Source organism: Pseudobutyrivibrio sp. (genome assembly GCF_017471675.1).
Lineage (GTDB): Bacteria > Bacillota > Clostridia > Lachnospirales > Lachnospiraceae > Pseudobutyrivibrio.
Genome location: NZ_JAFUSK010000063.1, coordinates 1 through 50,900 on the forward strand (window position 1 = coordinate 1; position 50,900 = coordinate 50,900).

Below are 50,900 nucleotides of genomic sequence, written 5' to 3' on the forward strand. Positions count from 1 at the left end.
TAAGATCTGACTCTTGAAACTCTTTTCTGATTTTATTCCAGTTGTAATTTTTTCTTTTGACCATAATGTTTTCCTCCTGAAAGGATTATGGCATTTTGGGATGGGCTTTCCAAGACGGCCGTTCTAGCTACACTTACGTATGAAATTTCATTTTCATACTCACTATAAATCAGCATTAAACACTCAGCATATATTCTATTGTTGCTTCCACTTCCCAAATAATTAAAAAAACTATTAGGAATCATATCAAACAGCTTTGTCATTAATTTTCAATCCTTCGATTTATTTTCCATCTCTTCAAAAAACAAGCCTGCTATATACAACGCTGATTGTCCATACAGCCCTAAGTCATCATCTGAAAACAATTCTCCTATGGCAGATGTATAAAATCTATCCATAGCTTCTTCATCTGACCAATTATATTTAGATTGAATAATCTTTATTATCTCTGGTAATAAAGTTGCTCGAATAGTTGCATGCATAATTAATTCTCCACAATATATGATTTAATAAATTTTAATGATTTTATTGCCTTTTCAGAGCAAAAAGCAATTTGATTGTTAATCTTTTCAAATTTTAATCTTTCAACAGCATCTTCTTTTCTCATTATTCCTTGAAGGACATAAGAAACTGTTTCACCAACATTATCATCCGCAATTTTACCGCTAACTATATCATATCCATGCTTGAAATTTATATCACTTCTGCAATTTACAACCATGTCTAACCATTCAAGGGATGCACCTACAAACTCTTTAATTGAACACTCATCACTAGGTTGCCATTCATATATATTCACAACAGGTAAAACCTTTTTTTGTGCTGTCCTATTTTGAATTTTTGCGCGTCTAATCGCCCATCGTTCTGCCTGTTCTTGTATATCAGTAGTGTAAAATGCAAAACCAAAATCTCTACCAATTTCACTCTTTATGATTTTAGGCTCTTTTATTTCAATAGTTGTTCCATGATATAGTATCATGCCTTCCCTCCATCAAGATACTTTCTGCAAAAATCTATCATATATTCTACTCCCATACCGTGTAAATCAGCATAGTCATTCCTAAGTAAATCTAACAGGCCCTGCTCCTTAAATAGCTTATATACATAACTACTGGGTTTCTTAATGTAATCAGCATAATTCTCTATACAAAAAGATATAAACGACACTTTGCTCATAAGAAAAAACCTCCTAGAATCATTTTAAATGACACTAGGAGGTTTTACAATATTTAACTACACCGCAAACTCTATAGTTACCAACAAGAATTCTTAGTCAATATCATCCTTCAACAATAACTTATTTAACAAACTTGGACACTTCATCAGCCTTCACTACTTCTTATACAAAACATCATAGAATTCCACAGAATCATATCTGCCATGGATGGTCTCGTACTGATACTCCTGAAGCTGTTCGATTTTCTTTTCGATAGCATCCTGGCTTAAGGATTTGTCATTAGCATAATAGCTGGTAGCGCCCGTAGCATTTGCAAGGGCTTCTTCTGTCATTTCATCTTCTGAAGGGTAGCCATTGCCATCTAAGTCATCATAGTTGTCCATTTGGCAGGTGTAATCCTCTACCATTTTGTTATCATGAATTGATAAGAAATCAAGATAACAAACAATTCCAGCGTAATCATTATTCCAATATCTAATGCAGTTCTTCTTTGGTGAATATTCATAGTCAGCAACACCACCTGCTCCATAGCCAAATTCATCACCAAAAGGAACTACATGACCATCCTTGTAGGTGTAAAGATATAGATAATAACCATAATTATCTACTACAAGCTCAGGCACATCATCCTCATCTATGTATATAAGATTATAGCTATAATCTCCATCAAGATTAGTGATGCGGACAACCTGATTGTAGGCATCATTCCATGTATTATAGACAGCTGCCTCATTATCGCCTAAGAGATAGCTCTTCACATTAGGAATGTTTAATTCTTCTGTATAATAATTGCTTAGCCACTCAGATGCATCCTTTAGATAATTGTAGCCAGCTTCATCATAGGAAACACCATATTCGTACAATCCAACATGATCCTTACCATCACTGCCTTCTGCTATAACCACAATATCATCAGCACCATCTGCAGTAAAATCAAAGATTCCAACTGCTTTTACTGTTGTAAAATGCTCCTGATTAGCAAAATTATCTCCAAAGTAGTTTCCAAACCAAGACAGGCGCTTACCATCAACTGTGACAATCATATTGGCTTCATCTAAAGACTCAGGATTTCCTTGATATGTAATGAAGCGACCTGGTGCATCAATCCCTGGAACATTGATATCAAATGTTTGGGCTTCATCATTGCCAACCTCCCAGGCCCACACATTGGAAATCATCTTATAAACATCACCATTTTTTTCAAATGTTAATTCGATGTCAGGAGTTTCCCATACGTGCCAATCTACATCTTCGTTAGTATCGTTATGTAATTGGATTATATACAAATCCCCTAGCTTCTTTCCGCTGATGCAAGAATAAGACATCCAATTAGAATCTCCATGTAAAGAATAATAAGAATCATAATCCTTTACATATTCAAAGCCAATCTGCTCTTTCATATCCTCATACTGAACTCCAGCATGAGACTGAACAAACTGCTTAATATCATCTGCCCTAAGAACAATTAAATCGCCACATTCTTCATCTAAGGATGCTTGCTTATAAAAAGCATCCTTTTCTTCCTCGGAAACATCAGTAGCACTAATTCCCGCTCCGTTATATAGTACTTCGCTCCAGTCAATATCATTTACACTGTTAAATGGTCGTACTAAAAATCCATTGTACTCTGTAGTACCAAATAACTCCGTAAATGAATTAAGTTCGTCCTGTGTAAGCTCCACTGCCTCCTCAGATTCTTTAATATCACTAGCCTGAATATTCTGATTATCTGATTCTACCGATTCTTCTTTGTTCCCACAGGCGATTAGAACTGTAAGCATAGAAAAAACCATAATTACTAAAAATCTATTTTTCATATACTATTATCCCTTTACTAATTTTTAATGCATCAATATCTTATCATAAATATCTAAATCTATGTCTTTAAATACATTAAAAATTATATTCATATCACTATTCATCGTATTAAGCCATTTTTTAACTGGCCCTACTGTATGAATAACATATTCACAAGGTAAATTATAGGCCAGAGTATTCTTTGCCTGACCTACAGGTTCTTCATAACCTTGCTTTTTCATAATATCTGCACACTTTAGACGAAGCTGAATACCTGCTTTAGAATGGATAATATTTGCGACACCCTTCTGAATCACACAGCTTATCACTGCGAGATTCGGCATCGTTAAGGGAGTCGCTATGGACGAAAAAATCGTCATAGCAACTCTTTTTTGTTGAAATTCATCTATATATCTCTCGCACCCCTGTGTGTAATATTTCATTTTTTTTACTTACTCCACTGCTTCATGCTGACTTAGTTATATATCTTTTATTCTTTTATAATCCTCGATAGTTTTCTACTCTCTTTGCAGATTCACCTAGCATGGCATTATCCAAAACATTTATTATCTTTTCCTTATCTGAATAAATATCACCCTCTATAGGAACATAGTTAGAGGCATGTGAGCTAGTAAAAAACATATGTCTCTTATCAAGCTTTTCCACTAACCATTTTGTCTCTTGTAAGCACTCGACATCTGACAATACCTTAAATTTACCATCAGAAATATCCTTGTACATAGGAGTACCTTTTACTGGCATATATGTCATAGCAGCAAGATTTTGTGGTTTTATTTCATTTATAATTTTAGCAGTAGAAATAGCATTATCTTTCGAGCGTTCTTGTCCTGCCAGTCCAATCAAGATTATTGCATATAAATCAATCCCTGTTTCCACTATTGCCTTGCCAGCATCTGTCATCTGCATGACATTCACGCCCTTATGCGTGTCTGTCAAAACCTTTTCATCCCCTGTTTCAACGCCAAGATATGCTTTTGTAAGGCCTGCATCCTTCAAAAGTAATAACTCTTCTTTGCTTTTTGCTAGTATTCCTTTTGCACTTGCATAAGTAGCAATCTCCTTAACCTCTGGAAATACTCGTTTTATCTTGTGAAGAATTTTTAATAAGTCAGATGTATCTACTGAGATTGCATCCCCATCACATAAAAATATTTGATCAAGGCTACCGTAGTATTTCTTTGCCATATCAATATCTTCAAGTACTTCAGAAAGAGGGCGAACCCTATACTTTTTATCCTTAAACATTCCGCAGAATGTACAGGCGTTATGTGAACATCCTATTGTTACCTGAAGCAAATAGCTTTGCCATTCACTAGGTGGCCTATACATATTTCCTTCGTAGCGCATACTACACCTCCTTTAAATCCTATATGCTATTTTATATGCTTCATGAACTGCATCTCCTATACGTCTACCAGCACATTTCGCATCTCCTATTACAAATACATTGCTCAAATCATTTAATAAATCCTCATAGCTGTTTACCGATTTCACACCAAGAGAAATTACTACACTATCACACGGTATCTCTACTTCAATGTCAGCGTTGTCAGCAACAATTACTGCATCAGAACGAATCTCCAATAATCGATGCCCTGGCATAGTACATACTCCAAGCTTTGCTAATGTACCACGCTCATCCATAATAACCGTTTGCCCTCCACCTGATCCGCATACATCTTGCATTTCTACAATCGAAACTTCATTTCCAGCAGTTTGAAGTGCTATGGCCGTTTCCATTCCTGTTAATCCAGAGCCAACCACAATTACACGTTGATTTGCCAATGTGACTTCTCCCTTAAGTATTTCAACGGGCGTATATACATTGTCATTATTAATACCTGGGATTTTACTCGGCCTAATTGGTTCTGAACCAGTGGCAATAATTGTTACATAAGGATTCAATGCTCTAATTTCTTCAGCTGAAACAGTTGTGTTCAAACGTAAATCTACTCCATAATCTTTAAGTTTTTTTGCAGCATATACGATAAAGTATCTCATTTTTTGCTTATGAGGAGGAAGTGAAGCTAAATACAACTGACCTCCAAGATAATCGTTTTTTTCAAATATGGTTACATCATAGTTTCGTTCAGCCAAAATTATAGCTGCTTCTAATCCTCCTGGTCCAGCTCCAACAACCACAGCTTTTTTCCCATTTCCATTCTTTTGAAGCTTCGTATATACGGTTTCATTTCCCATTTCTGGATTTACAGCGCATTTTGCATGGGCACCGCCTGTTACCAAACTTTCTCCAGCAGTATCAAAACAATAAACGCAGCTCATGCATTTTCTTATATCATCATCATTTCCTGATAATGCTTTGTTACCAAAATCAGGATCACATAACCATGGGCGACCTAACGCAACAAAATCAACCTTATCTTCCTCAATTAGTTTATTTGCGAAGCCAGCTTCTCTAATTACACCAGTGGCTGCTACTGGAATATTTACATTGTTTCGTATTTCTGTAGCAAACGGGATTTTCCATCCTTGCTCATAAGATGTAGGTTCAACTATAGTAAAACCAGTAGCATAGGTTCCTGCGGAAATATTCAATAGCGAAACACCTGCATTTTCGACTGCTTTAGCTGTTTCTATCGTCTCTTCAACTGTAATCCCCGATGTAATTCCCACATTATCAAGAAATTCGCTGCTGGATAGTCTCACTGAAATAGGATAATATTCACCACATTTTTCTTTAATATTTTCTATAATCTCTAGCAAAAATCTTCTTCTGTTTTCCGCTGAACCACCATACTCATCTGTTCTTTTATTATCATTTGCACTCAAAAATTGTTGTATTAAATATCCATGAGCACCATGAATTTCCACGCCATCTACATTAGCTTTCTTTGCTCTAAGCGCAGCATCTCCAAATTGTTCCACAAGTTCATGTATCTCTTCAATGGTTAACGACCTTGTTGGTTGAGGTGCAGCAACTGATGGAATAGCTGATGCCGATACTAACTCCTCTGTTCCTGTAAGCTGAGTGTATGTTTCTCTTCCTGGATGATGTAACTGAACAAAAATTTTTGAGCCATATTTATGGATTTCTTCAGCAAGCTTTGTAAATGATGGAATATTATCATCCGTTGATAAAGATAGCTGGTCATACTCTCCTATTCCATGACCTTCACATACCCTTGTGATTTCAGTGATTATAAGACCACAGCCACCTTTAGCACGTCTTGCATAAAAGGCAATAAAGTCTTCTGTCGCTTCACCTTCATGATTTCCCAAGCCTACACCCATAGCTGTCATAATCAGTCTATTTTTTATTTCTAAGTTACCGATTTTAGCAGTAGTATTTATTTTCATGATTATCTTTCTCCTTTTAGCAATGCTACCTTGTCAAAACGAGTACTCATCAATTTTGGAATAACTTTCTTGGGGTCTGGATTCCCAACAATATACAAATCTTTCATTTCTAAGTCATTTACACTATAAGCTCCACCCATGTTTTCAAATACAGGAAACTCTCCCCATGCATCATTTTCACTGGAATATAATCTAACAGATACCTTGCCTGGCTCCCATTTGTGATATGCATATTCCGCCTCGTTAGAGATTAAATTGACTTTTTTATAAATGGCTTTTCCATTTTCATCAGGTTCTAGCACTGTGTGAAAATAAAAACTAGTGCCGCCAGTTTTCTTACCAGCAGTGGGATTATTATAAATGTCTCCCACAGCTGGATTATTATATTCACCAAGCTTAATAGAAACATCTAAAAGCAAAGCACCTTTTCTCTTAACCATGCCCCGCAAAACATCTCCATCTCTCTTTATTGAGATGTCATCCTCGTTCTCACATATCTTCTTAGAAAGACCAGTTTTTTCTCGTCCTAAATATGTGGCCATTTCAGCCCCTGGTCCACTTAATAGAAATGTAACAGGATACATTCCAACTTTACCATTCAGCTTCACATATACTCCTAGCATAGCCTCCATATATCTTTCACCAAATGAAGCATTCTTTATTTCAACTATATACCCTGATACTAGAGGAGATGCTACTTCTAAAGGTTCAGGAAGTACATTTGCAATTACTCCTAAATCGCTCATAAAAGTAAAATAAATACCTTCTTCATTTCCCATAATGGCTGAAGGTTCTAACAATGCTTCTTCAGAATTAAGAACTATTTTCGTTTTCATTACTTACCAATCCTTTCCTTAAATCAAAACTCTTACAACACTTTAGATTCGCCAGCATAAATATGTTGCAAGTTGTAACAGGTTGTATTAATATCATATCAAGTATTTATCAGATAACAAGATGCCACCCTGTAGCAAATTTGCAAAAAATGTAACACATTAAAATAATCATAATGGGGATTTCAATGGATAAAAGAAAAGAAGAAAATCTAAGAGTAAAACATTCTATTGTTAACAGCTATTTTGAATTATTGAAAAAATATCAAAATGATAAAATATCAGTTTCCATGATTGCCAATAATGCTTCTGTATCCAGAATGTCCTACTATCGCAATTTCGATAGTAAAAACGATATTATCATTTATTTCCTTGAATCAGTTTTTCAGGAAATTAAATCCCAGCTTCCAGAAGATTGTACTTTTTGGTCTAAGGAATATGGATATGTATTTCTAAAGGTTCTTTACAAATATAAATCAGAATTTTTGTTATTAGATTCCATTGGATTTATGGGATTGGTTCAGACCATGTTTAATGAAGCAAATATAGATTTAGGCGGCGACATTCCGCACAAATCAGTAAAACGATACTACTTATATTTTGCGTCTGGCGCCAGCCTAAATGGAATTATTGAATGGTTCAGAAACGACTGTAAAGAACCATTAGAAGAATTTTATCAAACACTTATTGAATTTTTGGGATTTTAATCTCATTGCTTCCTATGCTAAATGGTCCTGGGATAGTAGACAATGCTCTATGATTTCCAAGAAAATCATAATCGAATACGATACTACTTCCATCAGGATTTTCAAATCGCTGCTCTGGCTCGAAGGCCTCACCCAATATGTCGCTATTAATGATATTCACATTAAAGCCCTTTATAATGTCATAAATATTTGTTTTAAGCGAGTATTGTCCATTATTTTCACTTAACTCAATGGATACCTCTCCATCATCACTAAAGAATAGCTTCTCATTTTTCCACTGCTTTGCGCCAGAAAGGTACGCGTTTCCATCAATCCATACTGGAAGGTGATTCATGTGTGCTTCCTGCATTTTGAACATATCGGCTTCGCCTTCCAAATCAAAAGGCTTAACCCACTCATCATATGTAGGGTATTCATCAAAAACTGATGTTCCAGCAATCTGATTGTCACTCATCAAAAATCCCATGTCTTCTTTAACCTCAGGCTCTTTTACAGGACTATATTGTACAAAGATATTATTATATATTCTGTCGTCTCCGTGAAGGATTGTCATAAAACCAGCTACCTCTGTTCTATGCTTGATATGGTATGGAGTATATCTTACATTAAGAACACCGTTTGGCATCATAATATCTGTACCACTTCCAATAGATGTAAGTGCTCCTAGGAACAAATTATGCACAAGAGCTACTCCTTCAGTTGCAAGTCTGCAGGAAACCTTTGATAGACAAATATTATTGTCAATTAAAGTTGGACCATGACCAACCTCGATAAAAATATCCTGTGACTGCATTGCTCCAAGAGGAGTCTTTGTATCCTCGGATGGGGCATGATTATCATGGAATAGATTTTGAGTAATTCTGGTTCCTTGTGCCTCCCAATCACACCAAATACCCATAGTTGAATGATGTATATGATTTCTCCTGATGACCACATCAATGGCAGCATGTAATTTTATACCTGCTATTTCTGCCCCACCTAATTGTTGCATATTATTTATGTTGTGTATATGATTATCCTCAATTAATGAGAAAACACAGCCTTGACGGCCAACAATACCAGTCTGCTCACAGTGATGGATATGACATCTTCTTACTATATGGCCGCCTATTCTTTCTTTCACCCAGCCATGATACTGTCCTCTGCAAACTGCATCTCTTTCCATTTGGGTAGGGCTTTTTACATGCTTATTAGTAAAATAATGGTCATTCTCCGGGTCATAATACTTTCCAAGTGAAATTCCACAGCACTTACTATTACTTATTTCACAGTCTTCAATAATCCAGCCCTTGGCCCAATGAGGGCCAATTAATCCATCCTGATAAGCTGCTGGAGGAGCCCAGGTTGTGGCTGCCTTATCCATAAAAAATCCGCTGACAGTAATATAATTAACTTCATTCTCAGTAGGCATGAAGCAATTCCTTCTCACATTAATATCTACCTTCTCTTCATTAGGATTTTTCCCTTGGAAATTTGCATAAATTACGGTCTTGCCATCCTGTTGCTCAGTATACCACTTATAAACAGACCATTCTCTTTCCCACGAACAATCATAAAACTCCCCCTTGATACATTCCTCTAAAGTCTCTGTCTCATATAATTGTCTGTCATCAAGATATACCGCCCCAGTATGTCTTTTTACTGGATTAAAATACCAGTCTCCTCCAACGATTGTGGTGTATGGATTGTAATCGTTAAATACACTATTATTAATTTTACACATCCAGACGTTATCCTTATAATGCTCCCATACTGTCACTATCTCAGCACCTGTGATGTGTGCTCCAAGAGGTTCTTCACTTCTATAAACTATTCTATTATTTTCTTCTCCAGCATATTTTGGCTTCACATGCTCCCTATAAATTCCTGGTGCAACAATTATTTCGTCTCCAGGACGCGCTATCTGCGCTGCATCATTGATTCTTTTAAATGGTGATTCCTTTGAACCATTGCCATCCTTTGGTGTATTACAATTAACATAAATAAGCATTATTCTATTCCTCCATCAATTCATTTTCCAAATTCTGCATTAGCCTTCTCAACATTTAAGAAAGCAACTACGATAAATTCAGCAATCAAGAATACAAATGGGACCAATACATACATTAGTGTTATCACTGAAAGAGCGCTATCTGGCTGAATTTCAGCAGCACCATCATACTGTCCCCATGCAAGCAACCAGCCCGCAACAGCAGTTCCTATACCTGCACCAACCTTCATACCCATTGATGAGCATGAAAACATTGTTCCGTCAATATGTACACCATCCTTTTTGAAGGTGTAGGTTGCTGCATCAGAAATAATCGCATTCAAATCACCAAGAAGTGGTGAACTAAATAACCCCTTAAGTACTATGAATATAAGCATCAGCGGGATAATCTTATTATATCCTGCAAACACTACTACTCCTGCCGTAATAACAGAAAGTCCAACTCCCACCAAGTTTGTTTTATAGATACCAAACTTCTTAACTATTGCTGGAACAAAGAATAATCCCACAACTGATGGCAGCATAGATGCCATTGAAAAATTACCATAAGTACCTGCATCACCCAGCACATAAGTACAGAAATAAACACCTGCAGTATTCATAATTGACATTGAGCAATATGTGATTATATACACACCTAAAATCATCAAATAGTATTTATTTGTAAGAAGATATTTGAAGGAATCTACTATACTATTCTTTTCCTCTTTTACCACTTTTTTGTCAGCTTCTTCTTCGGGAAGCTCTTTAACCATTAAGCAGCTGATAGTATTTACAACTACTGCAATAAGTGCATATATAATAGCTACTGTTCTCCAGCCTGTTGCTCCACCTCCGAAGGATTCAACAAAACCTAGAGTCTTATAAGCTATAAAGAGATTTGTTCCCAAGGAAAACATAAATCTGATAGAACCAATTTGCACTCGCTCATTTGGATTTCTAGTAATTAATGATGTAAGTGAGGCGTATGCAATATTATTAGCTGTATAGAACACACCATTTAAAGCGACGTAGACAACAAAGAAATATGCATATTGCGCTCCATCAGACAATGCTGGGATAGAAAATAGCATTATCAGCAAAATTGACACACCAAATTGAGCACCAAACATCCATGGTCTTGCTTTTCCCATTTTAGTATGTGTTCTATCTACCAATGTGCCAAAGAAAACGTCACTAACACCATCAAAAAGTCTTGCGACTAACATTAATGTTCCAACGATACCAGAATTCATCCCCACTATATTGGTGAGGTAGAGCATCAAAAAGCTTCCGATTAATCCATAAGCACAATTGGCAGCTAAATCGCCAGAGCCATATGCAATCTTTTGATACCATTTCAAATACTGTTTCTTTTCTAAATTACCCTCCATAACGTATCTCCTTCTCAAAAAAATATTGATATGTTTCATAATCACAGTATATAATCAGTTAAAGCTCTATTAAATGTCGTGAAACGAAAGGTTATTGCAATTATGTATCCAAATCCGACTTCAAGTATAACGGAATCAAATATTTTCACAGAAACTTTCTCTATTTCTAATACATTTTTGACTTATAAAAATTGGGGAAGCAAATATTCTGAATCTGTGGAAATAGGAATGCCTTACATGATTATGTATGAATCAATAAATAGCTTTAACAATCATGCTATATATACCGAGTTTACGGAAACCAATCAAAATATCATAAACAATTCCTACGAGTACATGCTATCCTATGGTCCACGTCCCCTTCACTATCACAATTTCTACGAATTAACCATTGTATTATCTGGGGAGTTAACATTACAGATTGAAAATGAAAAACGCACCTATCGTCCTGGTGATTGCTGTATATGCAATAAGAACATCAGACATAAAGAAATTGCAGAAATAGAAAATGCAAATTATGAAATTGTGTTATTCATGCTAACAGAGGAATATCTTAAATCATTGTTGGAGGGTGATTTAGTCTATGATACATCAGGAAATCATACCGCTAGAAATACCTTCTTTTACAAGCTGTTTAAGGATAATGCCAAGAACCATTTCTTCGACGCAAAGGAATATATTGAATTTAGGATTAACCATGATTTTGATTCCAATGATTACTTTAAGCTTTTAAACGATATGATACTTACAATCAGAAGTTCAAGGGCTGGGAAGAGCTATCAGATGAAAGCATTCTTCTGCCAGTTTATCGAAATGCTTGAAGATAAGAACAGATTTGATATTAATATAAACTGGGCCAAGCTTTCCAACGAGGACGTCATTCTTTATAAAGTTGGAAATATACTACAAGAAAATCCTGTCAACTTTAATAATGCCTTTTTAGAGCAGGAGCTTGGCTACAATGCGGACTATATAAACAGAATAATAAAAAGACGAACTGGGGTAACCTTGTCCGAATTTTGCAGAAATTATTTACTAGAACTGGCTGCAGTACGCCTAGAAAATACATCAGATAAAATCACCGACATATGCAACGATTTAGGCTACAGTAACAGAAGCTTTTTCAACAAGCTGTTCCTAGACAAATATGGTCTCACTCCATCTGAATACAGAAAAAGACATTAATAAAAAATGAGCTCGCCATTCTCTGCTCCACATGGTTTACAGTCTTCCTCCAAGCTATAGTGACAGCGTCAACTGTCTATCTATCCATGATTTCTGCGGTACATCGTGAATCTTATCACCCTCCATGTAATTGCCAATTAAAAAAGGTGATGATGGATCATGTAATTTACTTAATTCTAATTCATCATAAAAAACTCCTTCCAGCTTAACCATTTAAGAGTTTTTCATATATCTTCAAATCAATATCCTTATATACATTGAAAACAACCTTCATCTGACTACCAGTCTCATCAAGCCAATTTCTAACCGTCTCCACAGCAATTTCAGCAGCTCTCTGATTTGGGAACATGAAAACACCGGTAGAAATGCAACATAAAGCAATACTCTTTACGCCATTCTCTTCTGCAAGATCTAAGCATGACTTATAGCAGGATGCCAATAATTCTTCATGTTCCTCTGTTAGTGGCCCATCGACTATAGGACCCACTGTATGCAATATATACTCGCATGGTAAATTATATGCCAGAGTTATCTTCGCTTGGCCTGTTGGCTCAGGATGTCCTTGCTTCTGCATTATCTGAAAACACTTCTGGCGTAACTGCATACCCGATTTCGAATGTATAATATTATCGATGCAATTATGAAGTGGCTGAAAACATCCGCACAGCTGTGAATTTGCCGCGTTTACGATGGCATCTACCTTTAATCTGGTAATGTCTCCCTGCCAGATATAAAGATTTGGATTTGATTCAACAGGCTTCAATTCATCTATTGAAACATACCCATGGGTTGCATTATCTTCACCTAAATATTCATCCTGAATCTCAAGAAACTCTTCACTAATATCTTTGGGCTCCCTTACATTCATAAGTGCTCGAAGGAAATCTTTTTGCCCCTTCTCATCTGATGGAATATCGTAATTACGATAATAATCATCCTCCTTCATCAGCTCATTTATAAGCCACAATCTTCGTTCATTTTGATTCATAATCCCCTCCAGTTATTTCAGCATATCAATGACTTCATCAATGTCACCATCAATGCAAATACTCTGATTTTCTATTTCTTTAGGACAATAGGCCTCTCCAAAATTTATACAACCATAAACAGCTTTTTTATTTTCGGCTGTCATATCCCAAAATGGATATTTAATTATGCCAGGCGTGTTGCTTCCTACTCCTAATTCTAAAAAAAGCACATGTTGCTCATTATGATTCCTTAAGAACTCTGTATAAGCATTGGCTGCCCTGTGCCATCCCTCATCCTCTACAAATTTATTATCCGCCCTAAGATTTGTCGTCATAGGACTGCCATCTATAGGACATTTAGGTATTAATTCTGATGGAATTGACATCGTAATACTTTGGTCGGATGGAACAGTAAAAATGCCACTTGAATTCTTTACAAACCCCTGTGCTTCCATTGCCTCCATTACCCACTGTTTGTTATCAAAAGTCCGTCTAATAGCAGGATTGACACTCTGGAATAATCCATAATCTCCCTGTGTGTAAAATAACCTTTTTTTATCAAAACCTGCTTTCTGAAAACAATGGTCTACATTAGTAGTGATTACAAAATAGTCCTTAGCTCTAATTATATCAAAAAGCTTGTGATAAGTATCTTTAGGCGGATCCATATATCTATTAATATAAATGTATCTAGCCCAATATGCCCAGAATATTTCTGTCTTTTCAAATGGATAAAAGCCCCCTGTATACATATCTACAAAACCATATTTTTTTGAATAGTCAAAGAAATACTTATCAAAGCGTTCTCCAGTATAGATAAATCCAGCTGCAGTAGACATTCCCGCACCAGCGCCAATTACCACGGCATCAGCACATGCAATCTCATCCTTAAGCTGCTTGATTTTGTCATCAAAATTCTTTTCTCTAAATTGTAAAATCTTACTCATGGTTACACACCCCTTATTTACATTGTAACAACAATCTTTCCATCTACACCACCTGAATCCTGTGCTTTTATTGCACTTTTAATATCATCAAATTTAAAAACCGGACCATATTTAGGAGCAATTTGATGCACATTGATAAACCTAAACATATCATCAACTATTTCTTGTGTAGGATAATTAGAATAAAAGCCAGTAAGATACACTCTATTTGGAATATCCTTTATAGGATCAAATCCATTTAAAGAGTATACTCCACCCAATATTCCTGTCTGACAAACTAATGCACCTTTTTCCACTGCTGTAAGTGTGTCAGTTAAATTTCTTGGTCCAACTAAATCCAGAGCCTTCGTCACTCCACATATTTTTTTAGTCAACTTGCCATCATCTATTATTACCTGATCTGCTTCAGATAGGTCGGATATATATTTTTCTTTATGAGTTGTGGCTATCACCTTGCATCCCACAGCCTTGGCCAACTGTATAGCAGCTCGTCCTAATGCACAGCTTGCACCTCTAATTAGAAGTGTATCTTCATATTTCAGATTCAAAGATTCAAAAAGAGAACCCCAGGCTGTATAGTATGTCTCTGGAATAACCGCAAGCTGCTCCCATTTTAAATTGCTTTCAATAGCAAAAACATGATGAGCAGGAAGCAACGCATATTCAGCATAACTTCCATTAAAACTTCTTCCCATTCCACCCATCATCGCTATTACTTTTTGACCACTCTTAAAGTCTGTGTCAGATGCATCAACAATTTCTCCCACACATTCTATTCCTGGTATGATAGGCTTCTTTATATAATCATATTTTATCTCATTTAAACGAAGAATTTGCTCGGAATGATTCAAGCCAAAAGCTTTGATTTTCACAAGAACCCATCCAGGTATTACTTTAGGTACTTCCACATCGACCAATTCCATATTATCTGATGAGGTAACATCATTTATTACTACTGCTTTCATTTGTCTCTCCTATCAATAACTACGAAAATACTCAGTCAAGGATTAGTAGTTCTGATTTACATGAGCTCTTATCTAACCAACACTGTGGATCATCTGCATAAAAGCTTCCATGTGTTCCATTTGCTACCGCCGGACATCCTCTACACCATGGCTTAAGCTTGCACTTATTACATTTCTCAAACTTTTCGTATATACGATAATCTTCAAACTTTGTTTCCCATAAATCCGATATTTTATCAACAAATACATTTCCAACTTTGCTATTGGCAACTCTTCTGCATGCATATATATCTCCAGTTGGCAGAATGGTAATATGACAATTTCCACAATTACAGCCGCCATAAATCATATCCGGATCTATATTATCCGGAATATGAAATTCTCCTATTTCATATTCATACAAAGTCCAAAGATGATCCTTTTTATTAAAAAATGTATCACAGCCTTTAGCTTTATAAGCCTTATATTTTTTATCACAGGTTGCTAACAGTTCTCGATACTCTTCCGATGTCAAGGAAGCATCTAAATCTCCACCGCTTGGAACATATCTAGCAAAAGCAAAAACATTTACTCCAGCCTTTACTACTTCATCAATAATCCCAGGAACCTCATTAATATTTGTCTTTGATACTGTTGTCATGATGATACTTCTAATTCCCGATTTATTTAGGCAATCTACTTTTTCTAATGTACAATCAAATGAGCCTGGCTTTCTAAACCAATCATGAGTTTCACGAAGGCCATCTAGAGACATCTGATACTTTTCACATCCTGCTAATTTAAGTTTTTTACATACATCATCAGTTAAGTGAAAAGGATTTCCTAAAATAGTAAACTTTATATCATGCTTATGAATTAATTCTAAAAGTTTCCAAAAATCCGGGTGCAAAATTGGATCTCCACCCGTTATATAAAAATATGGAGTTCTTCCATACACGTTACAAAAATCTATGCAATTATAAAAAGTGTGCTCCATCTGCTCCCAATTCATGGAATCAATGCAGGTATGTTCACCACTTGAATATATATAACAATGCTTACATCTTTGATCACATTCATCTGTTATGTGCCATTGAAATGAAAAATAAGGTTTCACGTTCCTTTACCTCCTAAGAGATGACCTCCAGCTATGCAACTGGAGGCCACTTGTCAAAACTCTAATTGGATAATTACTTATCACCTGCGCCACAAGCTGTTCCACAAGCTGCTGGCTTCTCATCAGGCTTTTCATCACCAGCTCCACAAGCTGTACCGCAAGCTGCGGCCTGTGTAGCCATTCCATTAACCCAACCGTTAAGATTTGATAATGCCATTTGAATTTACCTCCTACTCTTTTTTTAAGGCTTATCGCCTTCAGTGATTAAACTTTATCATCATCCTTTTATTTAAAAAAGTACGCACTTTTTTATTACCTAGTTACCTTTTTGTAACCCATCGACGAAATATTATTTTAATGTTATATTAAATCTATATTTAGAAAGGAGCTTAACCATTATGAAAACAAAGGCCGAACTACCAGAATGTCCAGTTGCCACTACAGTTGGTTTAATTGGTAGTAAATGGAAATTACTTATTATTAGAAATCTCCTTGTTCGTCCTTGGAGATTTAATGAATTAAAGAATAATTTAGAGGGAATCAGTCAAAAGGTACTCACCGATTCTCTTCGTTCTATGGAAGAAGATGGAATAATAACAAGAACTGTTTATCCAGAGGTGCCACCTAGAGTAGAGTATTCTCTTTCAGAACTAGGTGAATCTATGCGCCCCATCATTAAAGCTATGGAACAATGGGGCACAGAATATAAAGAAACACTAGATTAATTTTCTCACAAATTCCTGAACAGCCTTTACCATAAGATCCATGTGCTTGCCATAACAGTGATCATCATCCTTTATAAGCTCTAACTTGCAATTAGCAAATTTTTTTGATGCATCAATAGCAAATTCAACAGGTACAGTATCATCCGCATCACCGTGAACGATAAGTACAGGGCCTGTGAATTTCTTCATGGCTGCATCTAAGTCGATTGACTGTGCTACTCTAATATAGTTACCGTTAAGTGTACGACCATCCCATGATACTAATTCATCTGGAATATGCTCTGGGTCGAATGGCTGACCTAAAAGCATGCCGGCCTTTGCACCGTCAATAATAACGTATGCAGGTGAAAGTGGCATAAGAGCCTTGATTGTATCTCTTTCCATTGCGGCAGCCAGTGTAACTGCAAGACCGCCCTGTGAATGTCCGCAGATGTAGAGGTCTGTAACGAAGTCAAGCTTCTTTGCATAATCAACTACTGCAAGGATGTTATTGAGCCACTTGTAAAGATTGTGCTCTCTGAACTCTCCCTCGCTCTTGCCGTGACCAAATAAATCTACACGAAGTGTAGCAACTCCGATTTCGTTAAGTCCCTTTGCTACGGCTACGATATGGTCTTCCTCAATATGTCCTGTAAAGCCGTGAAATACAAGACAGAGTGGACACTTTTTTGCTCCCCCTTCTGGCATATCCAAAATTGCGTTTAGTTTAATTCCATCATCAACAATATACATTTTTGTTCTCCCTATTTATCTTTTTTTACAACATTTATATTTTATTACATTTCAAATTGTAATTCACCTTTAAAATACATATAATTGCCTTATAAACTATGAAGGAGAAGGCTATGGAATCACTTACAACAAGAATTAACCTAAACAATGGCACCGCTATTCCTATGTTTGGATACGGAACTTACAAAATCAAAGATAAAGATGAAGCCTACAATTCTGTCAGACTTGCTCTTAAAAACGGCTATCGCCATATTGATACTGCTGCTTTTTATGAAAATGAAAAATATGTTGCTAATGCCATAAAGGATTTTATGGAAGAGACTCACACAAAACGCGAGGATATCTTTGTTACCAGCAAGGCTTGGAAAACAGAGCTTGGCTACGACAAAACTCTTGCTGCCTTTGAAAAGACTATGAATGAAATGCAACTGGATTATCTGGATTTGTATTTAGTTCATTGGCCAGCATCCTACGCTTTTGATGATGATTGGAAAAACACTAACCGAGACACCTGGAAAGCCATGACAGAAATTTATAAATCTGGCCGTGTTAAGGCAATCGGCGTATCAAACTTCCTTACATATCACTTGGATACTATTATAGATATGGACGTAACACCTGCGGTAGATCAAATTGAAGTTAACCCTGGATTCTTGCAAAAAGAAACTGTAGACTACTGCAACGACCATGGAATAGTTGTAGAAGCATGGAGCCCTCTCGGACGCGGTCTTTCATTAAACCATCCTTTACTTGAAAACTTAGCTGAAAAATACGGAAGATCTGTAGCTCAAATAATCCTTCGTTGGGACATTCAGCATGGTATAATACCTCTTCCAAAGTCTGTTAATGAGACTCGTATCATAGAAAATGCTAATGTATTTGATTTTGAATTATCTGATGATGATATGAGTTCAATTGATGATATTGAACCTTATGGAAATAGTGGACATGGGCCAGACCAGGCATAAGTAAAATTTTATTACCCTCATCCGTCGACTGCGTCGACACCTTCCCCCTACAATAGGGGGAAGGCTTATTTTTTACATAAAGCTTGCGAAAAGTGAGGCAAACACAACAGTGATAACGCCTGCTACTGCAATAGAAAGTGAACTCATGGCACCTTCTACGTCTCCAAGCTCCATGGCCTTTGCTGTTCCAATAGCGTGAGCTGCTGTTCCAAGCGCCAACCCCTTAGAAATAGGCTCTTTGATTCTAAAGATTTTACAAATCAATTCTCCAAAAATATTTCCAAGAACACCTGTAATAACAATTACAGCAACAGTGATGGTAACATATCCACCAAGCTCTTCTGATACACCCATGCCAATAGCTGTGGTAATTGACTTAGGAAGAAGTGTTACATAATTAGCATGTGACAAGCCCATCATCTTAGCCAATACAAAAACTGTAACAAGGGATGTGATAACACCTGCAAATACACCAAGTAATACTGCCTTAGCATTGTTCTTAAGTAGCTCCCATTCCTCATAAAGTGGAATGGCAAGGCATACTGTTGCAGGAGTAAGGAGCCAGCTTAGATACTTAGCCCCCTCGTTATATGTCTCGTAGCTGATGTTACAGCTTATAAGCACAATGATTGTTACTATTATAGAAATCAGCAGTGGATTAAGGAAGCCATAACCAAATTTTCTCTTAAGCTTTGCTCCAATTGCATAGGATATCAAACTAATAGTAACCCCTGCATAGGCACTGTTTTGCATAAACTCTGTCATTATTTTCCCTCCTTTGCACTGCGTCTAATGATTGCCTGAGAAATAAGACCTGTTGCACCCATAACTGTAAAGATAGTAATTACTGTAATTACAGAAACCGGAAGCAGCACAGGCTCTAATACATTCCATGAAGACATAAGTCCAACACCAGCGGGGATAAACATTACAGGCATAATCTCTATCAAAAATCTACCTGTCTCCCTAACCTGGCTAAGCTTAATCACACCTGTTAACAGGAATATAAACATAAGCACCATTCCATAGATGCTGGCAGGAATAGGCAGTGGCAGAACTGCTTTTAAAATCTCACCCATTAATGAAACTGCCAGGATAATTAAAAACTGTTTCAAATATTTCATATTAAAATCTTCCTTCAAAAAATTAGGGCTCGGTATTTTCCCCCAAGCCCCAATACATTATACTACTTATTTAATTATTTATTGTCTTTTTTTACATACTAGACAAAATCTCATTACTCTAACCTTTGCCTAGCTACAAGCTCAGCAAAATTTCCATTTTTTTCTATAAGCTCATCATAAGTGCCAGACTCCACAATTTGCCCCTGGTCAAGGACCAAAATCTTATCACAGTGTTTGATTGTGGATAGTCTATGGGCCACAACTATTCTGGTACATCCCATAGAATCAAGGGCTTCTGACACCTGTTTTTGAGTTATATTATCAAGGGCTGATGTTGCTTCATCAAATATTAAAAGCTTTGGCTTATTAGCTATGGCTCTGGCTATCATTAAACGCTGCTTTTGTCCGCCTGATATTCCACCCTGCCCTTCAGAAATAACAGTAGACATTCCCATTGGCATACTTTTAATGTCATCAGCTATCTTTGCAATCTCAGCTGCTGCCCAAGCCTCATCCATTGTTAAATTAGGATTAGTGATTACAATATTCGAATATATATCCCCCTGAAACAATCCACCATCTTGAGTAACAGTTCCAATATTTTTCCTTAAAGAACCTAAATCAAGTGTTGTGATATCCCTACCATCGTAATATATTGCTCCACTTTCCGGTGTTTCAAATCCCAATAGCAGCCTGATTAAAGTAGATTTTCCACAGCCTGTTCTTCCTACAATTGCAACATAATCTCCTGCATTAATTTTGAGTGACAGGTCCTTTAGAACAAATGGTGTTTTATCAGAATATCTAAAGGATACATGGGCTATCTCCACATTTCCAGATATATTAGTAACAATCTCTCTGTCTTCCGAAACTTCGGGAACTGTTTTTAAAAATGGTTCCGCCATTTTAAGTATAGGGTCTATCTGCGCCATTGAAATAGCCAGATTAGAAAATGAATTAAATGCTCCCATCAAATATCCGTAGGCCACTGTAAAACCTAAATATTCAGCTTGATTTACACCGGTTATAACTGCAATGTAATAAATAATAATAGTTGAAAATAAACTTATGGCAGTATTAATAACATTACTTACCTTAAGTAATGTTGGAGGATTATATTGAAGTGCAGCCTTATCTGAATAAATATTTAACCATCTTGCAAAAGCCCTTTTTTCTGCCCCGGCTAATTTGATTTTTTGAATTCCAGTAATCAAAGAATAGCTCATTCCTTCTTCTTTTGCTGTATTTTCTCTAATTATTTTGCTCACTCTAATTTGAAGTAAGGTTGTAATTAGTGAAACCCCAACTGTAATAAGAATTATAATGAAGGATGGCACCACTAAGCCTGGAGCATATCTAAAAATCTGAGTCACATATAAAAGTGACGCTATAGCTGTAAAGCCAGTTGTTACAAAAATATCCTGAAGCAGTTTGCAAAGCTCATTAACAGCCATGCTTCTGCTTTTTAATTCTCCCGGGCTATAGTTTCTATGAAAGCTTACAGGCAAAGCTATTATTCGCATTATCATAGCTGATTCTACTGCAACAGAGGTTTTTGTATTTAATCGACCTGACAGTAGTTCAGTTATAGTTGAAATCAAATGGGTAGAAAGTGTTATGCAAAAAATAAAAATAGCTGCGCAAACAAGGGCTCTTGTGCTTCTACTGTTTAAAACCGGTCCCGATAAAGCAACTGTGATTTTGGTAAGGAATAAACCTACACTACTTACCATCATGCTGGCAAAAACCAGTGCCATTATATCAGCAGTATTAATATTGCTTTTCATATATATGATTAAATCTGGAATACCAAGTTTTTTTAATGGCAATGGTTTATAAAAGCATATTGCTTCATTTTCAAATAAATCTACATTCTTTCTATTAATCCTTACATGTTTTCCTGTATTTGAATCAATATAATAATAGCCTTTAAATGAATTTGGCAATAGAGCTACCGGGTGACCAGAGCCTTTCATAAAACCTAATATAGGACCAAAGGCATCATGATACCAGTCTTCTTTTAGCTCTATATCCCTGCGCATCATTCCGTAATGCCTTAGACAGTAGTCGATTTGCTCTAGCCCATCTGATATTTCTTCTGGAATATCCACAGGCTTATAATGGTAGTATTTTAAAACTGAATCCAAGGCCTGTTTTGTTACTATCCTTTCATCTGTCAGCTTATCTGCTAATCGTTGTCCCAAAACTACCGATGCAATTTTCTGAAAGGATTCCTCTAGAGCCTGCCTGTCTGATTCTCTTCTCTCTTCAATTTGGTCTTCAAACCAGCTTTTCATACATTCCTCACTCATTAGCTATCAAATTCGCATATACGTTACCAGCTTTGATTAATTCATCATGGGTTCCCTGCTCTACAATATCTCCATGATCAAGTACAATAATCTTATCACAATCCCTAATTGTTGAAAGTCTATGGGCAATAACAATACAAGTAATACCTCTATCCTTAATGGACTTTACAACATCATATTCAGTCTTTGCATCTAATGCACTGGTTGCCTCGTCCAAAATTATAATCATAGGGTCCTGTGCCAACACTCTGGCTATTTCCATGCGCTGCCTTTGACCACCGGACAAATCACGTCCACCAGATGTAATCATATGTTTATATCCACCAGGCATTTTTAAAATATCATCATGTATCTGAGCATCTCTAGCCGCCAGAATAACTTCGAAATCTTTGATTGAGTCATCCCACATACGGATATTGTTTGCAATAGTGTCCTCAAACAATATTATATCCTGGTCTACAACTGCAATAGAGCCTGTCATAACCTCCCTAGGGTACTCATCTCTTCTTTTTCCATCAAATAGAATCTCTCCACTCCAAGGCATATAAAGACCGGATATAAGCCTTGATATGGTAGATTTACCACAACCTGAAGCTCCCACTATGGCAATTCTTTCTCCCGAATTTATTGTCAGCGAAAAATCCCTAAGTATTGGTGCATCCAGCTTTGAATATCCAAACGTAAGATTCTTTATTTCTATGTTTCCCTTAAGCTTTGCAAGGGATTTATTATTCACACCTACATTTTCTGCCAGGGCAACATCCTCGGGGTATTCCATTACATCTTCTATACGCTCCATGTTAGTTCGCATTTCCTGTATAGTTTGCCCTGCATTTATCAAAGTATTTGCAGGCTCTATAAAGGATGTAATAAGTCCCTGAACCATAAAAACAGCACCTAAGGTGAAGCTTCCCCTCATTACCAAATAAATGCCCAAAACTAAAACTACATAATTGGCAATTGTATTAAAAAATACAGGTATGCCACCCCAGAATAGCTCTGTCTCCTCTGCAAGTATCTTTTGAGAATTAACTGAGGCCTGATACCCTGCCCACTTTTTGAAAAATCCAGTTTCAGCCCCGCTGGCCTTAATAGTTTCAATCATATCGATACCACTGGCTGTGGTGGATTCCAGTTTTCCAATATCTCGCATTTCAACACGAGCTATATTTATTCGCTTATTAGAAATAATCCTACTGACTATTATGTTCAAAACTACAGTGCCAATTCCCACAATTGTCAGCATAATATTCTGCTTTAATAACAATACCAGATAGAAAATCATCATACAGGTATTTATCAACAGTGGGGCAAATGTATTAACCAGTGTACCGGCAATAGAAGAATTAAGAACCACTCTACCTTCTATATCTCCTGCCAATCTTTGGGAGAAAAAATCCATAGGAAGTCTAAGAACCTTCCACATGTAAGAGCAACTTCCTATAGCAGCCATTTTTCCGTTAATTTTCAGAGAGTATATTGTTTTCCCCCACAAAACCACTATGTGAAGTATTGCAAAGATTACTAATATGGTGATAAATGAATTAAGCCACTCTTTATTTGTTCCTGTGAGAATTCTGTCTAAATATATTTTTGAAAACACAGAATCAAATATTCCAAATAGATAAGCAATAGCAGTTGTTAGCATTGCAAATAATACCATTGCCCCTGTCCCAACCATTCGCTTTTTAACAAATGCAATGATACTTTTCTTTTTTCCAGATGGCACAAATTCCTTAGAAGGTGTCAGCATAATTGCAACACCAGTAAATGAATCATCAAATTCCTTGTAACTGATACATATACTTCCCCTTGCAGGGTCATTTATATACACTTTATTACCCTTAAAGCCATTAAGCACAACAAAGTGATTCATATTCCAGTGTATGATACATGGAAATTTGCCATCTTTTTTTAGTTCTTCCGGGGAACACTGAAAAGCTTTTACATCAAACCCATAGGACACTGCCGCTTTATAGATATTTTTGGCATTAGAACCATTTCTTGAGACACCACAATCAAGACGTACTTGTTCTAATGGCACCCATTTTCCATAATAGGCCATAACCATAGCAAGAGCAGCTGCGCCACATTCTAATACCTCCAGCTGTAAAATGACCGGAACTTTTGCTACACCCTTTGTTATTGTAGGTGGAATCTTTTTTTTAGCCATATTTTTACCTACCCTCAAACAAAAACTGTATTGGCTTAATTTCTTCTACAACTATACTGGCATCATATTTGCCATCAGCAAGAGGAATCCTGGCGTGTGCTACAGTTCTTCCAAAAGCATCTGTATCTACTGAAGAAATCACATACTCCTGGCCTGCTATTTCAACCTTTGTTCCCGCTTCTATATTGGAAGCATTATTTTCATCTCTTGTAACCACAATGCTGGCTTCACCCTCAGCAATGATTGCTGAACCATCCACAGTGGTTGTTAGCTTGCCAACAGATGCCCAGGCAATAAATCCAACAAGAATAAGCAACACAATAAAAAGCACAAGCCATATACTAGGATTTGTTACCTTTAGATAATCCGTTAATTGCTCAGGCGAAGATATTCTATCCATTGTCTTTTTCCTGAAAATTGAATTTTCCATAATCCACCCCACTATATTTGAATATATAGATTATCTCATACTTCTTACCGTAAAATTCAATATTCATAATAGTTTCACAAATGGACTTTTAGGAGCGAAACATCATTCTGTCAAAAATTAATGCTATCATCTTTTAATAGAAACCAATTTTAAAGAGGTGATTTGCGTGAACAAAAAAGAGCAGGACAAATTCGTCAAAGAATTTATCGAAAGAAAACCTAATAGATGTTCTAAGTGCAAAGGACGTATAAGATATATTGGCGCAGGCCGTTATGAATGCTTTGATTGTGGGAATGAAGAAATCGACGATTTTGGCAAAGTAAAGGACTATATTGATGAAAACGGTCCATCCCCTGCCATCATCATATCTGAAAACACAGGTGTGCCCGAAGATATTATAAACGGGATGCTTCGTCAGGGTAGACTTGAAATTCCTGAGGGAAGCTCAGTATATATTACTTGTGAAAGTTGTGGCTGCAGCATCCGTTATGGTAGATTTTGCCCTGACTGTATCAGAAACCGTACTAACAGCCTAAAAGGAGTATTTTTCAACCCAGAGGTTGGCGAAAAGCCTCAGCACGAAGCTCCAAACCAAGAGGGCAAAATGCACTTCTTTAACTTATCAAAGATTAGGAAAAAATAAACAGCCCACAAATTATTACATTTGCGGGCCATGGTATTAACTAAGAACTAGTTTTAAAAACCTGTAAGTAAGTTCATAAATTGACGTTTTAGAATAAGACAATTTCACTTCATTCATTGCCTCTATCTGTTTATCAGTAGGATATACGTATGGGGAGATTCCATACATATAAGGGAAAAATGCATATCTTACCTGCTCACATTTATCCTGGTCTATACCTTTTATATTCTTTAATAAGCATTCTTCAAACAGTTCTACTGATTTCTTAAACGCATCCTTGTACTCTATAAGAAGCTCCACTCTGCTGTTATCTTCTATTTCATATAAGTTCATGGCCGAAATCTTAAGAAGAGTCTTTCTTTCTTCCATAGACCTTGCTATAGCTTTAGAAAGTCCGTCTACATCCAGCTTTTTGCCACTATCAATAATATCCTTAAGGCTTTCATTCCATTTAAGATATTCCCTGGTAAGTATTCCTAAAAAAATCTCTTCCTTGGTTTGAAAATAATTATAAATGGATGGACGAGAAAAGCTGGTTTCCGTGCTAATATCCTTAATTGTAATGCTCTGAAAGCCCTTTGAATCGTATAGCTTTTCACAAGCATCCATAATCTCTTCTCTTCGTTTATCAATTGTTTCTTTTAATTCAACTGCCATAAGAAACTCCTTACAAATTACTTTCTAATAAATGCCTGGTCATGGTCTGGTAGCTCATCCGACACATAACGCTCTACAGTCATGTGCTATTCTCCGTAAACCTCTTTTGCAAGATTAAACACAGCCCATGCCTTTGGCCAACCGGCATAAAATGCCACATGAGTAATTATAGCTGCCATTTCCTTTTCAGTCACCCCATGACTTTTAGCATTTTCAATATGATATTTCAAAGAGCTATCTGTTATTCCCTGAGACATAAGCGCTACAACTGTAATGATACATCTAGTCTTCACATCAATATCCTGATTGTTCCAATTCTCTCCAAACAGCACATCATCATTAAAATGTGCAAACTCTGGAGCAAACTCTCCTAGCTGATTTCTGCCTGCTGTCTGAACTATCTTTTCACTCATTTTAACGCCTCCTTATATTGACACTCTGTCAATTTCACTTAATATACCACTTTATTGACACATTGTCAATTCTTCAATTTCCTTATAATTATTCACAGTAATTTAACATACCACATGCTGCGTTTATATCGTTGCCATACAAGGTTACAATGTCTGTTTCAACATCATTCAATATCATCAAATAATAATAAAACAATTTATATTGCTTTTCCTCTGGGGATTTAAAATTTTTTCCAGTCTCAGAATATTTACCCAGAGTGACATGCACATAGTTTTTATCAATCATTTCCACTAATCTCTGAGCATGACAAACAGAATAATTATTTCCACCATTTGGATATTCAAACAGTACATAATTACATATCAGCTTTGTACCAAATTCCTTTGCAAGCTCTTGAAAATGTGAAATTATATTCGCTATTTCATACTTGTTTGCCACAACCGGCATTATGTACTTTCTCTCCTCATTAAATGAAGTGTGAACAGAAAGCTTAACCTGAAACTCTACGTCACAATATACATCATGTCTTTTACCAAAATATGAACGGTATGTCTCACATAATTTAATATTTCCAGAGCTGGAAACTCTAAGAATCAGCTTATCATATTTGTCAGATATACATTTGTACATTTCATCATATGCACCAAAGCAATTATCAATATTGTAGCTGGCCTCACCCATTCCTTCAAAAATAACAGCAATTCTTTTATCAGATGTATCTTCAACCATATCATCTAACATTTCTAAGCCTATTTCTATTTCATCTTTTATTTCCTCTACCGTCAGGTTTCTTACAAAGGCTTGATCTCCTGTGGCACAAAATCTGCATTTTTCCGGACATCCAATCTGAGATGAAACGCAAATAACACACTCGTTTTCTTCTGGAACATAAAAAGCAACCGCATAATATTTCTCGATTCCATTCTCAAAGTAGATAGCCTTCTGAAGCTTATCTTCCTTTGATTTTAATATTTTCACAGCACAGCTTTTACGATTTTTTACCATTTCACACATCAGTTGTATAATCTCCCTTTATCTTTTAATGTTCTCTTTTTCAACACACCGTCAGTAGATGAAAACATATATGCTCCATTTGTTCCATCAGCAGCTAAAACAGAATACTTTTTTTCATCATCAACACATACTACCGCTCCATCTTCAATAGCCAGTGCATTTTTTAAGTTTTTTCTTTTAAGCTCCTTCAAAAATTCTAATGATTTATAAGGCTCGGAAGAAAAATGTGGGGTCATAATAATATTCAAAACATTATACCCATCCATAAGAGAAAACATATTTTCATCAACATCCGCATAAAATTTTTCACATAGTATTCCTGCTCCGGCACAAACACCCATCATTATTTTTTCTTTACTATATTTCTTAATATATGAACCAATGTCATACTGTTGAAACTGGTTATATAGCCTGATGTAATCTCCGCCCCCAATATAAATACATTTAGCCCATCTTATAGTATTAATAAAAAATTCTTCATTCAGCATTAGTTCACTATCAAAAACTATAGATTCATATCCATATTTATCAAAAATACTTTTTACGATATTTCCATACTCTACTGGTGTAGTGCTATGAAGGGTGTATATCAACACCTTTTTATTATCTTCAATATAAAACTCAGAAAGAATTTTATTTAAATTCTCTGCCTCGTAATAATTGGTCTGTAATCTCTCGCTACCTCCACTCAATATGAAAATATCCCCATTTTTCAAAGGCTTCTTATCGTCATTTTCCTTGTTCATTCGTGCATAGGTTAACAAATCTCCAAAAGTATTTATGGTAAATGAACTGTCAAAAAAACTATGACCTACTGAATCTGTCAAATCTACCAGTAACCCAATCATTTCTATAGAAGACAGATAATTGTCTATTCGTTCATTTTTAATTGACTCAAAATCCAACCCAACAGTCTGTGATATTCTGTTAATCAGCACATCACTGTTGCTACTGAATCTTTCCCTATACATATCAAGTAATTTTGTACTGTCAATCTTCCCATTTCCTGTTCTGGGAATTTCTTTACAACTAAAGAAAACTGATGGCAACTCGTAATTTGACAGTATATTTGACAACTTGGCCTTTACATTCATAGGGTCCATATAAGAAACATAGAAGCAAATTATGCCCTTATTGGTTTTGTCGTATATACATGTGGCATCTTCGATATAGAACTGTTTAAGAATGGTTTCTGTAATATTTTTAATATTGATTCTGTATCCATTAACCTTCAAAACAGAGTCTTTTCTACCTACAATAATCAGACCACCGTCATCCGTATAATAAGCCAAATCACCGGTAGGATATACAGTTCCAATCTGTTCATCAGCTTTACATGAAACATATTTTCCAAGACACAATCCCTTGATAAACAATTCCCCGATTTCACTTGATTTTTTCACAATACCATTTTCGTTTTCCAAGTGAATTTCAACATTGGAAATCGGATAAATAGCTGCCGCCTCATTCTCTTCTCGCCTAAAATCCACAAGTCCTATACAGCAGCCAATTGTCGCCTCTGTAGGTCCATAATGATTAAAAATCTTACAGTTGTTTAGCAGTATATGTAAATCACGGCAGATAGCATAATCAAACCTCTCTCCACCACTAATAATTTTTTTTAGGGATTTCAGCTCTCCGATATTAGGAGATTTGACCATCATTCTAATTATTCCTGGAGTGGTCTTCATCAGTGTAATTTTATTTTCTGCTATATAATTTATTAAATTTTTCTCTATTGGTAAATGCTTTGGAAATATGTATATGCTACCTCCTGACAGTAACACAGGAAAAATTCCTGAATAAGCCAAATCGAATGCAAATGAAGTGGTTATAATAGATTTATCTCTACCAGTTATTCCTATTGTCTCTATGATGCTGTTACAATAATTCAACAGATTGCTATTTGATATAACACACCCTTTAATTTTTCCTTCTGTCCCAGATGTATATATGACATAAACCTCAGAATCAGCATCATGACAATCACGAAATTCAATAGTGTTATTTGAATAATCATAATCGTCATCTAGAGATAGCTTCTTACTAAAACACTCTCTTATTCCATTATCCGGGTTGAAGTCGCTGTATAAAAATAATGCACCTGTCTCTTCAGCAATTCTTTCAATTTTCTCTTTATCCAAACCTGTATGTATAGGACAAAAAGTTTTTCCTGCCATCATAGCTGAAAGCATCAACGTCAGTGTATAAATATTATTATTAGCTGCAAAAGCAACTCTATTGCAATCTTTACAGAAATAAATAATCTTAGAGTAATATATAATTCTTTCTTTTAGCTTGATTCCGCTTATTTCCACTACTCCATCACTAAACTTATTTTTTGCTGATAGTTTATCTCTTATCAAATCTATGACTCTCATAGTTTCTTCTCTCTTATAAATAATTTCCAAGGCATTTATATGAAAAACAAGCCCCATCATAATTCCTTTTGTTTTTCTCTACTGCCGTTAAAAAAAAATCTTTATCTCTGACATTGCCATACATAAGACTTTTATTTAGAAAACATGGACCAACGTTCCCGTCAGCAAAAACAATATAGTTATTTTTGCATCCATAACATACTGAAGGGGTAAAATTCCTGTTTTGCAAAACTACCTTTAACAATCTATATTTAACATGATTGTTAAAATCATTAGCCCACTCTTCTAAATCCTCCACAACACGCTGTATTTCCTTTGGAGTCAATTTTTCTATGGATAGCTCACTAGAATTATCTATGTTTAAAAGCTCAAACTCCAGATTAAAACCATTTTCCTTACAATATACGTTAATATCTCTTATCTCACTAACATTGTATCTGGAAAGCACACATACCAGAGCTATTGGTACATGGACTTCATTTTTTATCTGCTGGATATTATTTAAAATTTTATCTCTATGACCTCTGACACGATCATGATAATCAGAATGAATGCTGTCCACACTAACATGAATTTCAACATTATATTTTTTTATCACCTGAAGAACTCTTTCGTCATTTAATAAAAGACCATTAGTAAGTATCAGTATATGTTCAGTGTATTTTGATACTAAATCTACTGCCTCTCCAAAATCCTTATAGAGTAAGGATTCGCCACCTGTTAATGCAATATAATCAATTTTATCTTTTTCAGAAAACTCTTTGCATACCTGCTCGATTACTTCCAATGACTGGCAGCTTTCATCGCTCTTCTCAGCATTGCAATATACACAGTTCATATTGCATTTTTGAGTTAATTCAAAAGTTAATCTCATAGTCTATTTCCCAATTCATGAACAAAATTTTTATAAAGTTCTACATTTTTGGACTGCTTCAAACATGCGTATAATTCATCCGTATCCACCCCAGCCATGGAACTTAATTCCATAAATTTGTTTATATTAATAACTTTTATCTCACGCATTTCCTTCAGTAGTTTTTTCAGCTTTATGTCATCTACCATCCAAAAATAATATATAAATAACAGGACTCCTCTGGACTCTACGGTAGCCTTGTTTTCGTCATCACTCGTATTATTTCCAGCCTTGACCAATGAAACATCATGTTTCGCATGTGTAAAATACCTGTCAAAATAAAAACCGAGCAGCCTTTTAGCCATAGCTTTATTTGACTCTAAAAGATATCTCCACTGCATGTATTCTGTGAAGCTTTCCATCATCCATAATTTGCCTTCACCTTCAAATCTTATTTGGTTTCCTATTATTTGATGGAATATCTCATGTGGAAAATATAGGTACATTGCCACATCTTTCAATTTGATTAATTCCGATTGAAAAATCACCTTTTTTTCCATGCTTATACTAAGGGCAGGAATATTATCATCCAGAAATATATTCACATTTAAGTCCTGGCCGGTAACGCTAGAATAATACCTTGAAATCTCTAAAAGATATGTCTCAGAACTGTTGATATTGCTATAAAAGACATCGTCGCAAATCTGGACTTTTCCATTCTCTATTTTATAGCAAAGCAACATTTTTCTTTTCCTCACCAAAATCCACTAAACACTTGGTACCACTGTATAGGGAGAATTTTTCAAATACTATATCAAAGTGATATCCCTCTTTAATATTTCCTCCAAAGGAGGTATTATCCCCAAACCCCAGGTGGCAGGTTTTATACGCCTTCTCTGATATGTCTAACTTGTCAGTAGGTGGCAGGAAGGAATTTATTCCCATCCCAAATTCACATATGACGATTTCACCGTAATCCTCTGTAACCACATGGTTATTTATAACGTCATATTTTTTTCCGAAGATAACTATAACTCCATTTGCACTTCCTTCTTTTATTGCAAAAAAAACTTCACCTGATGGTATCTGAAATACTCCATTGTTTTCTCTGTCATTTTCTCCATCAATTATGTCTTCCAAAATATCAGTTGCTCTACTAAAAACCAAATCTGTTCCTGATTTTGTCTTTAATCTAAAACTACTTGAATCACCAAGAGACTTTTTGTATATCTCTGCCTTTTTTTTCATATCTGCCACTGGACATCTATATGACTTCATGTATATTTTTTGAAGAATACCATAAAATTTCTTATTCTTTATTCTCCTGTCAGGAACAGATACCCAGATTATTTCACCAGGCATATTTTCTATACTTTGAAGTTTTTGAAATATTATGGGGCTATCGTCATAAAATAAAGGATGAACAAAAATAACAGTTTTAAATGTTCCACTTTCATTTTCTCCATAAAAAAGTTCTGCACCTCTGGCATAAGGGATATATCCCTCCTCTAGCTTCCATAGGAGTATATCTTCACATTTTTTTGTGGCCAAAGCCTTTATTATCCTGGCCTCTTTAGAGTACTCACTTTTGAATAATATAATCACATGACTATTCATAGCTGACTCCTTTAAGCTCTCTAAATTTATTTATAAATCTCATTGTAAACAGTAAAGATGTAAACTCACATATAAGTGCCACTGCCCATACAAATCTGTATCCCGTTGTGTCTATAAGACTGCCTAAACAAAAAGTAATCAATATTGCTAACAGGGTTTTTACAGATGATATTCCAGAATAAAAAGAAGCTCTGTTATCGCTGGAAATATAATCATTTCTCCATATTGAAATCGATGTGTTTGTAATTGAAAAGAACATTTCAAAAATCAAAAATCCCCCAATAGCAACCCAAAGGTTATTAGTTGCAAATAAGATTACAAAGCTAATAATCATTCCAATTCTTCCTAGAATGCATATCGTATATCCGTCAAGATACTTATGCAAAAACGAGGTGACGAAATTACCGAGAGCCATCACCAGTGTGAAGCACACAAAAAGCACACTTATTGCCTTCTCCGTTAGTGAAAACTTGTTCAACACGAATAATTGCCATGTAAAAATGAATACTGAAAATGCCGCATAATCAAATGACTCAAAATATAACATTCCACGCATTCTCTCATCAGCAAAAAAGGAAACACTAAATTCTTTCATTGTGCTAAAGAAATTATTGCCTACATGTTTTCCCTTGTTATCCTCAAATATAAATAAGAATAAAATTCCAAATACAATTACAGCGATTCCACCTATAATCAGTGGTAAATTCTTATTTACAATTACAAATGCTATTGCAGCAATATTTGCTCCTGTAGTAATAAGCTTAACAGCGCCAGACATTTTAGGAATAATACGTTCACGTTCACTAAGCTTGTCTTTCCTTACTAATGTGTCATAGAACCAAGCCTGTGGAGAACCTGAAAACATTGCAGTAGCAAATGCTATCAATACAAAAACCAGCAATAAGGTAAGAAACGACTTACAGATTGTTAAAAGAATCAGACCTCCTCCATATAAAATCAAAGATAATGCAGCAGTCTTCTTTCTTCCCACATAATCAGAAATTACTCCCGATGGAAAATCAAAAATCAGTGTACAGACTTCTTTAATTCCAATAATGATGGCTATATTTCTTACTGACAGGCTGGAATTCAGCATGATCATGTAAGAGATTCCATAGAAATAATCTGCCACCTGATACACTCCCATCAAAAGGGTGTACATTACTATCAAAAATTTAAAATTATCTTTTTTCTCTACCATTATTCTTGTCCTCTCTAGTGCTAAAATCTCATGGATAGCGAATTTCTGATGAAATTCGCTATCCTATATGTTCCCGAAGGTGATAAAAAGATGCTCCACTATGCATCGTCATATCCGTTAATACATCAAAGCCAACTGCTTTGTATAAATGATAGTAAGCTGCAAAGCCTACAAAATAATCCATCTTCTGCTCTGAATCTATAATTGCTGTTATCAATATACTGTTTGTTTCTTCAGCAGATAAACTAAAGGTTGACTGAAGCCAGTTAAAAATATCTTCCCGTTTCGATTTGTGATACCAGTATTTAATACTTGTAATCCCTACCAAAACATTATTTAAAAGCTTTTTTGATACCGTTTTTTTATATAGATTACAATCACACCTGGTAATGGAATAATATTCACACATTAACGCCCAGCCTTCCCAAAATGAGCGTTCTTTAAAAATGTAATTTGTTCTGCCGCTGTAATATCTGGACATAAAAAAATGCCCAGGCATTACTTCATGTATCATAATTTCTAACTTCTTTTCATTAGAATTAATTTCTCGATTATTTATGCTTAAAAGTACATCTTGATCATAAAATTTTAATGATGCTCTGCAGCTTTGAGTATTGTTCTCGTAAGATTTATTAAAAATCCTGTACTCATCTATATCTTCTGCCATACCATTTAAATCTTTGAACAAAGCTTTTATATAAATAACCCAATCTATAATTGAATCCGAATCAAACTCAATATCAATAAAGTCATCAGCTTCATTTTTCAAGGTTTGCCACAGGAAGTTTAGATGCTCAGCCAACTCCATTAAATTCTTATATATATCATCTGTCGATAAAATGCCATCACAGGTGTTTTCAATGTTTTGGTAATATCTTAATGTCTTTGTATTGCCAATCTTATTACCAGCTATCGCTAGTTTACTTTCAAGGAAAAACTGAAATTTATTTTTAGCGTCAAAATATCTTTCATCAAGGTATTCTTTTGCCTTTGTTTCAATTAAATTACAGGTTCTGTCGAATGATTTTTTTGTATTTATGATTTCAATTTTTGATAAATATTCATCCTTAATATTCGAATACGCCTGACTTACAATCATATCCAGATAATCCAGTCTCTTCAGAAACAACTCTAAGTTCTTCTCTGAAGAATCTGTTATGGATAATGATTCAAGCAAAGTCAGAAATGCTCTACTATAATAAAACCCCGTATATCTCGCATAATCCTCATCTTCAATTTCCTGAATCAACATATTAATTCTTTTTATTATCAGGAAATTTTGATAATACTCTGAATTAAAATAATCTCTATATTCTTTTAAATCAGCCAAAAAACCATTTATACTGTCAAGACTATAATCTCCAAGGGAGTCGATTATTATTCCGTATTCACCAGCTAATCCCGGATAAAATGAAAAAACACGATTTATGAAGTTTTCCACCATTGTTTCTTGATAATTCATAAAAACATTCCTCAACTCAAATAAGGGCAAGAATTTAACTTGCCCTCAAAGTACCGATTAGTTCTCGTTCTCAGCTGCTGCTAAAGCTTCAACTAACTCCTGCTCTAATACAGCATACTCTTCCTCATCCATGAGGCACTGACTATGAGATCTCATGCAGATATCACCATAGTTTACGTTTGAAAGATTTACTCTCTTCTCTACCATAGCCATTTTCCTCCCTTCTGATTTAACCAAGTTATTATAACTACTAAAACTCTTATATTAAGAGGATTAAATCCGTTATCTGGATAACAACCATCTGAACATGGATAACATAAATTTGCACTTTTCCATATTCTGGCCATTTACGCACATACGTTGTTCAATTGAACAAGGTCCTACGCATACATTTCTTAGTGGACAGGCAGCACATTTTGAACTTTCACTTGGCTGGAATGACCACTTTTCACTAACAATTCTGTCTCTACAATCATCAAAGGTCGTAAATTCTCTATCATTCTTTTTTACGATACAGTTGGAAATCGTACCATCGCTGCCTACATAAACACCAAATGAATTACTATTGCCATTCTTTTTAAAACTCATACTGGTCCTGCGTCAAGATTTAGTACAAATTAAAATGAGAGGTTCTGTCAGTTAAGCAACTGACAGAGACTTCACCCTTTCATACAATTTTTCATATTCATCAGGAGACAAGTAGTCGCAGTGACTATGAATCCTGACGGTGTTATAGAATGCTTCTATATATTCAAATACAAGCATATAAGCATGCCTGTAATCGGTGATGTTAAATCTATTAAGCCATTCTCTTTTGATTAAAGAATGGAAGGATTCGATGCAGGCGTTGTCATAAGGATAGCCGCTATGCGAGTAGCTGCGCTGCATCTTTTTCGTAGCTTCTTGCCAGGCCTTTGAAACATACTGACTACCACGGTCAGAGTGGATAATTAAAGGTAAATCGGTATTGCGTCTAGCCTTAGCTTTTTCAATAGTTTCAATGACTGTAGAAACCTCCATGGTTTCTGCAAGAGTCCAGGCAATGATTTTCCTGGCAAATAAGTCCATGACACAGTTCAGATATACGAATCCGTTCTGAGTCCAAATATATGTGATATCAGTGCACCAAACAGCGTTTGGGCGGTCTGGATTGAATTGTTCATCAAGTATGTTGTGAAGCTCTTTGCTAAAATCAGAGTCTCTGGTTGTAGTAGTCCAAGGCTTCACCCACTGGGCTTTAATGCCCATTTCGCGCATGTATAAACCTACAGTGCGGGTAGATATGGTTTCGCCAGAATCACGAAGTTTCTTAGCTATTTTAGGGGCTCCGTAGTTCTGTTTAGAATCATCATAAATCTTCTGGATTTTCTTTTTTATCGAATCTTTTCGTTGTTTTGTAGTTGAAACTTTACGATTAAGAAAAGAATGATATCCAGAGCGAGACACACCTAAAAATTTCAGCATTCCAGAAGTAGAAACACGGTGTCCTGTAACTTTAGATGCCTCTACCTTTGCAGAAACTTCTGTATAGATAGCTTCTGTTAGTCTTTCCCCAGAATGCTGATGGCTTTTTTTAACACATCAAGTGCATCCTGAGCATCACGTAACTCTCGTTTGAGACGAGCAATTTCTTTAGCTTCGTCTGATTCATAGTTGCCAGATCCTCTGACGGGAATATCACCGTCATGGTCTCTATACTGGGCTTCCCAGCGAGCTAAGGTGCTAACACCTATTCCTAGATTCTTGGCGCATTCAGCTTGGGTTAAATCAGGATGTTCTCTACGATAGTTGATAGCATCCAACTTGAATTGCTTGCTGTGTTGTTTTCTTTGACGTGACATAATGAGTTCCTCCATTTGTTGATTATACAATACTTGAAGGGGATATCTCATTTTGTTTTGTACTATTTAGATGCTAACACTACAAAGGCATATAATGCTGATTACGAGATGAAGCTTGCAAGGGATATTTATAACAGGGGTGAAGTTAAGGTTGCTGGAAAGACTGCTCTAGCAAAGATTTCTCATGTACTAATTAGCTACAACAGAATGATGGATAGCAAAGCCAGAGTTGATGTCCAAATGAAAAAAGAAAGACTATTGGCTGAGACAGAGTTTTCAGAAGATCTCAAAAAACTTTTTGAAGAGTTTGGCATTAATGCAGAAGATTTTGAATCCAAAAAAGAAGAATTAGAAAAAGAATTAGCAGAGGACGCCAAGAGAGAGCAGGAAGAGGAAGAGGCAGAGGAAGAAGAAACAGAACAAGAAGAAACAGAAGAAAAAATAAATGAGCAAGAAGAGGAACAGCCTGAGGAAGAAGAGCAAGAAGATACTAATAAGGAGCCAAAAAAAGAACTAGAAGTTATAGAAGAGGTAGCAGCAGAGCTAGAAGAAGACCATGAAGAGCCAGTAAAAGGGCTAGAGGTCATAGAAGAGGTGCCGGAAGAATTAGAGGAAGACCATGAAGAGCCAAAGAAAGAACTAGAAGTTATAGAAGAGGTTGCAGAAGAGTTAGAAGAAGATCATGAAGAAGATGAAGAGGAAGAAGATGATGATGAAATAACAGTTTCTCCAGAAGATGAATTAAAAGAAGAGCTGAAAATGAGGTATAGGGAAGCTAAAAGTAAATATGATTATAAAATGGAGATGCTTCAAGATAAAGCTGATAAAAAAATTGAGAAGGATGCAAAAAACAATACAAACAGGGATGAAGTGGGCGGAATATTAGCTACATTAATGCTTGGTGGAGGTGCTGTTGGTTCAGAAGGTTTTAGTCTTACTACCGGGGATACCATGGATCTTATGACAGGCGGTAAGTACATAGAGAAGGTAGCTTCTGGTAAGGGAACACTGTTTGATCAGATGGCACTTTTAGATAATGCAGTGAATACAAATGGTATTGAGTTAAATAATGAAAAAGAAGTAGATGTTAGAAAAGATGTAGATGATGCCTATATCGGTTCTTCAATAAAGGGAGCAAAATATTCTCTTAATGATATTCTTTTTAAAGGGACTGACAAGGATATAGAATTTATCAATGCTTCAAGGTATAAAAATGAACCAGGCACAAAGTCTATCGCAACTGAAAAGATAGCTTTGGATTTTGATGCAATAAAAACTGAAAAGAATTCTAGAAAATTAGCTGAAAAAAATAAAGATGGTTCAAATGAGAAAAATGATAAGAAACTGACAATAAAGGAAGCTTATGAAAAGAGAAAGGAGCTTGATGTATTTAATAGAAATAGAGATGATTTAAATATATATAGTGACGAAATCAATGAGATGCTTGAAAATTCTGTAGTGCCTCTTAAGCCTATCGCAGACCATTCTAAAAAGACAAGAAGGTCTTCAAGTAAGGAGCTTAGAGAAGCAAGAAAAGCTTGGGAAGCAAGGATGATTAAGGTTAGAGAGGGCAGAAGAGTACATAATATAAAGGTGGCAGATTATACCTACAATAAAAATGATGTTGACTACAAATCTATTCCTACACTAAACGAAGAACAGTTAAAGGCTAGTAGGGAAGCAATGGGAAAAGACGATAAGTCTGTGAAAAATATGATATTTGCCTATAGGGTTATGGGAGCCACACCAAAGGAACTATATTTATTCAGGCTTGCTATTATTGCTTATATGATTCCAACTGGCAAAAAGACTTTGCGAGAAATTTTAACAGAGTCTGCCGAAGCAGGTTACATTGGCAATGAGGACTTGACCACAGATGAATCTATGTATTCAACATTCTTAGATGCGCCAGTTATTGATTACAATTTTGTAAATAACTATGGCAAGGAAGATTTTAGAAAGATAGATAGGTATAAGAAGGTAAAGCTTGAGAATGAAAATCCAGAAAGCAAGGAAGAAAAAGAAAAACGCTTAGCTGACAAATGGAAAGTGGATGAAGAATTCTTAGAAACTGATGAAGATGAAGAAGAAAAAGACGAAGTGGAAGAAGCAGATGAAAATGAGGAAGTAGAAGAGCAAGAAGAAGTAGAAGAAACAGATGAAGAAGCTATTTCCAAATCGCCAGAGGAAGCAAATGAAGAAATAGAATAGGAAATTACGGAGGAGTTAAACGGGGCTAGTGAAGAAATCGATTTAAGTGAAGAAGGGGAATTAGGTGAAGAAAGTGAGGTTGATGAAGATAGGAAAGAGCAGGGAAATGAAATACAGGCAGATATAAAACCTAAAGATAAGCTGGAAAACCCTGTGGAAACTATCATAAAAAAATTTATAAGTAATGGTCAAAGGCAAAATGATGATGCAGTAAAAATATTTAAAGATTTAAGTGTGATTATTGATAAAAAAAGGCTAGAATTTGGACTAACCGAAAATGATATTTCACTATTAGCTGAACACTTAAATGATGATAGTAAAATATTTAAGAATGGTTTGCTAAGAATAATTAAAAAAGTGGTTGAAGAAAACAAATGAAACGGAGAAAGAACATGAGTAAACAAAAATTAATGGATGAGAGACATGAGATTTTAAAGCAGGTTTATGAGGATCTTACAGATGAGTTATATGCAGCTACTTTGGATGAAAAGAAATCGGAAGATGATGTAGAAATTCTTAGAGTTATGTTTGATGATATTGGATTCGATGTAGAGGAGGGGGCAATAGGTGAGTTCCTATTTATGCCACTTATTTCTGAAGAAGACGAGGTTCAGTATTTTACTTCCGTACTGACTATTGCAAATGTGGCAGTTGAAGAAAATCTTCCTAAGCTATATGAAGCTTTGTCTATTATTAATTATGTTGTGCCTTGTGGTGCTTTTGTTTACGACAGGGATAACGTACTTTTAGCCTATAAGCTTACCACACCAATTTCAATGGACTTACATGGTGAGGATCTTTCAAAGCAGGTCAATATTTGCATGGGTAACGCAGTGGCAATCACTGATAAGTACTGCGATTTACTACTTCGTATCAATTCTGGCGAAATAGATATTGATCATGTGATAGAGCAGGTTAATGTATAGATTCGAGGGGTGGGTTTATGATTAGTAAGCAAAAATTGCAAAAAAATCAAACTCAAGTAAATCAGCAAGAACAAAAACAAGAAGAACTACGTATGCAAAAGGCTCCTACACAAATGGTAGAGAGTAATAATATAAGTGAGGCTAATAAATCTGAAGAAGCAGAAAAGATTGAAAAATGTTTTATTACCGTTGGGGAAGAAGTAAATAAAATTTATGTTTTTGGAATGGAAAATCAAATCTTTTTCCATGATGGTGCTAGTAAGAAAGCTAATAGTACCCAAGTGAAAGAAGCGGTCTTAAATGTGATACATATTACCAATCGACTTAAAAACAAATCAGGAAAAAGACCTTCTGTTGGAGAGATGACGGAGGCGATAGTGCGTTTATCAGAAACGGCTAATGCTTATATTGATACCCATAGAGATACTTTTGTGTATCAATTATTTGGTGATTTAGCTGAAAAAAGGAAAATAGCTCGAAATATCACAAAAATATCAGATGCTTTTTTTAAAATAATGGATGGCATGGGGGATGATTTTAGTTTTTTTGATTCATTACAAGAAGTGCAAAGCTTGAATCTTGATTACGATAAAAAGGTTGTAGAAAGAATAACTAACTTCCATGATATTTATAAAAAATTAGGAGAACATATTTCTTATAGAGAAAATGGAGAAAGGGATAAAATAAAAGAAAAACTATCATATTTTCAACCTTATGAAAACGATTTTAAGATTCTTTTAGCTAGAAGAGCTATTAATAGAGAGAAATTTGAAAAAAAAGTTAATGACAAAGCCCAATATATGCTTAATTTATATGTAAGATATACAAGGCAAGAGAGAGTAATTACTAAGCTTGAGCAAAATGAAGAAATAAAAGATAGTCTCTCTGATATAGTAGATAAAGTTGTTACTGAACATGCGGAGGAATGGAACGAGCGAGGTGGTGAAAAGAAGCTAACGAAAGAGGATGCAGATTCTAATCTTACAAAAGAACAGCTTCATGCTATAAATGAAATTGATAAATGGTTTCTTGAAAATTGGAATAATGGTGGATTTGCAGCATTATTTAATGTCGCAAAAAATGAGCATGGAGAAATTGTTGCTGAACTCTTTAAGAAGACCAAAAGAGAAAGAATGTTTATTTATTATCTAATTCAGTCAGGTCATAGAAAGGAACCTACTGCATTAGATGTATATCGTTCTCAAACAGAAAAATTGGATATTAATGAATTTAAGAGAAAAATGGAGGCACATTGGTTAAAGCTACATAGAAGATTAACTGGTGACTACATTAACATGAATAAGCTTACAGAATCTTTAGAAGCAAATCGTGTATATAAAGACCACATTTTGCAGTGCAATAAAATAGCTGGTGATTTAGATAAGGCAAATGAAAGAAGGGGAAAGAAAAAGCCAATTGATAAAAATCTACCTATAGAAAAGCAGTACAAGGTGGCGTTAGAAAATTTTATTGTAGTTGGCCTTGCTTACCAAAATATTTCAGAGCAACTTAATGCTGAGAAAGATAAAAAGAAAGATAAAAAGAAAATAAAAAATCTAACAGATACACAAACAGCTACAGCGCAAGAATTGGAGGAATGTAGAAAAGCTTTAGTTGACCTTAACCATGAGATAGCTGAGATTAAATCAGATGCTGCTGTTGAAGAAAGTGATCAAGAAGAGGAAGTAACTGAAGCAAGAGAAATGGCAGGCTTTGTTGTAGGCAGTATTGTTAATAATGTGAGTGCAATAAAATACATAGCGTCATTAAGTGACAGTACAATTGCTAAGATAAATCTAGCCACAACAAATACAACAGGAGTTGCGCTTTCAAGTATAAATAGTATAGTATCCACAGCATTAGGAATATACTCTCATGTAGAAAGCCTAGCTGAGCAGCACTGGGGTGATAAGATAGCTGGCTTTGTAGAATTTGGAAATGGAATTCTTGACGTAGCTACATCAGTAGCAGAAAATGTTGAGACAATAAAGAAATTTACTGAAATTGGAGAGCAGGTACTGGATACCGACAGCTGGGATTTTTCACAGGGCACTCAAACATTAGGTCTAGTTACATCCTCAGCGTCATTGGCTATAAATTCCTATAAGCTTATATCAAAGGGATTGGATGTTCGCAACGCAAAAAATGCCAAAGAAGTTATTGATAAAAAGTATAAAGGCAAAGGTGAAGTTACTGCCAAAGATAAACAAAGACGCTATGAGGAAAACATGGCTAGACTGGTTAATGCTGTGAGCAAGAGAAGAACAGTATATTCATCAATTGATTTTGCAGTTAGTGGAGCTAACATGGTAGGAGTATTTATCCCTGGAGTAGGACAGGTGATGGCTATTGCTGGACTTGGCATAACTTTAGCTACAACTATTCTTAAGGCTATAAGCACAGGTAAGGTTCAGACTGCCATATTTGATAATTACTTTAATTTCCCAAAATGTTTAGAGAAAGCTAAGCTTGCAGTCCAAAAGACTAGAACGATAGTGAATGTGTCTAGATTTGAGGAAGAACTTAGACGTAGATTGGCGGCGAAAGAAGGATATTCAGATATGAGTAGCGCTGCAACCCAAATTGCAAAAAAATATGCTGATTTCTTCTATACTCGCTTATTTGAATCACCAGCTGGTACCCTTACAGCTGATGAAAAGAAAGCTTACATAAACATGATAAAGGGTTTTGGATTACCTTATGATGAAGAAAAGAAAAAACCTGACAAAGAACTGTTAGCCAGATCTTTGACAGGTAAAATTTAGATTCTAAATTATGTGGTTGGAAGCTGGATATATATTCCCATTCCAGCACCTGAATTGCTCTTAGCATAGATGGTTCCACCATAGTAGGTGACAATAGCTTTTGCCTGGAAGAGGCCAAGACCATTACCGCTGATTCGATTAGAACCCTGGTAATTAAGTTCGAAAATATGCTTGGTTTCTTCTGGGGCAAGGCCATCACCATTATCCTTGCATACAACAAATATATCATCAGCAACGGAGGATATGGTAATAATAAGGCTACCACGACGATTCATATATTTGATAGAGTTATCAATTATGTTTCTAAACAGGATGCGGATTAGATTTGCATCGGCCTTCACTAAAAGGGATTCTTCAGTTGAGGAAACAGTTAAGGTTAATCCTGCTTTGATAGCATCATCGTGAAACTCCTTAGCTACGGCCTTTGCAACATCGATTATATTGATGGTTGTGGACATGGATTTTTCAGGTAAATAAGAAGGAAGGACACTTAGTGCCAATTCATCTTCATTGGCATTAGATTTAGTTTCAATGGCAGCCTTCTTTGCATCATCAATAGCTTGATTTAGCTCATCTATTTTTTCCTTGAGCTTAACGATTTCCATGTTGTCAGAAACAATTTGTTCCTCAAGTGAAGTAGTTGAATCGATTTTTTCATTGAGCTGTTTTTTTAAGGATTCAGTTTCTTCTCTCCACTGAGTCTTAATATTTTGTATTCTTTCAACATATTCTTCAGCATCTTCTTCTGAGGTATCTTTTTTTAGATTGGAAAATAATGCAAAAAGCATGAGTGTAATGCTATGGAGAATGAAGAAAAATAAGAAAACAGTTGAATCGCCAGAAAAAAATGAAAATAAAGTAATAACATAAAAGATTAAGGCTGAAACAAGTAAGAATTTTTTAAAAATATCAAACATATATACACTCCTTATTCAATATACAGACATTTGCTTTAATAAAATAATGATATCAGACATTAAAATTGTTATCAAGAAAGAGTGATAGCTATGAAATATACAGATAGAGTTATTGATGAATCCAATGAAAAAAAAAGAGAGGCTGAAAAGAAAAGGGCACTTATATTTAATGATGATTTAAATGGCACAGAGATGGGATATGCCTATGACACACCACCTAAATCTATAAATCTAAATACAGATAAAAGTATTTATGACAGAGTAGATGATACATCCATTAATACAATGAAAAGTATTTTTGATAAAACAGCAGTTTTTCATGTTGACCCTAATAAATAAGGAGGCGTTACCGTGGCAGATAATAATATTTTTTCAAGCTATGATGAATATATGAAGAATATTTTTGATTGTGTTAACAGATGCCTTAGTGTGTATCTGGAAAATATGAAAACTACTTTCTCTAATGGGCAGGGTGGTTATAAAAATGTTCTTTATCCAGATTTAGAGATTGCAGCTGATGCAGCGGCCCAGCATGTTATTAGATTTGACCGGGAATTTAATAGCGAATATGATTTTGATGACGAGGAAGATGAAGACCAGGAAGACGAAGATGGTGAAGAATACGACAAGTACGATTATGACGATTATAATGACGAAGAATTGTTAGCAGCATTTGGAGTTTTTGGCGCATATAATGGGGATTTTGATAATCAAAAGTCTATAGAAGAAGATATAAATGTTACAGAGCGTCTTATTGAAATCCAGGAGAAGGCAAGGCTTACAGTTGAGGCTGGTATAGATATGCCATTTTATAATCTATGCCAAAAAATGGAATTTGACCCATTTACTATTTTCTGTTTTGCCTGTGGAATTCTTTCATCAACACAGACAGACTATTCAGGAATATTTCAGATTGTAAATGAAAATGGAAACCTGATGAATCCTACTATTGAATCAGCAGGACGTCTTTACTATGGTCAAAAATATTCTATCACTGGAGCCTACGGGGATATGTCTATTTGCTTAGAACAGCTACTACCTGTTTTGGATCTTAGGGTAGTGCCATCTATGCCATTTTCAACAGTAGTTTCACCAGACAAGCGAATCATTGATTACCTGTTTGGTAGAGACCGTATGAAAATAGATGAAAACTATATTAGATTTATGAGAATGCTTACAAAGGATGGAGAAAAGCTTGATGAAATTCTTTGTAATGAGAATGTGCTAGAAGCTATGAAAATAGCCTATAAGGATGGCAGTAAGCTATTCTCTTATCATGGAGATGAGGGTTCAGGACGAAAGTTTTTTATTAGAAAGTTCTGTGAAGAAAATGGTATGCGTGCCATCACTGTAAACTGTAAAAAGCTGTTTGTTTATGATTATTCTTATGTAGAAAAGGCAATCTGGGCTGTTACCAGAGAATGTATTCTTACTGATGCCTGCTGTGTACTTGAAGAGCTTCAGTATAGAGAAGAAGAGAAGGAAAAGTTTTTTGGTTATATGGATCTTTTCTTCACCAAGCTTACGGAAAAAGGAATTATCGTATTTGCCAATTCCAAGGAAACTATTAATTTTAAGGAGATTACAAAGGAGCAGATTACACTGCTTGAGCTGCCGGCTCCTGCTATTGATGGAAGAATCGCCTGCTGGAATTACTATTCCAAGGGCTATGAATTTGGTGAGGATGTTGATTTCTTTGAGATGGCAACCAAGTTTTTGTTTACTCCTGGCAAGATTAAAGACGCAATTACCTATGGTAAGTCCTTGGCTGTAATGGATCAGGTGAAGGAAATCGATAGAGCTACGTTGTTTAAGAGCTGTAATGCCCAAATGTCATCTGAGCTTTCTGCCAAGGCTACCCGTGTGGAGGCTAAATTTGGATTCGACGATATTGTAATGAACAAAGACCAAAGAGAGCAGATTAGCCATGCCATAGAACAAATGAATAACAAAAAACAGGTCTATGAGGATTGGAATTACATGAAAAAATATCCTTATGGTAGAGGCCTGACAGTTTTACTATATGGAGCTCCTGGTACTGGTAAATCAATGATGGCTCAGGTTCTTGCCCATGAGCTTAATCTGGAGCTATATAGGGTAGATATTTCTAAGGTTGTAGATAAATATGTTGGTGAAACAGAAAAATCTCTATCTATGATTTTTAGAGAAGCAAAAAAGTGTAATGTAGTTTTGTTCTTTGATGAGTGCGATACCATCTTTGCAAAAAGAGCAGATGATGGTGGTTCTAATCAGGCATCTGCCAATAATAAGACAGCTCTTCTGTTACAGGAAATGGAGGCTTATGACGGTGTATGTGTACTGGCAACTAACTACAAACATAATATTGACCCTGCATTCTTTAGAAGAATGAAATATATTGTTGAGTTCCAGTTCCCTAACGAAGACACCAGAGAAATGCTTTGGACAACAACTGTGCCTAAAACAACACCACTTGGGGATGATGTTGATTTTAGATTTATAGCCGAGAAGTTTGAGTTTGCCGGTGGTAATATCAAAAACTGTGTTTTAAATGCAGCATTCCTTGCTGCCGAGGATAAAACAGCAGATGGCAAGGTATGGATGCGCCATTACCTAAAGGCTATTCAGTACGAATTTGTAAAAGTAGGACGTGTATTTACCAGAGCCGATTTTGAACCATACGCTGATATGATTTTTGGAGAGGTGGAGGATGAATACTAAAGAACAGACATTGGCTGGTTGCTTTAGGGATAAAGAGGAAGAAGCTGAGTACGCCCTTTCATTTATAAATGCCCTAACAGTGGCCTCTGATAGTGAACCAGAAATTTGTAGGGAGCTTTTTTCTAACTTTATTATAAGATGTGAGCTTACCATAAAAAGTAAAAAGGATTATCCTTTTTCGAAAATACTGTGGGTCGGTATGCTAGAGCCCATTGAATGGCTGGCATTTTTGCTGGCATGGTTTTCTGCGGTTAACGGGAGCATTGATTTAGCACTTTCTAAAAGTACCTTAAGCCCAGGCAAATCCTCTGTGCCAACTGCCAGACTATGCCTGGATTTAGCCTCTACTTTTCTTGAAGATGATGAAATAGATTCAAAAATATTGTTTGATAAGGATTCATTTTTGAATAGAGTACTGCTGGAACAAAATGTTGGACAAACCAGTAGTGAATTAAACACTCCTTTAGTTTTAAGACATGAAGCATTGCTCTATATCGAGGGCAATGGGGAGACTTTAGGGGATATTTCTTTATGCGCAAATTATTTATGCTCTAATGATTCTAATTGTAATATCCATAAATCTGAAGAAAAAGAACTGTTAAATATCTTTTTAAGCTGTGGCTCTTCAGATGTTGATTCCGTTGTTTTTTTAGTTGGAGAAAAGGGAATAGGAAAGCGCTTTTTAGTTAAGTGCCTGCTTAATCATATTCAAAAAAAGGCACTTAGCGTAGATGTAAGCAGATTGCTATCTTTTTCAGAGAAAAATAGAAACGCTATTCTTTCTGATATAGCAGTAAAGCTGGTTTTAAATAATTGTATTTTATATTTATATAATCTGCCAGCTGATAGAAGCCGGTTTTCAGAAGTAAGGTACATGTTTGCTATTTTGCAAAGCTATTTTTCGGTAATAATTGTAGGAACAGAAAATAAACCTACAAAGGAAATAGAAGCCATGGTAACGGGGAAATGCTATCAGGTGCAGTTAACTGAACCAGGCTGTGAGGATATGAAATTAATCTGGCAGGAAGCTACTACTTATTATGGTAGTACCTTTGCAGATGATATAGATGTGGATGAGCTGGTATCCAAATACTTCCTTAATGCAGGCAGGATATTTAACAGTGTTTTAGGGGCATTCCCATTTGCTAAAGACAAGCAGATTGACAAGAAATCCATAGAAAAAAGCATTCGCTCAATATGTGCAGCTTCATTTGGAGATATTGCAAAGCGAATAACAAGTCCATTTACATGGGATGATTTGAAAATAGAAGAAGATAGCAAAAAGCTACTTGAACTGGCAAGCAATAGGGTTAAATGTAAAAGCAGGGTAAATGATGATTTTGGCTTTGGACCAAAGCTTCCTTATGGCAAAGGCCTTGCAATTGTACTTTACGGCCCACCGGGAACTGGCAAGACAATGGCAGCATCAGTGCTTGCCAATGAACTGTCACTGGATTTGTACAGGATAGATTTATCCCAGATATCCAGCAAATATATTGGCGAAACAGAAAAGAACCTAGGGGCCTTGTTTGAGGCTGCAAGAAATTCCAATGGGGTACTGTTTTTTGATGAGGCAGACTCATTGTTTGCAAAACGTACAGAGGTTTCTTCATCTAATGATAAGCATGCCAATGCAGAAACAGCTTATTTATTGCAGAAAATAGAAGAGTACCCAGGTGTTTCTATTCTTGCTACAAACAATCTGCAGAATTTTGATGTGGCCTTCAAACGAAGAATGACTTACATCATACCAATAGGTATGCCGGATGAAAAGACAAGAGAAGAGCTATGGAAAGCGGCATTCCCAGACAAGGCACCTCTTGCATCAGATGTAAACTTTAGTATTTTAGCTGAAGCAATAGAAATAAGCGGAAGCGGTATAAAAAATGCGGCTATAGAGGCAGCCTATAGAGCAGCTGCAGAAAATAGAAAAATAACCATGAATGATATTCTTGATGCTGTTGATTTGGAATGTATGAAAAATGGCATGATGGGTGTAAAGAATGAAATAATATCAAAATTAGTAACAGGATAAGCAAATATTTCTAAAAACAGCGGACTATGTTATCATAACATAGGTAAATATTACCAACACTCATCTTAAAATATTGGGAGGATATAGTTTTTTGAAGGACCTTAAACATCTATATTATTTTGAAAAGCTTTTAGATGACACATACAACGATTTAGCAAGAAAGGGGAAGGAAGCTGGAATGTATGCAATTGGTCATGTGTGCTTTCAGATTCCTGAACCTTTGCTAAATCTTGATGGTTGCTTTTCAACAAGGCTTAGAGCTCCTCGTACAGGCTCCATAGAAATGGGAACCTACTACATGAGCTCTACTTTGTGTGAGGCATGTCGCGCATATTTGGAGCGTGCTATAGAAGGCGGCTACAATTATCTGGATTGTATTATCGCCCCTGATGCTTGCGCACAGATGAATCGATGTGTGGAAAATATAGAACGTCTTGATACAAATCAAAATGAGAATTTCTTTGTTACCTATTCTGATGTTCCAATGAAATCAGACGAAACAGCACTTAGGCATTATGTTAAGCAAATGCGTATTCATGTGTTAGAACCACTTCATGAAAAGCTGGGAGTAGATATATCAGATGAGGCAATGCGTGCTGCTGTGGAAGAGCAAAATGAAGTAAGCAGGCTTCTTACTGCCATCGGGGACTATCGTAAATACGATAATCCACCAATCACAGGCTATGAGTTTGCAGTACTTTGTCTGGCTAGCTATTGCTGCCCTAAATCTATGATAATTGATAAGCTTCAGGATACTTTAGACGAGCTAAAGGTGAGAGTGCCAGATGAGAAAAACAATTATCGAATCAGGGTGGTTATGGTTGGCTCCGAAATAGACGACCCTGAATTTATTAAGCTAGCAGAGGAATGTGGAGCGCTGGTTGTGGCAGATAGATACTGCTTTGGCTCACTTCCTGGAAGACAGGTGATAGAGCTTAATGATGAAGAGGATGCACTTACTCAGATTTGCCGTACATACCTACAGTGGGGCAAATGCCCACGCTTTTTCAACCAGGATAAGATAATGGAGCGCAGGGAATATGTGGATAAGCTTGCTAAGGAATATCATGCAGATGGGCTAATCTATGAGCAGATTAAGTTCTGCGATTACTGGGGCTATGAAAGAGCAAGCGCATTTCATGTAATGGCTGAGGAATATGGCTATCCAGTGCTATCAGTGGATAGGCCTTATGCAGTGCGTTCATCAGGTCAGCTGCGCACTCGTATTCAGGCATTCGTAGAAAGAGTAGAAATGAAGAAGATTTCTGCTGAGAAACAGGAAGGGAGAATCAGCTAATGGGAAAGGCTTTAGGAAGTGAGCCCCTTGGTAAGGTAATATATTCTGGAAAACGTCCCCGCCGTCGCAGGGAATGGCGAGGCTTTAGGGATACCTGGTACGACTACACCAGATGGCTTTACTATCTTTTTACACTTGGAAAATTCATGATGAAGCCTAACAATTTCAAAGGCTTTTTTAGATATCGCTGGATGAGCAATTATCTGGCTGTGCCTGATTTTATGGACAGGCACACAGAGGGCTTAAGAGGCACTCAGCTTAGGCTTGCCCATGAGGGAATCGGCCTGATAGTTCTTGATATGACATTGTCTTTAACTGACATGTTCAAGGCAGACCCTGAAATTGGAAATGATGTTGAGCTTTCTAAAAAGATGGTTATCTTTGATGAAAACATGATGAGCACACTGATGGGCGGTTTCCCTAATCTTAAATGGGTTAGCTACGAGGTGCCTGCTATATACACCAGCTCCTTCATGTGCCAAAACGGCGTAATGCATTATGTTGATAAGACCCACGAATACGGTGTACCAACAGATGTATGCCCTATGCCTGCAGCAGAATTTGGCGCAGCCTTAGAGGATGATTTTCCTCTTATTGGAGCCTGTGCTATTCAGTGCAATACCACCTGTGATGGCAGTCTTATGGGTGGCGGCCTTATGGCAAGGAGTATGGGGATTCCTACCTTCCAGCTGGCAGCACCTATCCGCCATAGGCAGGAGAGTGTACAGGAATACGCTGGTGAAGAAGTTCTTAATGCAATCAGATTTATTGAAGAACACACTGGTGAAAAGTACGATTGGGATTATCTGTTTACCAATATGGCCAGATTTAACGAAGAGACAAAGGAATTCTTAGAGTGGCTTGAGATTAATAAAAGCCCATATCCTCAGCTACTTGGTGCCACACTTGGATTTTACCGCTATGGTGTTTATATGGCAGGTGGAGGCAGCAGCCAGATATTCTTAGATACAGACAAAAAGATAACAGCCCTTGCCACAAAGGCATATCAGAACAAGGAAATGGCCTGCAAGGAATATCGCCATCGTGCCATCCTATGGGGCGTGCAGGCTGCCTACTATACAGCCTTCCCTAACTGGCTTATGAATTGCTGGGGAATCCTACCTA

The 50,900-nt window shown here is 36.0% G+C and carries 48 protein-coding genes and 1 pseudogene; 14 read left to right on the forward strand and 35 right to left on the reverse strand.

Translation table 11 applies throughout. The features are described 5' to 3' along the window. Positions 1-269: 269 nt before the first annotated feature. The 8 genes from IJ535_RS09890 to IJ535_RS09925 all read right to left on the reverse strand — a co-directional run bounded on the left by IJ535_RS09890 (position 270) and on the right by IJ535_RS09925 (position 7,149). A complete protein-coding gene (locus tag IJ535_RS09890; RefSeq protein ID WP_294302026.1) occupies positions 270-482 on the reverse strand; it encodes a hypothetical protein in 213 nt (70 codons plus the stop codon). A gap of 2 nt (positions 483-484) precedes the next feature. Next, complete coding sequence (locus IJ535_RS09895) at positions 485-979, reverse strand: DUF3990 domain-containing protein (protein ID WP_294302029.1); 495 nt, start codon at positions 977-979, stop codon at positions 485-487. Continuing rightward, on the reverse strand, positions 976-1,176 hold the full coding sequence (locus IJ535_RS09900; RefSeq protein ID WP_294302032.1) for a DUF3791 domain-containing protein: 201 nt from the start codon (positions 1,174-1,176) through the stop codon (positions 976-978). The genes IJ535_RS09895 and IJ535_RS09900 overlap by 4 nt, the downstream gene beginning before the upstream one ends. 156 nt (positions 1,177-1,332) lie before the next feature. Beyond that, positions 1,333-2,994: a hypothetical protein gene (locus tag IJ535_RS09905; RefSeq protein ID WP_294302036.1), complete on the reverse strand. Its 1,662-nt coding sequence runs from the start codon at positions 2,992-2,994 to the stop codon at positions 1,333-1,335. Between the two features lie 24 nt (positions 2,995-3,018). Then, complete coding sequence (locus IJ535_RS09910) at positions 3,019-3,417, reverse strand: macro domain-containing protein (RefSeq protein WP_294302039.1); 399 nt, start codon at positions 3,415-3,417, stop codon at positions 3,019-3,021. Between the two features lie 55 nt (positions 3,418-3,472). Further along, positions 3,473-4,342 (reverse strand): B12-binding domain-containing radical SAM protein, encoded by an 870-nt coding sequence (locus IJ535_RS09915; RefSeq protein WP_294302040.1) that lies wholly within the window; start codon positions 4,340-4,342, stop codon positions 3,473-3,475. Between the two features lie 12 nt (positions 4,343-4,354). Then, positions 4,355-6,313 (reverse strand): oxidoreductase, encoded by a 1,959-nt coding sequence (locus IJ535_RS09920; protein ID WP_294302043.1) that lies wholly within the window; start codon positions 6,311-6,313, stop codon positions 4,355-4,357. A 2-nt stretch (positions 6,314-6,315) separates the two neighbouring features. Further along, entirely contained in the window at positions 6,316-7,149 is an 834-nt protein-coding gene (locus IJ535_RS09925) for an acetoacetate decarboxylase family protein (protein ID WP_294302046.1), read from the reverse strand. A gap of 185 nt (positions 7,150-7,334) precedes the next feature. Here IJ535_RS09925 and IJ535_RS09930 point away from each other — a divergent pair, with 185 nt between their 5' ends. Next, entirely contained in the window at positions 7,335-7,853 is a 519-nt protein-coding gene (locus IJ535_RS09930; RefSeq protein WP_294302049.1) for a TetR/AcrR family transcriptional regulator, read from the forward strand. On the opposite strand, the gene IJ535_RS09935 is transcribed toward IJ535_RS09930, so the two are convergent. Together IJ535_RS09935 and IJ535_RS09940 are read right to left on the reverse strand one after the other, a co-directional pair. Then, a complete protein-coding gene (locus IJ535_RS09935; RefSeq protein ID WP_294302053.1) occupies positions 7,831-9,843 on the reverse strand; it encodes a right-handed parallel beta-helix repeat-containing protein in 2,013 nt (670 codons plus the stop codon). The two genes, IJ535_RS09930 and IJ535_RS09935, sit on opposite strands and share 23 nt — an antisense overlap. 20 nt (positions 9,844-9,863) lie before the next feature. Next, a complete protein-coding gene (locus IJ535_RS09940) occupies positions 9,864-11,216 on the reverse strand; it encodes an MFS transporter (RefSeq protein ID WP_294302056.1) in 1,353 nt (450 codons plus the stop codon). Between the two features lie 177 nt (positions 11,217-11,393). Here IJ535_RS09940 and IJ535_RS09945 point away from each other — a divergent pair, with 177 nt between their 5' ends. Further along, positions 11,394-12,401 (forward strand): AraC family transcriptional regulator, encoded by a 1,008-nt coding sequence (locus IJ535_RS09945; RefSeq protein WP_294302058.1) that lies wholly within the window; start codon positions 11,394-11,396, stop codon positions 12,399-12,401. 205 nt (positions 12,402-12,606) lie between these two features. Here the strand turns inward: IJ535_RS09945 and IJ535_RS09950 are convergent, their stop codons facing one another. The 5 genes from IJ535_RS09950 to acgA all read right to left on the reverse strand — a co-directional run bounded on the left by IJ535_RS09950 (position 12,607) and on the right by acgA (position 16,594). Then, the gene (locus IJ535_RS09950; RefSeq protein WP_294302060.1) at positions 12,607-13,389 is read right to left on the reverse strand and encodes a protein-ADP-ribose hydrolase; all 783 of its coding nucleotides are present in this window, start codon (positions 13,387-13,389) and stop codon (positions 12,607-12,609) included. Between the two features lie 12 nt (positions 13,390-13,401). After that, positions 13,402-14,316 (reverse strand): SIR2 family NAD-dependent protein deacylase, encoded by a 915-nt coding sequence (locus IJ535_RS09955; protein WP_294302063.1) that lies wholly within the window; start codon positions 14,314-14,316, stop codon positions 13,402-13,404. Between the two features lie 17 nt (positions 14,317-14,333). Next, a complete protein-coding gene (locus IJ535_RS09960; protein WP_294302065.1) occupies positions 14,334-15,281 on the reverse strand; it encodes an alcohol dehydrogenase catalytic domain-containing protein in 948 nt (315 codons plus the stop codon). A 31-nt stretch (positions 15,282-15,312) separates the two neighbouring features. Further along, complete coding sequence (gene acgM / locus IJ535_RS09965; protein ID WP_294302068.1) at positions 15,313-16,377, reverse strand: radical SAM/SPASM domain protein, ACGX system; 1,065 nt, start codon at positions 16,375-16,377, stop codon at positions 15,313-15,315. A gap of 73 nt (positions 16,378-16,450) precedes the next feature. Further along, complete coding sequence (acgA, locus tag IJ535_RS09970) at positions 16,451-16,594, reverse strand: ACGX-repeat peptide (RefSeq protein WP_294302071.1); 144 nt, start codon at positions 16,592-16,594, stop codon at positions 16,451-16,453. 181 nt (positions 16,595-16,775) lie between these two features. On the opposite strand from acgA, the gene IJ535_RS09975 reads away from it, so the two are divergent. Further along, positions 16,776-17,102 (forward strand): winged helix-turn-helix transcriptional regulator, encoded by a 327-nt coding sequence (locus tag IJ535_RS09975; RefSeq protein ID WP_294302079.1) that lies wholly within the window; start codon positions 16,776-16,778, stop codon positions 17,100-17,102. Here IJ535_RS09975 and IJ535_RS09980 read toward each other — a convergent pair. Next, positions 17,094-17,834, reverse strand: a complete 741-nt coding sequence (locus IJ535_RS09980; protein ID WP_294302082.1) for an alpha/beta hydrolase — start codon at positions 17,832-17,834, stop codon at positions 17,094-17,096. The genes IJ535_RS09975 and IJ535_RS09980 overlap by 9 nt on opposite strands. 113 nt (positions 17,835-17,947) lie before the next feature. Between IJ535_RS09980 and IJ535_RS09985 the strand changes: the two genes are divergently transcribed. Beyond that, positions 17,948-18,802, forward strand: a complete 855-nt coding sequence (locus IJ535_RS09985) for an aldo/keto reductase (RefSeq protein ID WP_294302085.1) — start codon at positions 17,948-17,950, stop codon at positions 18,800-18,802. A gap of 72 nt (positions 18,803-18,874) precedes the next feature. Here the strand turns inward: IJ535_RS09985 and IJ535_RS09990 are convergent, their stop codons facing one another. From IJ535_RS09990 to IJ535_RS10010, 5 genes are all read right to left on the reverse strand, one after another. Then, positions 18,875-19,567, reverse strand: coding sequence for an LrgB family protein (locus IJ535_RS09990; RefSeq protein WP_294295818.1), 693 nt, complete (start codon positions 19,565-19,567; stop codon positions 18,875-18,877). Next, positions 19,567-19,926: a CidA/LrgA family protein gene (locus IJ535_RS09995; protein ID WP_294302088.1), complete on the reverse strand. Its 360-nt coding sequence runs from the start codon at positions 19,924-19,926 to the stop codon at positions 19,567-19,569. Before IJ535_RS09995 ends, IJ535_RS09990 begins: the two co-directional genes overlap by 1 nt. Positions 19,927-20,039: 113 nt before the next feature. Continuing rightward, complete coding sequence (locus IJ535_RS10000) at positions 20,040-22,223, reverse strand: ATP-binding cassette domain-containing protein (RefSeq protein ID WP_294302091.1); 2,184 nt, start codon at positions 22,221-22,223, stop codon at positions 20,040-20,042. 7 nt (positions 22,224-22,230) lie between these two features. Beyond that, positions 22,231-24,411, reverse strand: coding sequence for an NHLP family bacteriocin export ABC transporter peptidase/permease/ATPase subunit (locus IJ535_RS10005; protein WP_294302095.1), 2,181 nt, complete (start codon positions 24,409-24,411; stop codon positions 22,231-22,233). Between the two features lie 4 nt (positions 24,412-24,415). Then, the gene (locus tag IJ535_RS10010; protein WP_294302097.1) at positions 24,416-24,841 is read right to left on the reverse strand and encodes a hypothetical protein; all 426 of its coding nucleotides are present in this window, start codon (positions 24,839-24,841) and stop codon (positions 24,416-24,418) included. A gap of 166 nt (positions 24,842-25,007) precedes the next feature. Between IJ535_RS10010 and IJ535_RS10015 the strand changes: the two genes are divergently transcribed. Next, on the forward strand, positions 25,008-25,484 hold the full coding sequence (locus tag IJ535_RS10015) for a hypothetical protein (protein WP_294302099.1): 477 nt from the start codon (positions 25,008-25,010) through the stop codon (positions 25,482-25,484). 36 nt (positions 25,485-25,520) lie between these two features. Here IJ535_RS10015 and IJ535_RS10020 read toward each other — a convergent pair whose 3' ends face one another. The 13 genes and pseudogenes from IJ535_RS10020 to IJ535_RS10080 all read right to left on the reverse strand — a co-directional run bounded on the left by IJ535_RS10020 (position 25,521) and on the right by IJ535_RS10080 (position 36,924). Then, positions 25,521-26,141: a TetR/AcrR family transcriptional regulator gene (locus IJ535_RS10020; RefSeq protein WP_294302102.1), complete on the reverse strand. Its 621-nt coding sequence runs from the start codon at positions 26,139-26,141 to the stop codon at positions 25,521-25,523. A gap of 95 nt (positions 26,142-26,236) precedes the next feature. Next, positions 26,237-26,554: pseudogene (locus IJ535_RS10025) on the reverse strand (carboxymuconolactone decarboxylase family protein); the annotation flags it as partial. An 88-nt stretch (positions 26,555-26,642) separates the two neighbouring features. After that, positions 26,643-27,569: a hypothetical protein gene (locus IJ535_RS10030; protein WP_294302108.1), complete on the reverse strand. Its 927-nt coding sequence runs from the start codon at positions 27,567-27,569 to the stop codon at positions 26,643-26,645. Continuing rightward, positions 27,569-29,980, reverse strand: coding sequence for an AMP-binding protein (locus IJ535_RS10035; protein ID WP_294302111.1), 2,412 nt, complete (start codon positions 29,978-29,980; stop codon positions 27,569-27,571). Before IJ535_RS10035 ends, IJ535_RS10030 begins: the two co-directional genes overlap by 1 nt. Beyond that, positions 29,964-30,824: a radical SAM protein gene (locus IJ535_RS10040; protein WP_294302114.1), complete on the reverse strand. Its 861-nt coding sequence runs from the start codon at positions 30,822-30,824 to the stop codon at positions 29,964-29,966. The genes IJ535_RS10035 and IJ535_RS10040 overlap by 17 nt, the downstream gene beginning before the upstream one ends. Next, a complete protein-coding gene (locus IJ535_RS10045; protein WP_294302117.1) occupies positions 30,821-31,546 on the reverse strand; it encodes a hypothetical protein in 726 nt (241 codons plus the stop codon). The genes IJ535_RS10040 and IJ535_RS10045 overlap by 4 nt, the downstream gene beginning before the upstream one ends. Next, the gene (locus IJ535_RS10050; protein ID WP_294302119.1) at positions 31,530-32,420 is read right to left on the reverse strand and encodes a hypothetical protein; all 891 of its coding nucleotides are present in this window, start codon (positions 32,418-32,420) and stop codon (positions 31,530-31,532) included. Before IJ535_RS10050 ends, IJ535_RS10045 begins: the two co-directional genes overlap by 17 nt. Beyond that, positions 32,413-33,621 carry an MFS transporter gene (locus IJ535_RS10055; RefSeq protein ID WP_294302123.1) on the reverse strand — a complete coding sequence of 403 codons (1,209 nt, stop codon included), beginning with the start codon at positions 33,619-33,621 and terminating at the stop codon, positions 32,413-32,415. Before IJ535_RS10055 ends, IJ535_RS10050 begins: the two co-directional genes overlap by 8 nt. Before the next feature lie 58 nt (positions 33,622-33,679). After that, positions 33,680-35,083: a hypothetical protein gene (locus tag IJ535_RS10060; protein ID WP_294302126.1), complete on the reverse strand. Its 1,404-nt coding sequence runs from the start codon at positions 35,081-35,083 to the stop codon at positions 33,680-33,682. A gap of 57 nt (positions 35,084-35,140) precedes the next feature. Beyond that, positions 35,141-35,290 (reverse strand): hypothetical protein, encoded by a 150-nt coding sequence (locus IJ535_RS10065; RefSeq protein WP_294302129.1) that lies wholly within the window; start codon positions 35,288-35,290, stop codon positions 35,141-35,143. A 75-nt stretch (positions 35,291-35,365) separates the two neighbouring features. Further along, positions 35,366-35,671: a hypothetical protein gene (locus IJ535_RS10070; protein ID WP_294302132.1), complete on the reverse strand. Its 306-nt coding sequence runs from the start codon at positions 35,669-35,671 to the stop codon at positions 35,366-35,368. 51 nt (positions 35,672-35,722) lie between these two features. Next, entirely contained in the window at positions 35,723-36,616 is an 894-nt protein-coding gene (locus IJ535_RS10075) for an IS3 family transposase (protein ID WP_294302171.1), read from the reverse strand. A gap of 8 nt (positions 36,617-36,624) precedes the next feature. Next, entirely contained in the window at positions 36,625-36,924 is a 300-nt protein-coding gene (locus tag IJ535_RS10080) for a transposase (protein ID WP_151623543.1), read from the reverse strand. Positions 36,925-36,981: 57 nt separating this feature from the next. On the opposite strand from IJ535_RS10080, the gene IJ535_RS10085 reads away from it, so the two are divergent. From IJ535_RS10085 to IJ535_RS10100, 4 genes are all read left to right on the forward strand, one after another. Continuing rightward, positions 36,982-39,135 carry a hypothetical protein gene (locus IJ535_RS10085; protein ID WP_294302143.1) on the forward strand — a complete coding sequence of 718 codons (2,154 nt, stop codon included), beginning with the start codon at positions 36,982-36,984 and terminating at the stop codon, positions 39,133-39,135. Between the two features lie 153 nt (positions 39,136-39,288). Further along, positions 39,289-39,513, forward strand: a complete 225-nt coding sequence (locus tag IJ535_RS10090; RefSeq protein WP_294302145.1) for a hypothetical protein — start codon at positions 39,289-39,291, stop codon at positions 39,511-39,513. Between the two features lie 14 nt (positions 39,514-39,527). Further along, complete coding sequence (locus IJ535_RS10095) at positions 39,528-40,061, forward strand: hypothetical protein (RefSeq protein WP_294302146.1); 534 nt, start codon at positions 39,528-39,530, stop codon at positions 40,059-40,061. Positions 40,062-40,078: 17 nt separating this feature from the next. Then, a complete protein-coding gene (locus tag IJ535_RS10100; protein ID WP_294302148.1) occupies positions 40,079-42,826 on the forward strand; it encodes a hypothetical protein in 2,748 nt (915 codons plus the stop codon). Positions 42,827-42,834: 8 nt separating this feature from the next. Here the strand turns inward: IJ535_RS10100 and IJ535_RS10105 are convergent, their stop codons facing one another. Further along, positions 42,835-43,743, reverse strand: a complete 909-nt coding sequence (locus IJ535_RS10105) for an ATP-binding protein (RefSeq protein ID WP_294302152.1) — start codon at positions 43,741-43,743, stop codon at positions 42,835-42,837. Between the two features lie 90 nt (positions 43,744-43,833). Between IJ535_RS10105 and IJ535_RS10110 the strand changes: the two genes are divergently transcribed. From IJ535_RS10110 to IJ535_RS10130, 5 genes are all read left to right on the forward strand, one after another. Continuing rightward, positions 43,834-44,082: a hypothetical protein gene (locus IJ535_RS10110; RefSeq protein ID WP_294302155.1), complete on the forward strand. Its 249-nt coding sequence runs from the start codon at positions 43,834-43,836 to the stop codon at positions 44,080-44,082. A gap of 12 nt (positions 44,083-44,094) precedes the next feature. Further along, positions 44,095-46,443 carry an ATP-binding protein gene (locus IJ535_RS10115; RefSeq protein ID WP_294302158.1) on the forward strand — a complete coding sequence of 783 codons (2,349 nt, stop codon included), beginning with the start codon at positions 44,095-44,097 and terminating at the stop codon, positions 46,441-46,443. Next, complete coding sequence (locus tag IJ535_RS10120; protein ID WP_294302162.1) at positions 46,433-48,478, forward strand: ATP-binding protein; 2,046 nt, start codon at positions 46,433-46,435, stop codon at positions 48,476-48,478. The genes IJ535_RS10115 and IJ535_RS10120 overlap by 11 nt, the downstream gene beginning before the upstream one ends. Before the next feature lie 91 nt (positions 48,479-48,569). Further along, positions 48,570-49,775, forward strand: a complete 1,206-nt coding sequence (locus IJ535_RS10125; protein ID WP_294302165.1) for a 2-hydroxyacyl-CoA dehydratase family protein — start codon at positions 48,570-48,572, stop codon at positions 49,773-49,775. Then, on the forward strand, positions 49,775-50,900 hold a 1,126-nt coding region (locus IJ535_RS10130), incomplete at its 3' end, for a 2-hydroxyacyl-CoA dehydratase family protein (protein WP_294302168.1). The genes IJ535_RS10125 and IJ535_RS10130, both read left to right, overlap by 1 nt.

Excerpts from the sequence above, each read along its gene's own strand:
- IJ535_RS09985 (WP_294302085.1), top strand. The coding sequence starts at position 17,948 with ATGGAATCACTTACAACAAGAATTAACCTAAACAATGGCACCGCTATT.
- IJ535_RS10030 (WP_294302108.1), bottom strand. The coding sequence starts at position 27,569 with ATGTGTGAAATGGTAAAAAATCGTAAAAGCTGTGCTGTGAAAATATTA.
- IJ535_RS10010 (WP_294302097.1), bottom strand. The coding sequence starts at position 24,841 with ATGGAAAATTCAATTTTCAGGAAAAAGACAATGGATAGAATATCTTCG.
- IJ535_RS10105 (WP_294302152.1), bottom strand. The coding sequence starts at position 43,743 with ATGTTTGATATTTTTAAAAAATTCTTACTTGTTTCAGCCTTAATCTTT.
- IJ535_RS09925 (WP_294302046.1), bottom strand. The coding sequence starts at position 7,149 with ATGAAAACGAAAATAGTTCTTAATTCTGAAGAAGCATTGTTAGAACCT.
- IJ535_RS09990 (WP_294295818.1), bottom strand. The coding sequence starts at position 19,567 with ATGACAGAGTTTATGCAAAACAGTGCCTATGCAGGGGTTACTATTAGT.
- IJ535_RS09910 (WP_294302039.1), bottom strand. The coding sequence starts at position 3,417 with ATGAAATATTACACACAGGGGTGCGAGAGATATATAGATGAATTTCAA.
- IJ535_RS09935 (WP_294302053.1), bottom strand. The coding sequence starts at position 9,843 with ATGCTTATTTATGTTAATTGTAATACACCAAAGGATGGCAATGGTTCA.
- IJ535_RS09900 (WP_294302032.1), bottom strand. The coding sequence starts at position 1,176 with ATGAGCAAAGTGTCGTTTATATCTTTTTGTATAGAGAATTATGCTGAT.
- IJ535_RS10110 (WP_294302155.1), top strand. The coding sequence starts at position 43,834 with ATGAAATATACAGATAGAGTTATTGATGAATCCAATGAAAAAAAAAGA.
- IJ535_RS09950 (WP_294302060.1), bottom strand. The coding sequence starts at position 13,389 with ATGAATCAAAATGAACGAAGATTGTGGCTTATAAATGAGCTGATGAAG.
- IJ535_RS10040 (WP_294302114.1), bottom strand. The coding sequence starts at position 30,824 with ATGAGATTAACTTTTGAATTAACTCAAAAATGCAATATGAACTGTGTA.
- IJ535_RS09895 (WP_294302029.1), bottom strand. The coding sequence starts at position 979 with ATGATACTATATCATGGAACAACTATTGAAATAAAAGAGCCTAAAATC.
- IJ535_RS10065 (WP_294302129.1), bottom strand. The coding sequence starts at position 35,290 with ATGGTAGAGAAGAGAGTAAATCTTTCAAACGTAAACTATGGTGATATC.
- IJ535_RS10060 (WP_294302126.1), bottom strand. The coding sequence starts at position 35,083 with ATGAATTATCAAGAAACAATGGTGGAAAACTTCATAAATCGTGTTTTT.
- IJ535_RS09915 (WP_294302040.1), bottom strand. The coding sequence starts at position 4,342 with ATGCGCTACGAAGGAAATATGTATAGGCCACCTAGTGAATGGCAAAGC.
- IJ535_RS10095 (WP_294302146.1), top strand. The coding sequence starts at position 39,528 with ATGAGTAAACAAAAATTAATGGATGAGAGACATGAGATTTTAAAGCAG.
- IJ535_RS10050 (WP_294302119.1), bottom strand. The coding sequence starts at position 32,420 with ATGAATAGTCATGTGATTATATTATTCAAAAGTGAGTACTCTAAAGAG.
- IJ535_RS10070 (WP_294302132.1), bottom strand. The coding sequence starts at position 35,671 with ATGAGTTTTAAAAAGAATGGCAATAGTAATTCATTTGGTGTTTATGTA.
- IJ535_RS09890 (WP_294302026.1), bottom strand. The coding sequence starts at position 482 with ATGCATGCAACTATTCGAGCAACTTTATTACCAGAGATAATAAAGATT.
- IJ535_RS09920 (WP_294302043.1), bottom strand. The coding sequence starts at position 6,313 with ATGAAAATAAATACTACTGCTAAAATCGGTAACTTAGAAATAAAAAAT.
- IJ535_RS09980 (WP_294302082.1), bottom strand. The coding sequence starts at position 17,834 with ATGTATATTGTTGATGATGGAATTAAACTAAACGCAATTTTGGATATG.
- IJ535_RS10000 (WP_294302091.1), bottom strand. The coding sequence starts at position 22,223 with ATGAAAAGCTGGTTTGAAGACCAAATTGAAGAGAGAAGAGAATCAGAC.
- IJ535_RS10080 (WP_151623543.1), bottom strand. The coding sequence starts at position 36,924 with ATGTCACGTCAAAGAAAACAACACAGCAAGCAATTCAAGTTGGATGCT.
- IJ535_RS10005 (WP_294302095.1), bottom strand. The coding sequence starts at position 24,411 with ATGGCTAAAAAAAAGATTCCACCTACAATAACAAAGGGTGTAGCAAAA.
- IJ535_RS10120 (WP_294302162.1), top strand. The coding sequence starts at position 46,433 with ATGAATACTAAAGAACAGACATTGGCTGGTTGCTTTAGGGATAAAGAG.
- IJ535_RS09995 (WP_294302088.1), bottom strand. The coding sequence starts at position 19,926 with ATGAAATATTTGAAACAGTTTTTAATTATCCTGGCAGTTTCATTAATG.
- IJ535_RS09940 (WP_294302056.1), bottom strand. The coding sequence starts at position 11,216 with ATGGAGGGTAATTTAGAAAAGAAACAGTATTTGAAATGGTATCAAAAG.
- IJ535_RS10020 (WP_294302102.1), bottom strand. The coding sequence starts at position 26,141 with ATGGCAGTTGAATTAAAAGAAACAATTGATAAACGAAGAGAAGAGATT.
- IJ535_RS09960 (WP_294302065.1), bottom strand. The coding sequence starts at position 15,281 with ATGAAAGCAGTAGTAATAAATGATGTTACCTCATCAGATAATATGGAA.
- IJ535_RS09905 (WP_294302036.1), bottom strand. The coding sequence starts at position 2,994 with ATGAAAAATAGATTTTTAGTAATTATGGTTTTTTCTATGCTTACAGTT.
- IJ535_RS10100 (WP_294302148.1), top strand. The coding sequence starts at position 40,079 with ATGATTAGTAAGCAAAAATTGCAAAAAAATCAAACTCAAGTAAATCAG.
- IJ535_RS09930 (WP_294302049.1), top strand. The coding sequence starts at position 7,335 with ATGGATAAAAGAAAAGAAGAAAATCTAAGAGTAAAACATTCTATTGTT.
- IJ535_RS10045 (WP_294302117.1), bottom strand. The coding sequence starts at position 31,546 with ATGTTGCTTTGCTATAAAATAGAGAATGGAAAAGTCCAGATTTGCGAC.
- IJ535_RS09975 (WP_294302079.1), top strand. The coding sequence starts at position 16,776 with ATGAAAACAAAGGCCGAACTACCAGAATGTCCAGTTGCCACTACAGTT.
- IJ535_RS09955 (WP_294302063.1), bottom strand. The coding sequence starts at position 14,316 with ATGAGTAAGATTTTACAATTTAGAGAAAAGAATTTTGATGACAAAATC.
- IJ535_RS10055 (WP_294302123.1), bottom strand. The coding sequence starts at position 33,621 with ATGGTAGAGAAAAAAGATAATTTTAAATTTTTGATAGTAATGTACACC.
- acgA (WP_294302071.1), bottom strand. The coding sequence starts at position 16,594 with ATGGCATTATCAAATCTTAACGGTTGGGTTAATGGAATGGCTACACAG.